This is a genomic window from Stenotrophomonas sp. DDT-1, from assembly GCF_001580555.1.
Lineage (GTDB): Bacteria > Pseudomonadota > Gammaproteobacteria > Xanthomonadales > Xanthomonadaceae > Stenotrophomonas > Stenotrophomonas sepilia.
The window spans coordinates 1-57,393 of record NZ_LEKR01000014.1; the positions used below are offsets into that span (position 1 = coordinate 1).

49 protein-coding genes and 1 tRNA gene (1 of these 50 only partly in view) are annotated in these 57,393 nt (G+C 65.9%); 38 read left to right on the top strand and 12 right to left on the bottom strand.

The features are described 5' to 3' along the window. The first annotated feature begins 172 nt into the window (after positions 1 to 172). The 3 genes from rplU to cgtA all read left to right on the top strand — a co-directional run bounded on the left by rplU (position 173) and on the right by cgtA (position 1,993). The gene (gene rplU, locus AB839_RS09260) at positions 173 to 481 is read left to right on the top strand and encodes a 50S ribosomal protein L21 (RefSeq protein ID WP_005408557.1); all 309 of its coding nucleotides are present in this window, start codon (positions 173 to 175) and stop codon (positions 479 to 481) included. Between the two features lie 18 nt (positions 482 to 499). Next, positions 500 to 763: a 50S ribosomal protein L27 gene (gene rpmA, locus AB839_RS09265; protein ID WP_005415704.1), complete on the top strand. Its 264-nt coding sequence runs from the start codon at positions 500 to 502 to the stop codon at positions 761 to 763. Positions 764 to 940: 177 nt separating this feature from the next. Then, complete coding sequence (gene cgtA, locus AB839_RS09270; RefSeq protein ID WP_061479125.1) at positions 941 to 1,993, top strand: Obg family GTPase CgtA; 1,053 nt, start codon at positions 941 to 943, stop codon at positions 1,991 to 1,993. A gap of 218 nt (positions 1,994 to 2,211) precedes the next feature. On the opposite strand, the gene rpsT is transcribed toward cgtA, so the two are convergent. After that, positions 2,212 to 2,481, bottom strand: a complete 270-nt coding sequence (gene rpsT / locus AB839_RS09275) for a 30S ribosomal protein S20 (RefSeq protein WP_005408560.1) — start codon at positions 2,479 to 2,481, stop codon at positions 2,212 to 2,214. A gap of 117 nt (positions 2,482 to 2,598) precedes the next feature. Here rpsT and murJ point away from each other — a divergent pair, with 117 nt between their 5' ends. From murJ to AB839_RS09310, 7 genes are all read left to right on the top strand, one after another. Beyond that, positions 2,599 to 4,203, top strand: coding sequence for a murein biosynthesis integral membrane protein MurJ (gene murJ, locus AB839_RS09280; protein ID WP_095377769.1), 1,605 nt, complete (start codon positions 2,599 to 2,601; stop codon positions 4,201 to 4,203). Positions 4,204 to 4,278: 75 nt separating this feature from the next. Then, positions 4,279 to 5,226 (top strand): bifunctional riboflavin kinase/FAD synthetase, encoded by a 948-nt coding sequence (locus AB839_RS09285; protein WP_061479127.1) that lies wholly within the window; start codon positions 4,279 to 4,281, stop codon positions 5,224 to 5,226. Then, complete coding sequence (ileS, locus tag AB839_RS09290; protein ID WP_061479128.1) at positions 5,223 to 8,054, top strand: isoleucine--tRNA ligase; 2,832 nt, start codon at positions 5,223 to 5,225, stop codon at positions 8,052 to 8,054. Before AB839_RS09285 ends, ileS begins: the two co-directional genes overlap by 4 nt. After that, on the top strand, positions 8,054 to 8,578 hold the full coding sequence (lspA, locus tag AB839_RS09295; protein WP_005415709.1) for a signal peptidase II: 525 nt from the start codon (positions 8,054 to 8,056) through the stop codon (positions 8,576 to 8,578). Before ileS ends, lspA begins: the two co-directional genes overlap by 1 nt. 27 nt (positions 8,579 to 8,605) lie before the next feature. Then, positions 8,606 to 9,556: a 4-hydroxy-3-methylbut-2-enyl diphosphate reductase gene (gene ispH, locus AB839_RS09300; protein WP_061479129.1), complete on the top strand. Its 951-nt coding sequence runs from the start codon at positions 8,606 to 8,608 to the stop codon at positions 9,554 to 9,556. Between the two features lie 164 nt (positions 9,557 to 9,720). Next, positions 9,721 to 11,604 carry a M61 family metallopeptidase gene (locus AB839_RS09305; protein ID WP_061479130.1) on the top strand — a complete coding sequence of 628 codons (1,884 nt, stop codon included), beginning with the start codon at positions 9,721 to 9,723 and terminating at the stop codon, positions 11,602 to 11,604. Further along, positions 11,601 to 12,266, top strand: coding sequence for a lysoplasmalogenase (locus AB839_RS09310; protein WP_061479131.1), 666 nt, complete (start codon positions 11,601 to 11,603; stop codon positions 12,264 to 12,266). The genes AB839_RS09305 and AB839_RS09310 overlap by 4 nt, the downstream gene beginning before the upstream one ends. 82 nt (positions 12,267 to 12,348) lie before the next feature. Here the strand turns inward: AB839_RS09310 and AB839_RS09315 are convergent, their stop codons facing one another. Genes AB839_RS09315 through AB839_RS09335 form a run of 5 tightly spaced genes read right to left on the bottom strand, consistent with a single transcriptional unit; the run spans position 12,349 to position 18,357 of the window. Continuing rightward, entirely contained in the window at positions 12,349 to 13,056 is a 708-nt protein-coding gene (locus AB839_RS09315; RefSeq protein WP_061479132.1) for a hypothetical protein, read from the bottom strand. After that, positions 13,053 to 14,009 (bottom strand): hypothetical protein, encoded by a 957-nt coding sequence (locus AB839_RS09320; protein WP_061479133.1) that lies wholly within the window; start codon positions 14,007 to 14,009, stop codon positions 13,053 to 13,055. The genes AB839_RS09315 and AB839_RS09320 overlap by 4 nt, the downstream gene beginning before the upstream one ends. A 45-nt stretch (positions 14,010 to 14,054) precedes the next feature. Next, a complete protein-coding gene (locus AB839_RS09325; protein ID WP_061479134.1) occupies positions 14,055 to 16,853 on the bottom strand; it encodes a TonB-dependent receptor in 2,799 nt (932 codons plus the stop codon). An 11-nt stretch (positions 16,854 to 16,864) separates the two neighbouring features. After that, entirely contained in the window at positions 16,865 to 17,833 is a 969-nt protein-coding gene (locus AB839_RS09330; protein WP_061479135.1) for a FecR domain-containing protein, read from the bottom strand. Continuing rightward, entirely contained in the window at positions 17,830 to 18,357 is a 528-nt protein-coding gene (locus tag AB839_RS09335; protein ID WP_080352916.1) for a sigma-70 family RNA polymerase sigma factor, read from the bottom strand. The genes AB839_RS09330 and AB839_RS09335 overlap by 4 nt, the downstream gene beginning before the upstream one ends. 236 nt (positions 18,358 to 18,593) lie before the next feature. On the opposite strand from AB839_RS09335, the gene AB839_RS09340 reads away from it, so the two are divergent. The 7 genes from AB839_RS09340 (at position 18,594) to AB839_RS22080 (ending at position 31,064) form a co-directional block, all read left to right on the top strand. Continuing rightward, positions 18,594 to 21,467: an autotransporter outer membrane beta-barrel domain-containing protein gene (locus AB839_RS09340; protein WP_061479136.1), complete on the top strand. Its 2,874-nt coding sequence runs from the start codon at positions 18,594 to 18,596 to the stop codon at positions 21,465 to 21,467. Between the two features lie 97 nt (positions 21,468 to 21,564). Beyond that, entirely contained in the window at positions 21,565 to 22,569 is a 1,005-nt protein-coding gene (locus tag AB839_RS09345; RefSeq protein ID WP_061479137.1) for a 2-hydroxyacid dehydrogenase, read from the top strand. Positions 22,570 to 22,774: 205 nt separating this feature from the next. After that, complete coding sequence (locus AB839_RS09350; protein ID WP_156476634.1) at positions 22,775 to 28,156, top strand: RHS repeat protein; 5,382 nt, start codon at positions 22,775 to 22,777, stop codon at positions 28,154 to 28,156. 22 nt (positions 28,157 to 28,178) lie between these two features. Continuing rightward, positions 28,179 to 29,150, top strand: coding sequence for an RHS repeat-associated core domain-containing protein (locus AB839_RS21100; RefSeq protein WP_241776759.1), 972 nt, complete (start codon positions 28,179 to 28,181; stop codon positions 29,148 to 29,150). 27 nt (positions 29,151 to 29,177) lie between these two features. Beyond that, positions 29,178 to 29,636 carry a hypothetical protein gene (locus AB839_RS21520; protein ID WP_156476635.1) on the top strand — a complete coding sequence of 153 codons (459 nt, stop codon included), beginning with the start codon at positions 29,178 to 29,180 and terminating at the stop codon, positions 29,634 to 29,636. Between the two features lie 145 nt (positions 29,637 to 29,781). After that, positions 29,782 to 29,857 (top strand) — tRNA-Thr (locus AB839_RS09355). Between the two features lie 253 nt (positions 29,858 to 30,110). Continuing rightward, complete coding sequence (locus AB839_RS22080) at positions 30,111 to 31,064, top strand: RHS repeat-associated core domain-containing protein (protein ID WP_342668044.1); 954 nt, start codon at positions 30,111 to 30,113, stop codon at positions 31,062 to 31,064. Positions 31,065 to 31,524: 460 nt separating this feature from the next. On the opposite strand, the gene AB839_RS09365 is transcribed toward AB839_RS22080, so the two are convergent. Both AB839_RS09365 and AB839_RS09370 read right to left on the bottom strand, forming a co-directional pair. After that, positions 31,525 to 31,857 carry a hypothetical protein gene (locus AB839_RS09365; protein ID WP_061479140.1) on the bottom strand — a complete coding sequence of 111 codons (333 nt, stop codon included), beginning with the start codon at positions 31,855 to 31,857 and terminating at the stop codon, positions 31,525 to 31,527. A gap of 13 nt (positions 31,858 to 31,870) precedes the next feature. Beyond that, positions 31,871 to 32,506, bottom strand: coding sequence for a GyrI-like domain-containing protein (locus tag AB839_RS09370; RefSeq protein WP_061479141.1), 636 nt, complete (start codon positions 32,504 to 32,506; stop codon positions 31,871 to 31,873). Between the two features lie 353 nt (positions 32,507 to 32,859). Between AB839_RS09370 and cyoA the strand changes: the two genes are divergently transcribed. Genes cyoA through cyoD form a run of 4 tightly spaced genes read left to right on the top strand, consistent with a single transcriptional unit; the run spans position 32,860 to position 36,876 of the window. Next, a complete protein-coding gene (gene cyoA, locus AB839_RS09375; RefSeq protein WP_061479142.1) occupies positions 32,860 to 33,900 on the top strand; it encodes a ubiquinol oxidase subunit II in 1,041 nt (346 codons plus the stop codon). A 2-nt stretch (positions 33,901 to 33,902) separates the two neighbouring features. Next, positions 33,903 to 35,900, top strand: a complete 1,998-nt coding sequence (cyoB, locus tag AB839_RS09380; protein WP_061479143.1) for a cytochrome o ubiquinol oxidase subunit I — start codon at positions 33,903 to 33,905, stop codon at positions 35,898 to 35,900. Beyond that, positions 35,897 to 36,535 (top strand): cytochrome o ubiquinol oxidase subunit III, encoded by a 639-nt coding sequence (cyoC, locus tag AB839_RS09385; protein ID WP_005408583.1) that lies wholly within the window; start codon positions 35,897 to 35,899, stop codon positions 36,533 to 36,535. Before cyoB ends, cyoC begins: the two co-directional genes overlap by 4 nt. Continuing rightward, a complete protein-coding gene (cyoD, locus tag AB839_RS09390; protein ID WP_005415725.1) occupies positions 36,535 to 36,876 on the top strand; it encodes a cytochrome o ubiquinol oxidase subunit IV in 342 nt (113 codons plus the stop codon). The genes cyoC and cyoD overlap by 1 nt, the downstream gene beginning before the upstream one ends. Positions 36,877 to 37,037: 161 nt before the next feature. Here the strand turns inward: cyoD and AB839_RS09395 are convergent, their stop codons facing one another. Then, on the bottom strand, positions 37,038 to 39,095 hold the full coding sequence (locus AB839_RS09395; RefSeq protein WP_061479144.1) for a bifunctional diguanylate cyclase/phosphodiesterase: 2,058 nt from the start codon (positions 39,093 to 39,095) through the stop codon (positions 37,038 to 37,040). A 150-nt stretch (positions 39,096 to 39,245) separates the two neighbouring features. On the opposite strand from AB839_RS09395, the gene radA reads away from it, so the two are divergent. The 4 genes from radA (at position 39,246) to AB839_RS09415 (ending at position 45,605) form a co-directional block, all read left to right on the top strand. Next, a complete protein-coding gene (gene radA, locus AB839_RS09400) occupies positions 39,246 to 40,622 on the top strand; it encodes a DNA repair protein RadA (RefSeq protein ID WP_061479145.1) in 1,377 nt (458 codons plus the stop codon). A gap of 202 nt (positions 40,623 to 40,824) precedes the next feature. Continuing rightward, on the top strand, positions 40,825 to 42,681 hold the full coding sequence (locus AB839_RS09405; RefSeq protein ID WP_061479146.1) for an ATP-binding protein: 1,857 nt from the start codon (positions 40,825 to 40,827) through the stop codon (positions 42,679 to 42,681). A gap of 49 nt (positions 42,682 to 42,730) precedes the next feature. Beyond that, the gene (locus AB839_RS09410) at positions 42,731 to 45,037 is read left to right on the top strand and encodes a tetratricopeptide repeat protein (protein ID WP_061479147.1); all 2,307 of its coding nucleotides are present in this window, start codon (positions 42,731 to 42,733) and stop codon (positions 45,035 to 45,037) included. A 103-nt stretch (positions 45,038 to 45,140) separates the two neighbouring features. After that, positions 45,141 to 45,605: a hypothetical protein gene (locus AB839_RS09415; RefSeq protein WP_061479148.1), complete on the top strand. Its 465-nt coding sequence runs from the start codon at positions 45,141 to 45,143 to the stop codon at positions 45,603 to 45,605. An 89-nt stretch (positions 45,606 to 45,694) separates the two neighbouring features. On the opposite strand, the gene ccsA is transcribed toward AB839_RS09415, so the two are convergent. After that, entirely contained in the window at positions 45,695 to 46,489 is a 795-nt protein-coding gene (gene ccsA / locus AB839_RS09420) for a cytochrome c biogenesis protein CcsA (protein ID WP_005415730.1), read from the bottom strand. A gap of 122 nt (positions 46,490 to 46,611) precedes the next feature. Between ccsA and ffh the strand changes: the two genes are divergently transcribed. The 11 genes from ffh to AB839_RS09475 all read left to right on the top strand — a co-directional run bounded on the left by ffh (position 46,612) and on the right by AB839_RS09475 (position 54,474). After that, entirely contained in the window at positions 46,612 to 47,988 is a 1,377-nt protein-coding gene (gene ffh, locus AB839_RS09425) for a signal recognition particle protein (protein ID WP_014036403.1), read from the top strand. 148 nt (positions 47,989 to 48,136) lie between these two features. Then, the gene (locus tag AB839_RS09430; protein ID WP_061479149.1) at positions 48,137 to 49,213 is read left to right on the top strand and encodes a nitronate monooxygenase; all 1,077 of its coding nucleotides are present in this window, start codon (positions 48,137 to 48,139) and stop codon (positions 49,211 to 49,213) included. Further along, positions 49,210 to 49,992, top strand: coding sequence for an aminotransferase class IV family protein (locus AB839_RS09435; RefSeq protein WP_061479150.1), 783 nt, complete (start codon positions 49,210 to 49,212; stop codon positions 49,990 to 49,992). The genes AB839_RS09430 and AB839_RS09435 overlap by 4 nt, the downstream gene beginning before the upstream one ends. Positions 49,993 to 50,120: 128 nt before the next feature. Then, a complete protein-coding gene (locus AB839_RS09440) occupies positions 50,121 to 50,723 on the top strand; it encodes a suppressor of fused domain protein (protein WP_061479151.1) in 603 nt (200 codons plus the stop codon). Between the two features lie 188 nt (positions 50,724 to 50,911). Continuing rightward, a complete protein-coding gene (rpsP, locus tag AB839_RS09445) occupies positions 50,912 to 51,172 on the top strand; it encodes a 30S ribosomal protein S16 (RefSeq protein WP_005415733.1) in 261 nt (86 codons plus the stop codon). Between the two features lie 44 nt (positions 51,173 to 51,216). Then, the gene (rimM, locus tag AB839_RS09450) at positions 51,217 to 51,729 is read left to right on the top strand and encodes a ribosome maturation factor RimM (protein WP_005415734.1); all 513 of its coding nucleotides are present in this window, start codon (positions 51,217 to 51,219) and stop codon (positions 51,727 to 51,729) included. A gap of 8 nt (positions 51,730 to 51,737) precedes the next feature. After that, entirely contained in the window at positions 51,738 to 52,496 is a 759-nt protein-coding gene (trmD, locus tag AB839_RS09455) for a tRNA (guanosine(37)-N1)-methyltransferase TrmD (protein WP_005415735.1), read from the top strand. A gap of 154 nt (positions 52,497 to 52,650) precedes the next feature. Continuing rightward, entirely contained in the window at positions 52,651 to 53,052 is a 402-nt protein-coding gene (rplS, locus tag AB839_RS09460) for a 50S ribosomal protein L19 (protein WP_005415736.1), read from the top strand. A gap of 82 nt (positions 53,053 to 53,134) precedes the next feature. Then, positions 53,135 to 53,515, top strand: a complete 381-nt coding sequence (locus AB839_RS09465; RefSeq protein ID WP_049417408.1) for a DUF6404 family protein — start codon at positions 53,135 to 53,137, stop codon at positions 53,513 to 53,515. A gap of 78 nt (positions 53,516 to 53,593) precedes the next feature. Next, positions 53,594 to 54,028 (top strand): DUF1801 domain-containing protein, encoded by a 435-nt coding sequence (locus AB839_RS09470; RefSeq protein WP_049417349.1) that lies wholly within the window; start codon positions 53,594 to 53,596, stop codon positions 54,026 to 54,028. A gap of 38 nt (positions 54,029 to 54,066) precedes the next feature. Continuing rightward, positions 54,067 to 54,474 (top strand): DUF1801 domain-containing protein, encoded by a 408-nt coding sequence (locus AB839_RS09475; protein WP_061479152.1) that lies wholly within the window; start codon positions 54,067 to 54,069, stop codon positions 54,472 to 54,474. A gap of 68 nt (positions 54,475 to 54,542) precedes the next feature. On the opposite strand, the gene AB839_RS09480 is transcribed toward AB839_RS09475, so the two are convergent. Continuing rightward, positions 54,543 to 56,015 (bottom strand): MATE family efflux transporter, encoded by a 1,473-nt coding sequence (locus tag AB839_RS09480; RefSeq protein ID WP_061479153.1) that lies wholly within the window; start codon positions 56,013 to 56,015, stop codon positions 54,543 to 54,545. A 62-nt stretch (positions 56,016 to 56,077) separates the two neighbouring features. Here AB839_RS09480 and AB839_RS09485 point away from each other — a divergent pair, with 62 nt between their 5' ends. Together AB839_RS09485 and AB839_RS09490 are read left to right on the top strand one after the other, a co-directional pair. Beyond that, on the top strand, positions 56,078 to 56,317 hold the full coding sequence (locus AB839_RS09485; protein WP_061479154.1) for a hypothetical protein: 240 nt from the start codon (positions 56,078 to 56,080) through the stop codon (positions 56,315 to 56,317). A gap of 9 nt (positions 56,318 to 56,326) precedes the next feature. Next, the gene (locus AB839_RS09490; protein WP_005415742.1) at positions 56,327 to 56,734 is read left to right on the top strand and encodes an RNA-binding S4 domain-containing protein; all 408 of its coding nucleotides are present in this window, start codon (positions 56,327 to 56,329) and stop codon (positions 56,732 to 56,734) included. A 219-nt stretch (positions 56,735 to 56,953) separates the two neighbouring features. On the opposite strand, the gene katG is transcribed toward AB839_RS09490, so the two are convergent. Beyond that, positions 56,954 to 57,393, bottom strand: the 3' end of a protein-coding gene (gene katG, locus AB839_RS09495) for a catalase/peroxidase HPI (RefSeq protein ID WP_061479155.1). The gene runs 1,798 nt beyond the window's last position; the window shows 440 of its 2,238 coding nt (coding positions 1,799–2,238); the start codon falls outside the window, past its right edge; it ends in the stop codon at positions 56,954 to 56,956.

Genomic DNA, 57,393 nt, shown 5'->3' on the forward strand with positions numbered 1-57,393 from the left:
CAGATCCCTTTTCACGACGTGAAAAGGGATCTGACCCGGTTCCGGCCGTGCCCCCCCCAGGCCGTCCAGGGGTTGACTTGACCCGCGCCCGATGTTCTGCGTACAATCCCGCTCCTGTCCGCCCTCGATGGCGGCAGCTCAGACCACAATAACTACAGAGGAAGGCCTGGTCATGTACGCAGTACTGGTCACCGGCGGTAAGCAATACCGCGTGGCGCAGGGCGAAAAGCTCCGCATTGAAAAGCTCGAAGTCGAAGTCGGCAGCGAGATCAAGTTTGACAACATCCTGATGCTGGGTGACAGCGACGGCGTGAAGCTGGGCGATGCGCTGAAGGGCGCTGCCGTCACCGCCAAGGTCCTGTCCCAGGGTCGTGCTGACAAGGTCCGGATCATCAAGTTCCGTCGCCGCAAGCACCACATGAAGCGTCAGGGTCACCGTCAGTACTACACCGAAATCGAGATCACCGGCATCGCCGGCTAAGCATCAGGAGAAGCAGTCATGGCACATAAAAAGGGCGTAGGCTCCTCGCGCAACGGTCGCGACTCCAACCCGAAGTACCTGGGCGTCAAGATCTTCGGCGGCCAGGCCATCGAAGCCGGCAACATCATCGTGCGTCAGCGCGGCACCCAGTTCCACCCGGGTTCGGGCGTTGGCCTGGGCCGTGACCACACCCTGTTCGCCCTCGTGGACGGCAAGGTGGAGTTCTCGGTCAAGGGCGCCAAGAAGCGTCGCACCGTCAGCATCGTCTCGGCCGACGCCTGATCCAGGCATCGCCGGCACCCGTGCCCCGGCATGGGAGTGCTGCATGAAGAGCCCCGCTTCGGCGGGGCTTTTCGTTAGAGTTGAAGCAAGACCGGCCAGGCCGGGCTGCCGGCCATCGGCAGGCATAACATTCAAGGCGGCGGCCGGCAGGCCACGCCCATCGCAGGCATCGAAACAATGAAACTGGTAGACGAAGCAGAAATCGAAGTGTTCGCCGGCAACGGCGGCAACGGCTGCATTGGCTTCCGTCGCGAGAAGTTCATTCCGCTCGGCGGCCCGGACGGCGGCGACGGCGGTGCGGGCGGCAGCGTGTACATCCGCGCCGACGAAAACCTGAACACTCTGGTCGACTTCCGTCATGACCGCATCTTCAAGGCGCAGCGCGGCGAGAACGGCATGGGCCGCCAGGCCTATGGCAAGGGCGGCGAAGACCTGACCATCACCGTGCCGGTCGGCACCGTGGTGATCAACGTGGCCACCGATGAAGTCATCGGCGACCTGACCCGGCACGGCGATCGCCTGCTGGTGGCCAAGGGCGGTCGTGGCGGCCTGGGCAACATGCACTTCAAGAGCTCGACCAACCGCTCGCCGCGCCAGGCGTTGCCGGGCGAGCCGGGCGAGGAGCGCACGCTGAAGCTGGAGCTGAAGCTGCTGGCCGATGTCGGCCTGCTGGGCTTCCCCAACGCCGGCAAGAGCACCCTGATCCGCGCCGTTTCAGCGGCGACGCCGAAGGTGGCTGATTACCCGTTCACCACGCTGTACCCGAACCTGGGCGTGGTGAAGGTGGAGAACCACCGCAGCTTCGTGATCGCCGACATTCCGGGCCTGATCGAAGGCGCGGCCGATGGTGCCGGCCTGGGCGCGCAGTTCCTGCGCCATCTGCAGCGCACCCGCCTGCTGCTGCACCTGGTGGACATCTCGCCGATGGAAGGGGGCGTGGACGGCATCTCGCCGGTGGAGCAGGTGCGTGCGATCGAGCGCGAGCTGGAGAAGCACGACCCGGAACTGCTGAAAAAGCCGCGCTGGCTGGTGCTGAACAAGGCTGACCTGATGTTCGAAGACGAGGCGCAGGCTGCGGCCGAGCAGATCGTTGCCGAGCTGGGCTGGAAGGAGCCGTGGTTCCTGGTCTCCGCACTGGGTCGCGAAGGCACCTTCCCGATCATGAGCCGGATCATGGCCTTCTTCGATCGCCAGAAGGAAGAAGAGCAGGAAGCCCGCGACGCGCAATGATGGCGTTGTGGTTCCGTGCAAAAAACCCGGCTTTGGCCGGGTTTTTTTGTTGGCTACCGCTCTTCTGTAGGGCCGAGCCCATGCTCGGCTGCTGTTCGCGCGGCCAGCCGAGCATGGGCTCGGCTCTACAGGGTGGAAACCGCAGGCAATAAAAAACCCGGCCGGGGCCGGGCTTTTGTCTGCAGCCCAACCCCGAAGGGCAGGGCGGCAACGCCGGATCAGGCGGCCTTGAGGGCCTTGATGCGGTCGTTCAGGCGGCTCTTGTGGCGAGCAGCCTTGTTCTTGTGGATCAGGCCACGCGCGCTGAAGCGATCCAGGATCGGCTGGGCAACGGCGAAGGCGGCTTCGGCGCCGGCGGCATCGTTGGCGTCCAGCGCCTTGATCACTTTCTTGACAGCGGTGCGCAGCATCGAGCGCTGAGCCACGTTGCGCGCGTTGCGCACGACGGTCTGCTTGGCGCGCTTCTTGGCGGACTTGATATTGGCCACGGTGGTGGTTTCCTGAAAAAATCGGTGTTATGGGAACAGCAAGCTAGCTAGTATGATGGCGTAAGAAATGCACGTCAAGTCGATTGTCAAGAGGGACGCTGAGTGAGTTCACCCAAGTTGTTGCGGGGCCTGCTGTCGTTCAGCAGCATGACCATGGTCTCGCGCGTTCTCGGACTTGTCCGGGACTTCGTGGTGACCACCACGTTCGGCACCAACGCCATCACTGATGCTTTCTGGGTCGCCTTCAGAGTACCCAATTTCCTGCGCCGGTTGTTCGCCGAAGGGTCTTTTGCCACCGCTTTCGTGCCGGTGTTCACGGAAGTGAAGGAAACCCGCAGCCACGCCGAGCTGCGCGAACTGATGGCCCGTACCGCCGGCACCCTGGGCGGGGTGCTGATGCTGGTCACCGCACTGGCGCTGATCTTCGCGCCGCAGCTGGCCTCGGTCTTTTCCAGTGGCGTTGATACCGATCCGGTCAAGCAGGGCCTGCTGGTCGACCTGTTCCGCCTGACCTTCCCGTTCCTGCTGTTCGTCTCGCTGACCGCACTGGCCGGTGGTGCGCTGAACAGCTTCCAGCGCTTTGCCATGCCGGCGCTGACCCCGGTCATTCTCAACCTGTGCATGATCGCCGGCGCGCTGTGGCTGGCACCGCGGCTGGGCGGTACGCCGGAAAAGCAGATCCTGGCGCTGGGCTGGGCGGTGCTGGCCGCCGGCATCCTGCAGTTGCTGTTCCAGCTGCCCTCGCTGAAGGGCATCAACCTGCTGACCCTGCCGCGCTGGGGCTGGCGCCACCCGGGCGTGCGCAAGGTGATGACGCTGATGGTGCCGACCCTGTTTGGTTCCTCGGTGGCGCAGATCAACCTGCTGCTGGATACGGTGATCGCGGCCAAGCTGACCGACGGCTCGCAGTCCTGGCTGTCGCTGGCCGACCGCTTCCTGGAGCTGCCGCTGGGCGTGTTCGGCGTGGCCCTAGGGACGGTGATCCTGCCGGCGCTGGCCCGCCACCATGTCAGCACCGACCGCGAGGGCTTCTCGCGTTCGCTGGACTGGGGCCTGCGCATGACCCTGCTGATCTCGGTGCCGGCCATGCTGGGCCTGCTGCTGCTGGCCGAGCCGCTGATCGCGACCATCTTCCAGCACGGCCAGTTCAGCGCCTTCGACACCCGCATGACCGCGCTGTCGGTGTACGGCCTGAGCTTCGGCCTGCCGGCATTCGCCCTGCTGAAGGTGGTGCTGCCGGCCTTCTACGCCCGCCAGGACACCAAGACCCCGGTGCGCGCCGGGGTGGCGGCGCTGGTGGCCAACATGGTGTTCAACTTCGCCCTGCTGGCCGTGCTGTACCAGGTGATGGTCCCCGACGCGCTGAAGGCGCAGGGCGTGATGGCGGCGATCGGCAAGCAGCCGGGCCTGCACCTGGCACTGGGCATCGCCAGCGCGCTGTCCAGTTACCTGAACCTGGGCCTGCTCTGGTACTGGCTGGGCAAGACCGATGTCTACCAGCGCCGGCCAGGCTGGGGCGGCTATCTGCTGCGCCTGGTGCTGGCCTGCGCGGCCATGGTTGGCGTGCTGTTGGCCCTGCTGCACTGGCTGCCGGGTTTCTCCGCGATGCGTGTGTGGGAGCGGATCGGTGCCCTGGCGTTGCTGGTCGGCGGCGGCGGCGCGACCTATGCGGTGGCCATGCTGGCGATGGGCTTCCGCCCGCGCGACCTGCGCGGGCATTGATCGCGGCCCGTGGCGGCTATACTTCAGGGTTACACCATTGAAGCGGCGGCCCCGGTCGGGCCGGAACGAGAGTTGATGAGCAGGCTGTTCAGAAGCGTCGAGGGCGGGGAGCTGTTCCCCAACGGAAGCGTGGTCTGTATCGGTGCATTCGACGGCCTTCACCTGGGCCATCGTGCGCTGGTCCGCCACGCGGTCGCCCGCGCGCGCGCCTTGGGCGTGGCCGCAGTGGCCGTGGCATTCGAACCGCTGCCGCGTGAGTTCTTCGCGCAGGGCACGCCGCCGCCGCGGCTGACCCTGGCGCGCACCAAGGTCGAGATCCTGCGCGAGCTCGGCGTCGATGCGATCGGCCTGCTGCGTTTCGATGCCGCGATGGCGGCGATGCCGGCCGAGACCTTCGTGCGCCAGTTGCTGGTGCACCGGCTGGGCGCCCGCGAAGTCTGGATCGGGCCGGAGTTCTGCTTCGGCAACCGCCGCCGCGGTGATCTGGCACTGCTGCAGGAGATGGGCGCCGAACTGGGCTTCAGCGCCGGCGAGATTGAAGCGGTGGACCTGCATGGCGAGCGCATTTCCAGCACCCGCATCCGCCAGCTGCTGCAGGGGGGCGATTTCGCCCGCGCCAACGACCTGCTCGGCCGCCCCTACGCGATCAGCGGGCGGGTGGTGCGCGGGCGCCAGCTTGGCCGTACGCTGGGCTTCCCCACCGCCAACCTGCGCTTCCCGAAGACCCCGGCACTGTCGGGCATCTACGCGACCTGGGTGCACGGCGTGTTCGACCAGCCGTGGCCGTCGGTGTCCAGCTTCGGCACCCGGCCGACAGTGGACGGCGTGGAGCCGCTGCTGGAGGCCCACCTGTTCGATTTCCAGGGCGACCTGTACGGGCGCCACATCGACGTGGAGTTTGTCGCCAAGCTGCGCGACGAAGAGAAATTCAATGATCTGGCGGCACTGACCGACCAGATGCACCGCGACGCCGAACAGGCGCGCGCCCTCCTTTCCGAACATAGATTGCGAGCCACTGCGTGAGCCAGGACTACAAGACCACCCTGAACCTGCCAGCCACCGAATTCCCGATGCGCGGCGACCTGCCCAAGCGCGAGCCGGGCATTCTGGCGCGGTGGGAAGCGCAGGGGCTCTACCAGCAGCTGCGTGACAACGCCGCCGGCCGCCCGCTGTTCGTGCTGCATGACGGCCCGCCGTACGCCAACGGCCGCATCCACCTGGGCCACGCGGTCAACAAGATCCTGAAGGACATCATCGTCAAGTCGCGCTACCTGGCCGGCTTCGATGCGCCCTATGTGCCGGGCTGGGACTGCCATGGCCTGCCGATCGAGATCGCGGTCGAAAAGAAGTGGGGCAAGGTCGGCACCAAGCTCGACGCCGTCGAATTCCGCCAGAAGTGCCGCGAGTTCGCCGAAGAGCAGATCAACATCCAGCGCGTGGACTTCAAGCGCCTGGGCGTGACCGGCGACTGGGACAACCCGTACAAGACCCTGAGCTTCGACTTCGAAGCCAACGAGATCCGTGCGCTGTCCAAGGTCGTGGCCAACGGACACCTGGTGCGTGGCGCCAAGCCGGTGTACTGGTGCTTCGACTGTGGCTCGGCGCTGGCCGAGGCGGAGATCGAGTACCAGGAAAAGGAATCGCCGGCGATCGACGTCGCCTACGCCGCGCGCGATGCGCAGGCCATCGGCCAGGCGTTCGGCGTGGGCGTGCCGGCCGACGTCGAAGTGGCCGTACCGATCTGGACCACCACGCCGTGGACGCTGCCGGCCTCGCTGGCGGTGTCGCTGGGTGCGGAAATCAACTACGTGCTGGCCGAAGGCCCGGCCCACAACGGCAAGCGCCGTTGGCTGGTGCTGGCCGCCGCGCTGGCCGAGCGCGCGCTGCAGCGCTACGGCGTCGAGAGCGTGGTGCTGCACGGTGAAACCACCGGCGCGGCACTGGAGAACCAGCTGCTGGCACACCCGTTCTATCCGCAGCGCGATATCCCGCTGCTCAACGGCGACCACGTCTCCGACGAGGACGGTACCGGTGCGGTGCACACCGCCCCCGGTCACGGCCAGGAAGACTTCGTGGTCAGCCAGAAGTACGGCCTGCTGGACAAGTACAACGCCGGGCAGGTGACCCCGATCGACGGCCGTGGCGTGTACCTGGAATCGACCCCGCCGGCCGGTGAGGTGGTGCTGGCCGGCCAGCACCTGTGGAAGGCGCAGGAGGCCATCGTCGGCGTGCTGCGCGACAACGGTGCGCTGCTGGCCTTCCACCCGATCCGCCACAGCTACCCGCACTGCTGGCGCCACAAGACGCCAGTGGTGTTCCGCGCCACCCCGCAGTGGTTCATCTCGATGGACAAGGCCAACCTGCGCAGCGATGCGCTGGCTGCGATCGACACTGTCGGCTGGTTCCCGACCTGGGGCAAGGCGCGCATCCAGAGCATGGTCGACGGTCGCCCGGACTGGACCATCTCGCGCCAGCGCACCTGGGGCGTGCCGATCGCACTGTTCACCCATCGCCAGACCGGCGAGATCCATCCGCGTTCGGTGGAGCTGATGCAGCAGGTCGCCGACCGCGTCGAAGCCGAGGGCATCGACGTGTGGTACTCGCTGGACGCCGCCGAGCTGCTCGGCGCCGAAGCGGCCGACTACGAGAAGGTCACCGACATCCTCGACGTCTGGTTCGATTCGGGCGTGACCCATGAAGGCGTGCTCGCCGCGCGTGGCTTCGGCAAGCCGGCCGACCTGTACCTGGAAGGCTCCGACCAGCACCGCGGCTGGTTCCAGTCCTCGCTGCTGACCGGCGTGGCGATCGACAAGCGCGCGCCGTACAAGCAGTGCCTCACCCATGGTTTCACCGTGGACGAGCACGGCCGCAAGATGTCCAAGTCGCTGGGCAACGGCATCGAGCCGCAGGACATCATGAACAAGCTGGGCGCGGACATCCTGCGCCTGTGGATCGCCTCGGCCGACTACAGCAACGAGATGTCGCTGTCGCAGGAAATCCTGAAGCGCAATGCTGACGCCTACCGCCGCCTGCGCAACACCGCACGCTTCCTGCTCGGCAACCTGGACGGTTTCGATCCGGCCCGGCACCTGCAACCGCTCGAGCAGATGGTCGCGCTGGACCGCTGGATCGTGCATCGCGCCTGGGAGCTGCAGGAGAAGATCAAGGCGGCCTACGACGGCTACAACATGGCCGAGATCGTGCAGCTGCTGCTGAACTTCTGCAGCGTGGACCTGGGCTCGCTGTACCTGGATGTGACCAAGGACCGCCTGTACACGATGCCGACCGATTCGCACGGTCGCCGTTCGGCACAGAGCGCGATGTACCACATCGCCGAAGCGTTCACCCGCTGGATGGCGCCGATCCTGACCTTCACCGCCGACGAGCTGTGGGGCTACCTGCCGGGCGAACGTGCCGGCCATGTGCTGTTCACCACCTGGTACGACGGCCTGGCGCCGCTGCCGGCGGATGCCCAGCTCAATGCCGCTGACTTCGACCAGCTGCTGGCCGTGCGCGAGCAGGTGGCCAAGGTACTCGAGCCGATGCGCGCCAACGGTGCGATCGGTGCCGCGCTGGAAGCGGAGATCACCATCGCCGCCAGCGAAGAGCAGGCCGCGCGCTGGCAGCCGCTGGCCGATGAACTGCGTTTCCTGTTCATCAGTGGCGACGTGCAGGTGCGCCCGGCGACCACCGACGAGGTGTTCGTCAGCGCCCAGCCGACCACCAAGGCCAAGTGCGTGCGCTGCTGGCACCACCGCGCCGACGTCGGCAGCAACGCCGACCATCCGGAACTGTGCGGCCGCTGCGTGAGCAACGTGACCGGCGCCGGCGAAGTGCGGAGCTGGTTCTGATGGCCGCGTCCCGTCCGCATCCGAACGCCCTGGTCTGGCTGCTGCTGTCGGCGGCCATCATCGGCCTGGACCAGTGGTCCAAGGCCTGGGTGCTGTCGAGCCTGCCGGAGTTCCAGCCGGTGGTGGTCATCGACGGCTTCTGGAACTGGTACCGCACCTACAACACCGGCGCGGCATTCAGTTTCCTGAGCGACGCCGGTGGTTGGCAGAAGTACTTCTTCACCGCGCTGGCGATCGCCATCAGCGGCCTGATGGCCTGGTGGCTGCGCGGTACCGCCCGTGGCAACTGGAAGGCCGCAGTGCCGTACGCGCTGATCATCGGCGGCGCCATCGGCAACGTGATCGACCGCCAGGTGCACGGCCACGTGGTCGATTTCATCCAGTGGTACGTGGGCAGCTACACCTGGCCCTCGTTCAACATCGCCGACTCGGCCATCGTGGTGGGTGCCATCGGCATCGCCCTGTTTGGCCTGTTCGACGGCAAGTCCGCCAAAAAGGCGGATAATGCCAATCCGAAACCGTAAGCCGGCCGCTGCCGGGAGATTGAACTGATGGATGTGCTGCTCGCCAACCCGCGTGGTTTCTGTGCCGGTGTCGATCGTGCGATCGAGATCGTCAAGCGCGCGATCGAAACGCTGGGCGCGCCCATCTACGTCCGCCATGAAGTGGTGCACAACCGCTTCGTGGTCGACGACCTGAAGCAGCGCGGCGCGATCTTCGTCGAGGAGCTCGATGAAGTGCCGGACAACAACACGGTGATCTTCAGCGCGCATGGCGTCTCGCAGGCCGTGCGCCAGGAAGCCGAGCGTCGTGGCCTGAAGGTGTTCGATGCGACCTGCCCGCTGGTGACCAAGGTCCACTTCGAGGTCGCCCGCCACTGCCGTGCCGGCCGTGACGTGGTGCTGATCGGCCATGCCGGTCACCCGGAAGTGGAAGGCACCATGGGCCAGTGGAACCGCGAAGCCGGAACCGGCCAGATCTACCTGGTCGAGGATGTCGAGCAGGTCGCCACGCTGCAGATCAACCAGCCGGACAACTTCGCCTACACCACCCAGACGACGCTGTCGGTGGACGATACGCGCGGCATCATCGATGCGCTGCGCGAGCGTTTCCCGGCGATGCAGGGCCCGAAGAACGACGACATCTGCTACGCCACGCAGAACCGCCAGGACGCCGTACGCGATCTGGCCAAGCGCTGCGACCTGGTGCTGGTGGTCGGTTCGCCGAACAGCTCCAACTCGAACCGTCTGAGCGAACTGGCCCGCCGTGAAGGTGTGGAGTCGTACCTGATCGACGGTGCGCACGAGATCGACCCGGCGTGGGTGGTGGGCAAGCAGCACATCGGCGTGACTGCCGGCGCCTCGGCACCGCAGGTGCTGGTCGATGGCGTGCTGGCACGCCTGGCCGAGCTGGGTGCCAGTGGCGTGGGCGAGCTGGACGGCGAGCCGGAATCGATGGTGTTCGCGCTGCCGAAGGAACTGCGTCTGCGCCTGGTCGACTGACCCGGCCTGGCTCTGGTAGGTGAGAACTGCACAAGGTGGGTGCGAACCTTGGTTCGCACGCCTTTGGCATGCACTGATGGGCGCACCGCCCATGACCTTTGGCCATGGGGCAGGGCACCGCACAGGCCTAGCATCGGAGGATGCTCCGCTGCTGGAAGTTGCCGATGAAGACCCGAGCCCTGGCGATGTCGTTGCTGTTCGCGCTGGCCGCCACGCCCGCGCTGGCGCAGGCCTCGCCATCGGGTGATGCCGCAGCCCCAGGACTGCTGCGCATCGATGTGGATGCGCGTGACCTGGCCCGGCGCATCTTCAAGGTGACTGCCACCGTGCCGGCCAAGCCCGGCCCGATGACCCTGCTGTACCCGCAGTGGATTCCCGGCAACCATTCACCCACTGGCCCGATCGACAAACTGGCCGGCCTGCGTGTCACCGCCAACGGCAAGCCGCTGGCCTGGCAGCGCGACCAGTACAACGTCTATGCGTTCAAGGTGGACGTGCCCGAGGGCGTCAGCGAGATCGTCGCCCACTTCGATTTCCTGTCCTCGCAGGGGGGCAGCCAGGGGCGGGTGGTGATGACCCCGGAGATGCTCAACCTGCAGTGGAATGCCAACTCGCTGTATCCGGCCGGCGTCGATGCACGCGACCTGCAGGCGCAGGCCAGCGTGACCCTGCCCAAGGGCTGGTCGTTTGCCACTGCGCTGGAAACCGCGCGCCGCGACGGCGATACCGTGGTGTTCAAGCCGATCTCGTATGACCATCTGGTCGATTCGCCGTTGTTTGCTGGCGAGCACTACCAGCGCATCGATCTCGATCCGGGCGCGAAGGTGCCGGTGCACCTCAATGTGTTTGCCGACGAAGCCAAGTCGCTGAAGCCGAGCGAGGCGCAGATCATGATGCACCGCGCGCTGGTGCAGCAGGCCGACAAGCTCTACGGTGCGCGTCACTACAACCACTATGAATTCCTGCTGGCGTTGACCGACCGTCTTGGCGGCATCGGCCTGGAGCATCACCGCTCCAGCGAGAACAGCGCCGACCCGGGTTACTTCACCGAGTGGGACGACAACGCCTGGATGCGCGATCTGCTGCCGCACGAGTACACCCATTCCTGGAACGGCAAATACCGCCGTGGCGCTGACCTGGCCACCGCCAACTTCAACACGCCGATGGGTGACAGCCTGCTGTGGGTATACGAGGGGCAGACCCAGTTCTGGGGGCAGGTGTTGGCGGCGCGCTCTGGGCTGTGGTCGGTCGCGCAGGCACGCGACATGCTGGCCAATGTGGCCGCGACCTATGATCGCGGCCGTCCGGGCCTGGCGTGGCGGCCGTTGCAGGACACCACCAACGACCCGACCATCGCCCAGCGCCGGACGTTGCCGTACCGCAACTACCAGATGAGCGAAGACTATTACTCCGGTGGCCAGATGCTGTGGCTGGAAGTGGAGGGCAAGCTGCGCGCGCTGAGCGGCAACCGTCGCAGCCTGGATGACTTCGCGCGTGCGTTCTTCGGCGTCGGCAACGGCGACTGGGACGTCAACCCGTACACCTTCGACGACGTGGTGGCGACCTTGAACGGCATCGCGCGCTACGACTGGGCGACGTTCCTGCGCGGGCGCCTGGACGGCCACGGTTCGTTGACCGGGGGGCTGGAACTGGCGGGCTGGAAGCTGGTCTACCGCGATACCCCGAACGACGCCTACAAGGCACAGGAGAAACGCGCCAAGGCGGCGTTGCTGGCGTACTCGCTGGGCGCGACCGTGCTCGACAGCGGCGTGGTCGGCGACGTGATCTGGGACAGCCCGGCGTTCAACGCCGGTCTTGCACCCGGCATGAAGGTGATCGCGGTTGGCGGGCGCGAGTACAGCAGCCAGCGCTTGAAGGATGCGGTGGCGACGGCGGCCAAGGACAAGGCGCCGATCGTGCTGCTGGTGAAGCAGTTCGATCGGATCGACACGATGAACATCGACTACCACGGTGGCCTGCAGTATCCGGTGCTGGAGCGCATTGCCGGCAAGCCTGACCGTCTGGCGGATCTGTGGAAGGCGCGATGACAGCGCGCGTGCGCGACGTCGGGATCCTTCTGATGGCGGTCCTCGCCATCATCGGCGCGTTCCTGCACGGTGACGGGCGCTGGCTGCATTGGCTGGCGAAGCCGGCGACCACGCTGCTGATCGCTGCCATCGCCTGGCGGGTGCGTGATCCTGCGCGGCCGTCCTACCGGCGCGCGGTGCTGGCCGGCATGCTGCTGTCGTGCGTGGGTGACATCGCGCTGATGTTGCCGATGGACGCGTTCGTACCGGGGCTGGTGGCGTTCCTGCTGGCGCACCTCTGCTACATCGTCGCCTTCCGTGAGGGCCTGCGTGCCGGGCGTGGCCTGCTCGCCGCCAGCATCCTGCTCGGTGCGTTCGCTGTACTCAATGTGCTTGGGCTGTGGCCGCACCTGCCCGCACCGATGCGCATTCCGGTGCTGGCATACGTGGTGGTGCTGGCATCGATGGCGGTACTGGCGCTCGCACGCCAGTGGCGGCGACCGCACACCGATGCAATGGAAGCCAGCAGCGCCCGCTGGGCGGCCGCCGGTGCGCTGCTGTTCGCCGCCAGCGATTCGCTGCTGGCCTGGGACCGCTTCGCCGGGGGCCTGCCGCTGGCCAGCCTGCTGGTGCTGTCCACCTACTACGGCGCGCAGTACGCCATCGCCCGTTCGGTGAAATAGAAAAAGGGGACGGAGGGGATTAAGTCGCAGACGGCACCAAGGCGCAAACGACTTAATCCCCTCCGTCCCCTCTTTGCGTTGACTATCGGAGGCTCGCGTTGCCGGAACGGCCCTGTGCGTCGAACGAGAGCCGTGCGGACTGGCGATCGCCGGCGACTTCATCCGGCAGCCACACCAGCTTGCCACCCTTGCGCACGATCACATAGACGTGGCCGACGTCACCCGGCGTGGCCATCAGCGCGTTGCGCTGCGCCTGCAGCGCCTGGGCGACGCGTGGCACCGCCTCGAAATCAATGTTGGCCAGCGCCGTGCTGCTGCGGCGCAGGGTGATGGTGGGCGCGAAGCGCTGCGGATCGACCGGCTCGCCCTTACGCCACTGGCCGTGCTCGAAGTGGTAGCTGTCCACGTGCGTGGGTTGCTGCGGATCGACCAGGTCCAGATTGATGCGGCCGTCGTCGTAGAAGTGGATGCTGTGGAACACCATCAACCGGTGCCCGGCCAGGGCTGGCATCTGTTCCAGTGCCTGGCGGGCGGCCAGCAGGTAGTCCGCATCGAACAAGCGGTTGCTGCGTTCGGGCATCGGCATCGACCGCGGTTCGGGAATCGGTGCGAGCGAAGCAGGCCGCTCGCGCGGTGGGGGCGTGGTGATCGGCGTGGTTGCGCGGTCATCCTGCACCGGATGGCCCATCGTTTCGGCAAGGGTCTGCAGTGCCCCGCCGGCAACGGCGACGCCGGCCAGCAACAGCAGCACCATCGAAAATACCAGTCGCGTCGAGGGGGGCTGCTTCATACACCCTCCAGGCGAACGTTGCCGCGATCTTCCGGGTCGTACAGCAACGTGACCTGCTCGCGTGGAAGGTTGGCCAGCTCGATCAACGGGATGAAGCGGCGCACGCTCACCTGCTGTACGCCACCTTCGCGGTCGATGTATTCCAGCTGGAACTCCACCTGCGGCTGCTCGTTGAGGTAGGTGCCGGTCTGGCGCAGCTTCAGCACCTTCGCATCCACGCCGATGCCGCGGTACTTCAGCGCGTCGCCGCGTGCATCGGCCTGCAGCAGGCGCCCCAGGACGCGCAGACCCAGGGCGTAGCCGCACAACACCAGCGGGCACACCAGCAGTGGGTGGCCGAAGGACAGGAACGTCCAGCCCAGGCCCTCGCTCTGCAGCCGATAGGCGAGCACGTAGGCGCTGGCAACCACGACGATGCCGATGACCGCTCCGGCGCCGCGGCGCCAAAGGCTGGCGACATCAAGTTCGGGCTGGGCACCGTCCAGCACCACATTGGGGAACGCACCCGGCATCCGGCTCAGGCGAGCCTCGATGCGCTGGCCGGCCACGAAACGCTGCAGCTGCGGTTTGCTGTCCACCACCAGCATCTGCTCGTTGATCGGCGTGCCGGACAGGTTCTGGAAGCCCAGTTGCAGCTTCCACTGCGCGAAGCCGCGCACGTGCACGCCGGTCTGCTCGGCCTGTTCGATCAACGCCTCACGTGGCTCACCGTCGGCCAGGATGGTGCGCACCCGATGCAGCGCGCGCGGCGGGCCCAGCAGCAGGTGGTGCAGGAAGGCGAGCAGCAACGCGAGCCACAGGGCCAGCGACAGCGCGAGCAGCAGCAGGGCCAGCCATGGCGCGCTGCGGTCGGCCAGTGGCACCGGCCACGACGTGCCGAAGTAGAGGATGCACGGGAAGGGCAACGCGAAGAACAGCAGGAACGCGCCCCAGAACCAGAGATAGGCCTTCATGGGGTGGTGGGGGACCGATGGAACAGGGCGCGTAGGGTACTACGCTCAGCGGATCTGCAGGGTCAGCAGGAAGTAGCGGCCAAGTGGATCGTCCAGCCCCGGCATCTGGCCGCCATTGCCGACCAGGTAGTTCACCGGTTGCGTGTCGAGCACGTTGTGCACGTCCAGCGCGGCGACCACGCGCGGCCCCAGCCGCCTTGCCAGATGCAGGTTCCAGCGCAGCTGCCGCGGATTCATGCAATGGTTCTGCTCGCGCTGTTCCTCCGGGCATTCCGCACCGGGCAGCCAGGCACGCGTGCGCCCTACCTGGTTGCCGCGCAGGGCGATGTCCCAGTTGCTGTTCTGCCACTGCACATTGAGCACGGCGGCCATCGCTGGCGTGACATGGCCACGCAGGTCCACCGTCGCTTCGTGGCCACGCTCGCGGCGTAGCTCCTGCTGTTTCAATGCATCGACGGAGAACAGCCACTGGCCGGCGCTGCCGGTGTCGATGTGGTACTCCCCGCGCAGAACAAGGTTGCGCGATGTGGTGCGGCCGATGTTGTCGAAGGACAGGCGCAGGTTGTGCAGGTTGCCGTCCTCGTCCAACTCCCACGTGCTTGAATTCCACACTGCGTCGGCCGGTTGCAGGGCCAGGATCTCGTTGCGCAGTTCGACGATGTTGTGGGTCAGCGACAGTGAGAACGCATCGGTCGGTGTCCAGGTCGCACCCAAGGAATGACTGCGCGACCGCTCCGCTTTCAGCGCATCGTTCTCCACCACGTCCACGGTTACGCTGCAGCGTCCGTTGCCGTTGCTCTGCGCGCAGTCGGGCAGTGCACTGGAGGCGGGTAGTTCGATCGCGCCGAAATAGCCCGGCGGCCGCCGTTGCTCGAACAGGCTGGGGGCCCGGTAGCCGCGCCCGGTGGCAAGCAGGAATGACCACTGCGGTGTCGGGCTCCAGCGTACGCCCACGCGGGGCGAGAAAGCCTGGTAATCGCCATCGCGGTCCCAGCGTGCTGCCAGGTCCATGCGCAGCGTGCGCGCCAATGGCAGGCCGAGTTCGGCGTAGGCACCGCCACTGCGGCGTGACAGGTGGCGTTGTTCCTGTGGCAGGCCCAGCGCCAGGTCGCCCTGGCTCAGCAGCGCGTCGGGATGCGACGTCCAGCGTTCCTGGCGCAGGTCGATGCCGGTGGCCACTTGTGCAGCACCGCCGGCCAATGGCATCAACTCGCGCTGCATGCCCCACCAGCCCTGCCACTGCTCGGTGCGCCCGCGGTTGCGGATCGACGGGAACAACTGCGCGGCGGTCTCTGCCGGCAACGAGGTGAAGCCGGGCAGGAAATCCAGCGTCTCGGCCGCGCGCAAAAGTGGTTGGGCGCGCACGGTGCCGGACGTCGTCAGAGTGACATCGCTGCGCTGTGCGCTGATGCCGGCATCCCAGCTGCGGCGGCCCTGGTCGCGGCCGATGCCGAAGGTGACGTCGGCATCGGTGGCACGTACATGCGGACGCACGTTGCCGGCTTCGCGCAGCACGCTGTTGAAGGTGAACCCATAAAGTCCGATGGCTACGGCGGTCGGGCCGAGGTCGAAGCGCTGCCGGTTGTGGCTGGCCCGTGCCTCGGCGTAGGCATAGCGACCCTCGCCGCGCTCATGCCGATAGCGCAGGTAGGCCGAGGCGGTGTCCGAGGCCGGTTGCAGCGAACGCGGGCGTGCGCTGTCGAACCAGCAGGCACCATCGCGCCGTTTCAATGGCCCTTCGCAGCGCGTTGCCGGCCAGTAGCGTCCATCGCGGAACGCGCCGATCAGGTACTGCGAGGTTTCCGCATGCCATTCGCGGCGATCGCCGGCCACGTGGTCGATGCGATGCAGGTCGATGCCAGCGAACCAGCGGTCCCCTCCGTCGCGCACGCCACCGGTGGCCGCCTGCAGGCGATACTGGCCGGCGTCGCCGCGCCCGCTCAGGCCGGTCTGCAGCATGGCTTCAGGGCCATCTGCCTGGTCACGCAGGATGATGTTGACCACGCCGGACATCGCGTCGGCTCCATAGATGGCCGATGCACCGCCACGCACCAGTTCGATGCGCTCGACGAAGCTGAGCGGGATGCCCCCCAGGTCGGTGAGCCCGCCCTGTTCCAGCGACACCATCGGATAGCGTGGCAGGCGCCGGCCATTGACCAGGAACAAGGTCGCACGCGGTCCCATGCCGTCCAGGCTGGTGGTGGTGGCCGCACCCACCGGCAGGTACTGCGAATCGCCACTGCGCGAGGTGCTCATTGCCGGGTGGCCGTTCATGCCCGGCAAGTGCCGCAGCAGGTCGAACAGGCTGCCGTAACCGCTGCGCAGGATGTCATCGCGGTCGATGATGGTCACCGGCAGCGTGGTCTGCACGGAGGTGCGCGGCAGCCGGCTGCCGGTGACATGGATCGGCGCCAGCTCCACCTGCGGTGGCGTCTCGGGCACCCTGCCCGGCGACGGTGCCGCGGGCATCGCACGCGCTGCGACCGGCGGTGGCGATGGCGGTGCCGGCCGGGTGCGGCGGACGACGAATCCACCGGCAGGCGTGCGCAGGATGGTCACCGGCATGCCGGCGACCAGTTCCTTCAGGGCCGCGGCCGCGTCGCTATGGCCATGGGTGCCGGCCGTGCGCAGGCCATCCAGTTCACGCGCATCGAACAGCAGGGCGATGCCACTCTGGCGCGCCCATTGCTGCAGGGCAGGTGCGAGCGGGCCTGAACCCACATCGACCTCCAGGGTGCCGGCCTGTTCGGCTGCATCGGCAGAGGGCAGCGCGGCGAAGCTCAGTGCGAAGCAGAACAGGGTGCGGAGCAGCCCCTCCCGCAGCGCGCCTGGTACTGCCTTCACTGCAGGCCTCCTCAGTACGTGCGGCGCAGTTCCAGCGCGCCATCCGGTCGCGCCTGGCCAGCCACCGACCAGCCCAGTTCCAGCGCCGACAGCAGTTCCTGCGCATCGCCGGCACGGAAGGTGCCACTCACGGCCAGGCTGGCGATCTCGGGATCGGCGATCACCAGCGGCGTGCGACCGTAGCGGTTCATGCGCTCGACCACGATCGACAGCGGCGTGGCATCGAACACCAGCTGTCCCTTCAGCCAGCCTTCGGCAGCGGCATTGGACGACAGCGCCGGGCCGGGCTGGAAGCGGCCCGAGGGCAGCACCTGCAGCTGCTGGCCGGGTGCCAGGGTGTGCTGGCCCCCCCCATTGCTGACTTCCACCGCACCTTCCAGTAGCGCGACTTCGACCAGGCCGTCGTTCAGGCGCTCCACCTGGAAGGTGGTGCCGATGTCGCGGATGGTGCTGTCGCCGGCGCGCAGCTGCAGCGCTTTGCTCGACGGTGCGACCTGCAGCTGCAGGCGGCCCCGTTCCAGCACCAGGTTGCGATGGCGCCAACCGAATCGGGCGTGCAGCGTGGTGCCCGCATCCAGCGTGGCCACGCTGCCATCGGCCAGCGTCTGCTGCCGGGGCTGGTGGGAATCGTTGGCATAGCGCAGCGGTGTGGGGTTGCCGTCGATGGCGACCATCCAGCCGATCCCGATGGCCAGGCAGACGCCTGCGGCGGCGGCCACTGCCGGCAGCCAGCGACGCTGCGCCGGCCGTGCCGCACGTGCTGCGGCGGTGCGCAGCCACGGGTCGGCGGCCAGTTCTTCGCCCCGCTGGAACAGGGTCTCGGCCTGGATCCAGGCGCTGACATGGGCCGGGTCCTCGGCCAGCCAGTCCTCGAACCTCTCTCGCTCGCCCGGCGTGCAGTCCGGAGCCTCCAGCCGCGCCACCCAGGCGCTGGCGCGTTCAAACAGCAGGGTGTCTTCCCTGGGTCTGGCGTGACTCATCCGTTGTCCCTGTCGTTGTGCAGCGGATCCGATCCGAGTTCCTGGCGCAGGCCCTGCAGGGCGCGGGCGATATGTTTTTCCACGGTCTTGGCGGTGATTCCACAGTGCCGCGCGATCTGCGTATAGCTCATGCCGGTGATCCGGTTGAGCAGGTACACCTCGCGCGCGCGCTCGGGCAGCTTGAACAGGGCCTGCCGCAGCAGGGACAGCATCTGCCCGGACTCGGCCTGGCGCAATGGATCGGGCGACGTGCTGGAGGGCTCGTCGCCGCCATCGTGTTCGGCAAGAGACAGGTGTGGCCGCGACTGCGACGAGCGGCCGCGGTCTGCCAGGCGGTTGCGGGCGATACGATACAGCAGCAACCGCAGCTCGTCGGCACTGTGCGCGCGATAGCGGATCAGCCGCTCCATGCAGTCCTGCGCGATGTCCTCGGCATCCTCCGGCCCAACGCCGCGCGTGCGCAGGAAAGCGCACAACGGCGCGCGTTCTTCCCGTACGAACGCAATGAACGCGTCCGTCGGCACGGACAGGTCCGGCGCGCGATGGATCAGAGGAGAGGGCGTGGACAGGGCTGGCCTCGGGCGTCGGTGGCGGGTGCGTCTTCGAGTTTTACGCGACGATGACCGGATGGGGAAGAGTGTGCATGGCCCCTGATTCCATTGTGAATGCATTCATGTTTCGGGGGCTGGTGCGCTGGGGGAGTTTGCGCCGCCCGGACGTTGAACTCCTGACCCGTGTGTTGCGGGTGGAGAGAGAACACATGAAGCATTCGAAGTTGAGCCTGGCCCTGGCCGGGCTGATGGGCATCACCGCCATGGCGGCGGTTGATGACGTCATGGCAATGAATTATCACGTGCGGGACGATCGCGTCTTCCTCAGCGGCGGCGTCACCGTCGCCGACGTGGTGGCGCTGCCCGCGCTGCTGGCCAAGGCACAGGCTGAAGGCCGTCCGATCCGCGAAGTCGTGCTGCGCACATCCAATGGTGGCGCGCTGATCGCTGGCGAGTGGCTGCAGGCGGTGATCCGCACCCAGGGCCTGGACACCATCGTGTCCGGCCACTGCATCTCGTCCTGCTCGATCATGCAGTCCGGTGGCGTCAACCGTTACCTCGGCGGCGATCTGCCACTGGTCGACTCGGTGCAGATCCATGCCGCCAGCAGTGGCGGCAAGATCACCTATGCGCCGTCAGCGCGCATGACCCAGATCTACACAGGCAACTACGGCGGCGGCATGGATGCGGGCCTGTTGCACAAGGCGATGTATGAAGTGGTTCAACCCAATGGCCTGCTGGTATTCCGCGACCCGGCGCGCACCACGGGTACGTCGGTCACCTTCGATCCGGATGGCAGCGGCAGCAAGCTGGAGTCGTTCCCGAGCCAGGACATCCGCGGCAACAACATCATCAACACGGCAGGCTATCGCGATCCGGGCGACACCCTCCGTGTCACCAGCAACGTCAGCGGCGACATCAACCCGGGCTACCTGCGCACCGCGCGCCAGCTGCAGGCCTTCGTCGACGACGATTTCGCGCGCTGGAACACCGACTGGGCCAGCACCTACATCAACTACGCGGTGAGCCTGTACAACGTCTCCACGCGGGGGCCGAACGGCATCGGCACGCAGTCGCTGCAACAGCTGCTCGCCGATCCCGACCTCCAGGATGAGCTGCGCGGCCAGTTGCGGCTGGCCGATCTGGATGCGTCCACCCTGGCCAGTTCGGCGGGCGTGATCCGTGTCAGCAACGGCGCCACCTGGCGCACCGCCGAAACCACTGGCGCCGATTTCATTCTGGTGGACAACGGCACCATCGCACTGGAGGGTGGTGCGCTGCGCACCCCCGAACTGCGGGTGATGCCGGGCAGCATCGTGGTCGGCCATGGCGATATCGCATCGGTCGGCACCGACAGCGATGCGTTGCTGGATGGCACCGGCCCGTCCTACCGCGAGGATGGCTTCAACCGCCTGCGCGTGTTCGGCACGCTGATGCCGCGTGGCGGTGATCTGGTGACCCACGGCTACGTCAACATCATGCCCGGCGGGCAGGTGCTGTTCGATGTTACCGAAGCGGGTGGTGCCGGCAGTGGCCGCCTGCGCGTGGGCAGCTTCTACGATGGCGGCTCCGAGGAGGGCGCGCTTGTGATCGCGCAGGGCGCACATCTGGCGCTGAACGTGGCCCAGGGCTTCTATGCCGGCACCTACCGTCGCGACCTGGTGGAAGGACCGATCTACCAGGGGGGCTTCCAGGATGCCGTGCGGCTGGGCGATGCCGGTTACAGCGCCAGCATCACGGCCGGTGAAGTGTTCCGCCCGCGCCACAATTCGCTGCTCAGCTTCAACGTCAACCAGACCGCCGATGGCCTGTGGTTGACTGCCAATCCAGGCTTCGACCAGCTGGGCCTGTTCACCAACGGCACCTCCGGCGACGGCCTGGGGCGCGCGCTGGCCGCTGCATCGGACCGGCAGGACAGCGGCCTGAAGTCGTTGCTCGGCGCGCTGCAGTTCGCTGACCGAGATGTGATCGCACAGCAGGCTGGCGCCCTGCGCGGTGACGCGCACGCCAGCCTGCGCCTGGCCGACAATGCACTGATCGGCAGCATCGGCAACGTCGTGCAGCAGCACCAGGCAGCGATGCGCAGTGGCGGCGATGCAGACGGGTTGGCTTCGCAGGCGGCGCAGTCGGTCTCAGCGCAGCCGGGCATGCGCCATGGCAGCCTGTTCAATCAGCTGGCCATGCATCTGGTCGAGCCGGCGGGCGAGGCTGCTGGCGACAGCCGCGTGGCGGGGCGCAGCCATGGCCTGTGGGCACGCGGTTTCGCCAGCCATGGCCGCATCGATGCCGACGGCGGCGTGGCCGGCCTGAGCCACAACATCGGTGGCATCGTGGTCGGTGCCGACACCCGCGTGGCCGATGACCGTGTCACGCTGGGGGTCAGCGTGGCCGCGGCGGACATGTCGACCAAGGCCAGCGATGGCTCCGGTTTCAGTGGCGACGTACGCGCGCTGGATGTGGGCGGCTATCTGGATGCGACCTATTCGCGGGGCTATCTGTCGGCGGCCGTGCGCTACACCGACCTGCGGCATGACACCCGCCGCAGCCTTTCGGCCATCGATGGCCTGCAACAGCCGCTGCGCGCCCGATACAGCAACGATGCGATCTCGGCGCGAGTCGAACACGCGTTCTCCTTCACCACCGGCAAGGGCCTGGTGATCCAGCCGCTGCTGCCGGTGGTGGACTACGCGCGCACTTCGGCCACCCGCTTCAACGAGGGGCAGGGCGCCGGTGCGCTGCTCGGCCGCAGCGGCAGCCTGGAGAGCATTCGTGTGGGTGCCGGCCTGCAGCTGTTCAAGACCTTCGAGGGCAACAACGGCGAGCGCATCACCCCGCGTGCCCGCGTGGTCTGGCAGAAGGAACTGGGTGACACCCAGGCGCGCTACAGCACCGGCTTTGCTGCGGCCCCGGACCTAGTGTTTGGTGCCAGCAGCCAGGCCGTGGGTGAGCAGGTGCTGGCCTGGAACCTGGGCGTGACCAGTCGTGCCAGCGAGCGCCTGTCGATCATGGCCGACTACGTCGGTGAGCGCCGCGACGGGCAGATCCAGAACGGCGTGATGCTGGGCCTGGGCTATCGGTTCTAAGTGGTACCCGGCCCCGGCGATATGCGTATCGCCGGGGCCATCCCATCAGGGCAGGTGCTGCGGTATGGTCGGCAGGGAACTCCAGCCAGGCCCCGTCATGCAGATCGCCGTTTTCAGTGCCCGCCCCTACGATCGTCGTTTCCTCGGCGAGGCCAACCAGCGCGATGCGGCCGGGCAGGGCTTTGTGTTCGTGTACTTCGATGCCGCGCTGGACGTGCATACCGCTGCGTTGGCACAGGAATGCGCCGCGGTATGCGTGTTCGTCAATGACCGCCTGGACGCGCCGGTACTGCACGCGCTGCATGCGCTGGGCGTGCGCGCCGTGCTGCTGCGCTGCGCCGGTTTCAACAACGTGGATCTCGTCGCCGCGAAAGCGCTGAATCTTTTCGTGGCCCGTGTTCCTGCCTATTCGCCCGAGGCCGTGGCCGAGCATGCACTGGCGCTGGTGATGACCCTCAACCGGCAGACCCATCGCGCCTACAACCGCGTGCGCGAAGGCAACTTCATGCTCGATGGCCTGCTCGGGCGCACCCTGCACGGGCGCACGGTCGGCATCGTCGGCACCGGCAAGATCGGCCTGGCTACTGCGCGCATCTTCAGGGGCATGGGCTGCATCGTGCTGGGGCACGACCCGTATCCATCGCCGGCCTTCGCCGGCGTGGGCGACATGGTTGGGCTGGATGAACTGCTGGCGCGCGCCGATATCGTGTCGCTGCATTGCCCGCTGACGCCCGATACCCAGCACCTGATCAACGACGCCTCGCTGGCGCGGATGAAGACCGGCGCGATGCTGGTCAACACCTCGCGCGGCGGGCTGGTCGATACCCATGCGGTGATCCGCGCGCTGAAGTCACGGCGGCTGGGTCATCTGGCCATCGACGTGTACGAGCAGGAAAGCGCGCTGTTCTTCCAGGACCTCTCCGGCGAGATCATCGACGACGAGGCCTTCCAGCGCCTGATGACCTTCCCCAACGTGCTGGTGACCGGCCACCAGGGCTTCTTCACCGTGGAGGCGCTGCAGGAGATCTCGGCGATTACGCTGGGGAACCTGCGGGATTTCGCCGAGGGGCGGGTGTGTGCGAACCGGGTGGGGGATGAGTAGGCGTCGCGGCGCACTTGTAGGCGGGTAGGGTCTTTACTTTGAATGAATATCATATGAAGCTGGGGTGAAGGAGGGGCTTGCGCCTCTCTGAATCATAGGGGCGCAAGGGACGGCGCAGTTGCAGGTTGGCCGGAACATGACGCCAGGACAGGTCGGCGGATGTGCGTAGTCCGTTTGCCGACGCATCTGGAAAGAGGGATGTTCCATGCGCAATTGGCCGTTGCGGGGGGTGTTGGGGACGGTATTGGTGGGTATGGTCTGGTCGGCTGTCGCAAGCAGCCCGTTGACCCCGCATACCGAATACAACAAGCGGATCCGGACAGGTGAGATGCTCTCGCCGCTGACATCGGAACTGTTCGGCGAGAAGATCAATCCAAGCTCCGGCGCGACCGAGTTCGTGGTTACCGACGTTGAATTCCCTGGCAACTCTGCCTTGCCGGTGCGGCTGCAGCGCCGCTTGTCGATAGGCTCATTCAAGGACCGCCAGCCACTGGGCGGATTCGGTAGCTGGGACATCGATGTCCCCTTCATCGATGGGACGTTCGAAGCCACAAGCAAATGGAACATCGGGGGCAACGGGGCGACGCAACGCTGTGGTCAGCCCTTCTACCCGAAGGTTCCGACCATCGCGAATCTGTACGAAGTTTGGACCGGCAACAAGGCACACATCCCCGGTGGCTCCGACCAGGAGCTCCTCTATATCGGCGCAGCCGGCACGGTCAATCCGCGGCCGACCGATGGCGCCATCTACAACTGGGGAACGCGGGGTAATCTCCGTTTCTCCTGCCTGCCAGCCACCGCCAACGGCTATCCAGGTGAAGGATTTCTTGGGGTGGATGGCGAGGGCAACCGGTACTTCTTCGACGTGGGAATCGAGCGTTGGGTCGGGCCGATGGACTTCGGTGGCTCGAGCTTCGGAATGGTGCGGGTGTTGCTGATGGCAAGCCGGGTCGAAGACCGCCACGGCAACTGGGTCGCCTACGACTATGCCGGAGACAAGCTGGTCGGGATCCGAAGCAACGATGGGCGTGCCATCGACATCGCCTACGCTGGTGACGAAATCACCAGTGCGACCGCCAATGGCCGCACCTGGCGCTATGAGTACAACGCGCGAGCCGGGGCGCTGGGATTCGCGCGCTGGCCAAGCCTGCGCGCGGTGGTCCAGCCGGACGGTTCGCGTTACACCTATGAGTACAGCGCACCTGACGAGTTTGGCGGACTGAACCCCGAGTATGGATCCTGGGATGGAAACCCGACGCGTTGCACCAAACCATCGTTCATTCCTTCGACGTTTACGTTGGTCGCGACCCATCCAGCGGGCGCGCGCGGCGAATTCGAGTTTGAGTACGTTCGGCGCATCCGCACGGGTATCGGTGCAAACGCCTGCGCAAAACTGGGTACCCGTTACTACCAGCGCGCCTCGGCTTCGTTCGACCTCTATGCAATCAAGCGGAAGCTTTTGTCTGGGCCGGGGTTGAGCGCCCAGGCCTGGTCATTTGAAGGCGGCGGTTACGACTCGCGTGCCGATGCTGCGGTTTCCACCGTCGTTGAACCGGATGGCACCCGCCGCCATCGCGTGTTCGGAATCAAGATTGACGAGAACGAAGGTCAGCTGTTGGAAGAGGCTGTCCGCGCCCCTGACGGAACGATCGTCCAGGTCGTTAGCAACAGCTACGTTACCGAGGCGGATGCGCCCACGATGCCGTTCGCTGACAGCTATGGTCTGCTGTCTGCAGCGGATGATGCGTTCGCGGTGAGGGCGCGTCCCTTGAAGCAGTCCGTTCTCAGCCAGGATGGCGTCAGCTTCGTCAACACGACAGATCAGTTCGATGTGCATGTGCGGCCGGTGGTGCAGACCGAGAGCAACTCGTTGGGGCGCTCGCGGACGCTGAGAACCACCTACTTCGACGACACCGGCCGCTGGATACTCGGCCAGGTCGGGCGCAGTACACAGACCGTTGGTGGCGTCGAGATCGAGACCGAGCGCACTGACTTCGACGCGTTGGCGCGCCCGCAGCGTACCTACGCCTTCGGCATGCTGCAGCAGGCGCTGGGTTACCACGCGGATGGCACGCTCGCCTCCGTGACCGACGGCAACGGCAATGCCATTGCACTGGGCAGCTGGAAGCGTGGTCTGCCGCAGACTGTTGCGTACCCGGACGGCAGCAGTGCCTCGCTGCAGGTCGACGACAATGGTTGGGTGCGCACGGCGGTGGAGCCCAATGGTGCCAGCCGAAGCTTCGACTACGACGGGATGGGCCGGATCGTACTGGCGACCCAGGCCGCCAATGACAGCGTGGCCTGGAATCCTTCTACAACGCGATTCTTCCAGGTGCCGGGAGCGGAGATCGGGCTGGAAGCGGGACATTGGAAGCGCGAGTCCAGTACCGGCAACGCACGCGCGGTGACGTACTACGATGGGTTGTGGCGCCCAGTGTTGGAAGAGTCGTTCGACGCTGCGGACCGTGGCGGTACATTGCGCCAGACGGTGACCCGTTATGACAGCAATGGGCGCCTGGTTTTCACCTCCTATCCGACGCGCGCGGCGTCCGACTTCCGCTCGGCGCTGCCCGGCACCCATACCGGCTATGACGCGCTCGGGCGCCCCAACCGTAGCGAGCAGGACAGCGAACTGGGCCGGCTTGTCACGACCACCGAGCAGCTCGGTGGAGGCAGCGTAAGGGTGACCAATCCGCGCGGCATTGCCACCACCACCGACTACCTGATGTACGGCAAGCCCAGCCAGGACACGCCCATCCGGATTCTCCACGCTGAGGGAGTGGTGACGGAGATTCAGCGCGACACGCTGGGTAAGCCGCTGTCGATCCTGCGACGCAACGGCGATGGCAGCATCAGTGTGCGGCGGCAGTACGTCTATGACGGCGCCCAGCGACTGTGCAAGAGCATGGAGCCCGAAACGGGTGCGACCGGCATGGGCTATGACGCTGCAGGCAATCTGCTCTGGTCTGCCTCGGGCCTGACGTTGCTGGGCCCTCAATGCGACAGCGAGGCTGCCTATGCGTCGCCTTCACGGGCTGACCGCACCTACGACAGCATGAATCGTTTGCTGACGCTGCGCTTCTCGGATGGCCAGGGTGATCAGGACTGGAACTACTGGCCTGGCGGGAAAGTGAAGCGTGTGCAGACCCGCAACAACGGCGCCGTCACCACCAACGACTACACCTACAACCTACGCGGGCTGCCTACGTCCGAGAGCGTGGCCTACGACGGCGGCGAGCCCTGGGCACTGGGCTATGGCTACGATGCGAACGGCGCCTTGGCAACTCATGTGCAGCCGTCCGGCCTGACGATCGCCTACGGCCCGAATGCGCTGGGGCAGCCGACGCGCGCCGGAACCTTCGCCACCAACGTGCGCTATTACGCGAACGGCGGCATGAGCGGCTTCACCTATGGTAACGGCGTCGTGCATCAGATGACGCAGAACGCGCGCGGCCTTCCCGATCGCAGCACCGACAGTGGTGCCGGTGGCAAGGTCATCGATGATGGCTACGATTACGATGCCAATGGCAATGTGGCGGCCATCAGTGACGGCCTGCCGGCAGCCCCTGGAAACCGCGACATGCGCTATGACGGTCTGGATCGTCTGACCGCGGTGACGGCAGCCAGCTTCGGAAACGCAAGCTATGCGTACAACGTTCTGGACAACATCGTGGCCGCCAACGTCGGCGCGCGGCGGCAGTCCTTTGAATACGACTTCAACAATCGGTTGACGAACGTGCGGGATGTCGACAGTGGTGCGACCGTGACCGGGCTGGGGTATGACGCGCAGGGCAATCTGAAGATCCGCAACGGCGTGGCGTTCCGGTTCGACTATGGCAATCGCCTGCGCGAGGTCGATGGCAAGGAGGCTTATCAGTACGATGCACATGGCCGTCGTACCTTGGCCAGCGCAACCATTGGCAACATTCGCTCCCTGTATGGGCAGGATGGCGTGCTGCGCTATCAGCACGACCAGCGCCAGGCGAAGGGCTTTGACTATATCCAGCTCAACGGCAGCCTCGTTGCCAAGCGTGCTGTGGATATCGCGCCTGCAGCATTGGTCGTAACGGTTCCGGGTTACAGCGCGGACGGCGCGTTTGCGGTGCAGTGGGCAGCCGTTGCCGGTGCGCAGCGTTACGAGGTGCAGGAGTCGAATGGCGGAGACTGGCAGGCTGTCTATCAAGGGCCCGCGCTGAACGTTTCGCTGGCCGGGCGAAGCTCCGGCGTCTATCGATATCGTGGCCGTGCCTGCAATGGCACTGTCTGCGGCGCTTGGGGTGTGGAAGCCTCCATCCAGGTGGAGCTTGCTCCCACAGCTGCACCGGTGATCACCGCACCGGCACAAGGTATCAACGGAACCTATTCCCTAAGCTGGTCAGCGGTGCAGGGTGCTGCCCGCTTTGTGCTTGAAGAGGCCGTGGGTGATGGTTGGAATGTGGCCTTTGATGGCTCTGGCCGAACCTATCAAGTGACCAGCAAGCCTGCAGGCACCTATCGCTATCGGGTCAAAGCATGCAATCCACAGGGCTGCGGCGCCTACTCGGCCGAAGCGGCGATTACCGCGCTGTATGCCCCATCCGTGCCGACAGTGTCCGTGCCCGCCGCGAGCTACAACGGCAGCTACACCCTCTCTCTTTCGAGTGTGGCTCAAGCCAGTAGCTACCGCATTGAAGAGCAGCTCAACGGTGGCACGTGGACAGAGATCAACAGGATCAGCGGCACTCAGCTGGCCATCAGCGGACGAAGCGCTGGTAGTCATGCCTATCGTGCGTTCGCATGTAATGACGCCGGGTGCAGTGCGGCCAGTTCAACTGCGAACATCGTCGTGACGCTGCCCCCTGTCCAGGCAACGGGGATCAACCTTGGCGGCACGAGTTACAGTTCCACCGTGAGCATGTGGTGGGGTGCGATTCCCGCAGCGACAAGCTATCAGTTGATGGAACAGTTCAATGGTGGTGGCTTCGGCCTTGCTCAGGAGGATGGCGCTACCTCGGTGGCGCGTGGCGGCCGTTGGCCTGGTCAGTGGGATTATCAGGTGCGTGGTTGCAATGTTGCTGGATGCGGCCCATGGTCGGCGGTAGCGGGTGTGCGCGTGATTGGTCCTCCGGCCGCTCCCGAGATCCGGGTGCCTGGAACAGCGGGCATGGGAGTGGGTTACTCCGTCGCGTTGCTGGAAGTGGCAGAGGCGTCTCGTTACGAGATCGACGAGAGCACCGACAATGCCAACTGGAGCACCATCGCGGGTGAACGCAGCGTCACCCTGAGCAAAGGCGGTGGTGGGACGTTCTTCTACCGTGGTCGTGCCTGCAATCCTGCCGGGTGCGGGCCGAGTTCCGTGTCGGGTCAGATCGTCATCTCCAGTGCGCCTCCGGTTCCGACCGGCGTGAGGATCGCCAAGAATCAACCTCAGCTGTGCTCCATCGTCTGGAATATTTCCACTGGTGCAACCTACTACCAGGTGCGTTCGTCCCGCGGTGGTGCGACCTATACGACCACGGGGGCAGGCTACGAGCTGGACACTCGATGCGATGCAGCCTACGTCGTTCGTGCCTGCAATGCGCAGGCGTGCTCGGCCTGGTCGAACTGAGGTGGACTCGATGGACGCAGGAATGAGGACGCTGCTGATTCGGACCGCTGCCGGGGCCGCGCTGATTCTGGGTGGGCTGTTCAATCAGGCTGCTGCGGAGACGATTACCTATATCCACACCGATGCGTTAGGGTCACCGGTCGCTGAGACTGACTCAGCTGGCATCGTTATCCGACGTACCACCTATGAGCCCTATGGTGCTGTGATTGGTGGGTCCGTCGCTGATGGGCCTGGTTATACCGGGCATGTGACCGATGCCTCGACAGGCTTGAGCTACATGCAGCAACGGTACATGGATTCACAGTTGGGTGTGTTTCTAAGTGTGGATCCTGTATCGGCTATGCGCGATCCGGTGGGCGCATTCGGACGCTACAGGTACGCCAATTCGAATCCCTACCGCTACTTTGATCCCGATGGCCGACGAGCGTGTGGCAAAGACACAGGCTGCCAGTTGGAGCAGGGGGCGCTTGGCGGTTCCTCCGGAGTGAGCAGGTCAACAGCGGGAGTGAGGAGCACTTCTATCGGTGGGCAGCGTCTCGTTGCAGACGAGACGATCAACCGTTCCGCAGGTGCCAATGGGACAAGTGAACTGGTGCGGAATTGGAGCCTTTCTCAGGTTTCGCCAAGAGGTGGTGCGATAGTCCAAGATATTTCAGTTACTGTTGAGGCGTTTGACAGGGCAGGGCATCGCATCGTGGGTCTTCCATCCACTCGCTACTGGGAAGCTTGGACGGTGTCTCCAGGGAGTTCGGTTCCTACACCCTATGGACAGGATACATTCAAGGTCAACAGGCTTCCGAGTGAATGGTATAGGGGAAAGGTGACCTGGTCTGGAAGTGCTAGGTTCTATGAGGGTTTGAGTTTGCCTTCTTCCTTTGTGCCTGGTGGAGTAGGGTTCGCAGGAGTACTTCCTTCAACATCAGTTGATCCGAAATTGAGTACTTCCTCGGCGACGCCTTCGGTAGATGTTAGATTTCAAGTGGAATGGCCTTGATGAGTTATTCGGGTATTGGAGGGATGTATGGAAGTGTTTGCACTTTTTTTTGTTCTCAGTGTTGCATCTGTAGGAGGTGGTCAGGACGTTAACCGAAGTGTCACTTCATCAGTTCATGAGATAAAAGCGCAACCTACCGCCGATGGAAGGGCTCTGGGTATGAGTGCCTTGTTCGAATATCTTTCGGGTCTCAGGAAGGAGGAAGTTAATGAAGTCAACAGCTCGACAGTGCGCGAGATCGCTTCACTTCTAGATGTTGATGGCGATGTGGGGCGGTTTTACGCATCGAAGACATTGGCAGTGCTTGGATGCCATTCTCGAGTGGCGCTGCCTCTTCTCCATGATGCAATTAAAAAGACAGAACCCATTGAGTCCAACTTGGGACCGCTGGTTCTTGCACCAGCAGTAAGCCCTCGCGAAGAGATTGAAAAGGCGATCAAAGCCATAGAGGGGACATCAACGTGCGAATTGCCACCGGGGCCGTAGGTTCACCCCCTGGCAGGCTGGGAAGGTGGCGTGGGTTGAGAGTGTGACTCAATGACTGCGGACGTTCTGAGGGGCCAGTAGGCAATTGTCCACCCGTGGGGGTAATTGACCACAGCGAAAAGTTGCTGCTATGATGCCCAGCTAAGCCGGAATAGCTCAGTTGGTAGAGCGGCGCATTCGTAATGCGTAGGTCGCAGGTTCGACTCCTGTTTCCGGCACCATGTTTGATGGAAAGCCCCGGCCCTGGTCGGGGCTTTTTTGTGCTCCGGTAGTGCCGGCCGCTGGCCGGCAACCCGTAGTGCCAGCCCATGGCTGGCAGGTCGCGATTTCCGAATCTCGGGGGGGGGCAGCTCGCCCCTCCGGCTTCCCAGACGCTTACCTCCTCGCCCTGTTCCTGACTTGGCAACCGCAGCCGGTCATTCCTGTGCTATGAGTACACGGCCTTGCTTCGAGGCTCTTTCAGGGATTGGAAGGATGCGCAGGTTCGGGGGAACTGCAGGCGGTGTGTCGACCCGCTTCAGGAGGATTGAAGATCGAGTTCGGAAGCTGGGGGCATTGGGCGCTTGGCTGTGCTGCGTGCTGCTGATCGGCCTTGGCGTGTCGCCAGCCGCAATTGCCCAAGCGACGGTCACCTACATCCACACGGACGCGCTGGGCTCGGTCGTGGCCGAGAGCGATGCCAACGGCAACGTGATCAAGCGCTATGACTACGAGCCCTACGGAGCCGTAGTCGGTGGTCAGGTCACGGACGGACCAGGGTATACGGGGCATGTGAGCGACTCGACCACCGGGCTGAGCTACATGCAGCAGCGGTACATGGATCCGCAGTTGGGGGTGTTCCTGTCGGTGGATCCGGTGACGGCGTATGAGCAGCCGGTTGGGCAGTTCAATCGGTATCGCTATGCCAACGGGAATCCGTACAAGTTCACTGATCCTGATGGACGGCAGGCGATTCCGATGCCGGCCCCTTACATCCTCCCCATCCCGGTTCCCAACCCCGGTGGAAACATCCAGCGCAGTGAGGATACATCCGGGGGGAATCGCGAGAGCGGGCCAAGTGGAAGGCCAACTTCGAGACCCACTGAACGTCCCGCAGGTCGGGATACAGTTCGGCGGGGGCGAGACGGGCAGCCAATACCCAATCGTTTCCCCGACCGACCACTACCCACTAAGCCCAATGGTGAGCCTGCACCAGAACCGGATGCGGCTGGCCCGCATACGCAACTGGGGCAGCGAGATGGTAGAAATGGAAAGTACGACCAGGCGAGAGAATTCGACGGTCACGGGAGGCCGGTAAAGACTATTGATTTTACTGACCACGGCCGGCCGGGCAGTCATACGAACCCGCACGAACATCCTTATGGGCCGAGTGCTACCGGGGGCACTCCTTCACGCGGACCCGCGCGGCCGCTTAACGGAGGCGGATAGTCATGACGGTAAACGCTTGGGACTTCCCAATCACGGGAGACAGGGTAGTTGAGGCGTTAAGAGATAACTTCAGCACGAATGATATTTGGCTGCTATCGCATTTGGATGTCCCTTCGGGAGCGGAGTCAAAAGCGACCTTGGGTCATCTTCGAGAGCGGATGGTGAACAGGCCGTTAGAGGTGTCTACGGGTGATCTGTGCGATGCGCTTGCCGGCGCGCCGCAAGTATGGGTACTGGACATCCGGCTATCATCCGACCACGAAGTCCAGCTCTACATTGAAGATGGTGAGGTATTTGAGGAGAGTCTGGACAGGATGGTCGGAACCGGAAATATCGCTGGACCGACAGACCCGGGACTGAGATGAAATGTAGGTTCGACTCCTGTTTCCGGCACCAGTTGTAGAAAAGCCCTGGCCTTTGGTCGGGGCTTTTCGTTGGGCCGATTAGCGGCGCGACGCCATCAACGCCGCGCCATCCCCGCATCCTTCGCCAGCCACCACGCCAGCTGCCGGATGTAGCCACCTGCAGCTCCCGCCAATGCGCCGATCAGCAGGCGTGCGAGCACTCTGATCCCGCGCGCGGCCCGCTCCCGCACCCAAGGCAGTACCGCCACCACCTGCGCACCCAGCAACAGCATCAGCACGTCCAGCCCCAGCGCATCCACCACCGGTAACAACGGCAGCAGATCCGGATTGCAGGCCAGCACGATCACCAGCGCAGCACCCAGCACGGCCATCAGGCGGCGCCCGGCGGGCAGGGTGTTCCAGTGCAGGAGTCGGTTGATCAGGCGCATGGCATTCCTTGTGTCATCTGCGGGAATCCTCATCAGGCCCGATCGGCCGCACCGGCTGCCGCAGCACGGTTTTCAACCGCGCTGCGTCGGTCCTGCGCGGGTCGCTGAGGTAGATCTCATGATGGGGGCCGGCAAAGGTGTATCCCAGTGCGGGCATCACTTGGTCATGCAGCTGCGCCAGGATGGGGCCTTCGTCGTCGTAGGCGCCCACGTGCAACGTCTGCAGGCTGGGGCCTTCGGCAAGGCGTTCATGGCGGAGGCTGGGCGGCGCATCTCCCAGCTTCGCGCGCGCGTTGCTGATCGCCGCTTGCCACTGCGCAGGCCGGATGTCCTCAGGCGTGCGGATCATCACGGTCCAGGCCCACTCATCCTTGCGCCGCGCGACGAAGCTGGCCGGGTTCTCGGCACTCCACAGTGCTTCCAGCGGTGGCACCACGTAGTCGCGCCCTTCGGCCTTCAGCGCGAACTTCAGTGCATAGCTCACCGAATACAGCCACTGCACGGCCTGCAGGTAGGCGGGGGCCGTGTTCGGGTCGCCGCGACCATCGACCATCACGTAGGGAATGGGCGGTACATCCACGCGTACGAACCTGCCGGCGGGCGGTTGATAGAGCGCCCGGTCGCGCTTCTTGAAGTCGATCTTGTCCACGGGCCTTCCTCCTGCGCCGAGCATCCCACGCCAGGCACCCGTCAGCACGCCTGAACAGGTTCAGGTGACTTTGCCGAACGAGGGCGGACTGCCGGCCAGCACCTGATGCCAGGATGCCGCCCGCGGGCGTCCTGCCCGCCGCGCGTGCGCGGTGCGACAACGTGTCGCAGCCAGATTCGGGCCTTTCCTGCGCTCGATCAATGTCAATGCCTTTCTTAAATGGTGGGCGACGGCCTAAAATTGAAAGGCTGACTCGACCCCACCTCCCTGCCTGTCTTCCGGACCGGTGGGACCGGCTTTGGCCGGAACAGGCAGGGACGGGGAACGGCATTCCCTCGCAATTGGATCGACCGATGATTCCGTTGAAAACCCTTGGGCGCTGGTTGCGCCCGGGCCTGCTGCTGTCGTTGCTGGTGATGCTCACCGGCTGCGATGCCGTGGCCATCCTCAGTCCGAAGGGCCAGATCGGCCAGGATGAGAAGACCCTGCTGATCACGGCCACCGTGCTCATGCTGCTGGTCGTCATCCCGGTCATCATCATGACCCTGACGTTCGCGTGGAAGTATCGCGCCTCCAACACCAAGGCCCGCTACGAGCCGAAGTGGTCCCACTCGACGGCGATCGAGGTGGTGGTGTGGTCGATCCCGTGCATGATCGTGCTGGTCCTGGCGGTCCTGACCTGGCGCTCGTCGCACGCACTGGACCCGTACCGTCCGCTGGATTCGGACGTCAAGCCGGTCACCATCGAGGCGATCTCGCTGGACTGGAAGTGGCTGTTCATCTATCCGGAAGAGAAGGTGGCGGTCGTCAACGAAATCAAGTTCCCGGTCAACACGCCGCTGAACTTCAAGATCACGTCCGATTCGGTGATGAATGCGTTCTTCATCCCGCACCTGGGCAGCATGATCTACTCGATGGCTGCGATGGAGACCAAGCTCCACCTGATCGCCAACGAGACCGGTGAATTCCCGGGCATGTCCTCGCACTACAGCGGCGCGGGCTTCGCCAAGATGCACTTCACCGCCTACTCGGTCACTGATGCCGAGTACCGCCAGTGGCTGGACCAGGTCCGCGCCGGCGAGCAGACCCTGGACAAGGCCTCGTTCAAGGCCCTGGGTGAAGCACGCAACGCCGAGTGGTATCCGGTCACTTACTTCGGCAAGACCGAAGAAGGCCTGTTCGACTGGGTCATCGCCAAGCACATGGGCGACAACAAGCATTACGGCATGAAGCACTCGCATGCTGGTGCCGCCGCTGCCGATGCCGCCACCCATGAAGCGCACGAGGGCCACGCCCCGAGTGACGCGCATGATTCCAAGGAATCGGGTGAAAACCTGGATGCCACCGAACACGAACACGCAGGCCATTCCGGCCACGCGGGTTCGGGAGAATGAACATGTTGGGAAAACTCTCTCTTGAGTCGATCCCCCACGATCCGATCGTGCTGACCACTCTGGTCGGCGCGGTTCTTGGTGGCCTGGGCGTCGTCGCCCTGATCACCAAGTTCAAGCTGTGGGGCTATCTGTGGAAGGAGTGGTTCACTTCGGTGGATCACAAGAAGATCGGCGTGATGTACCTCATCGTCGCCTTCGTCATGCTGCTGCGCGGTTTCTCCGACGCCATCATGATGCGTACCCAGCAGGCCATCGCCGTCGGTGGTTCCGAGGGTTACCTGCCGCCGCACCACTACGACCAGATCTTCACCGCCCACGGCGTGATCATGATCTTCTTCGTGGCGATGCCGCTGATCACCGGCCTGATGAACCTGGCCGTGCCGCTGCAGATCGGTGCGCGCGACGTCGCGTTCCCGTTCGTCAACTCGCTCAGCTTCTGGCTGTTCGTGTCCGGTGCGGTGCTGATCATGCTGTCGCTGTGGATCGGTGAGTTCGCTGCCACCGGCTGGCTGGCGTTCCCGCCGTTGTCGGGCATCGAATACAGTCCAAGCGTCGGCATGGACTACTACATCTGGGGTCTACAGGTGGCGGGTTTGGGTACCACGCTCAGTGGTATCAACTTCTTCATCACCATCCTCAAGATGCGCACCCCGAGCATGAAGCTGATGCAGATGCCGGTGTTCACCTGGACCGCCCTGGTGACCAACGTGCTGATCGTCGCGGCCTTCCCGGTGCTGACCATCACCCTGGTGCTGCTGACCCTGGACCGTTACCTGGGTACGCACTTCTTCACCAATGACGGTGGCGGCAACGCCATGCTGTACATCAACCTGATCTGGATCTGGGGTCACCCGGAGGTGTACATCCTGGTCCTGCCGGCGTTCGGTGTGTTCTCCGAAGTCATCGCGACCTTCTCGCGCAAGGCGCTGTTCGGCTACAAGGGCATGGTCTACGCCACCGCCTGCATCGGCGTGCTGTCGTTCATCGTGTGGCTGCACCACTTCTTCACCATGGGTTCGGGTGCCAACGTCAATGCCTTCTTCGGCATCACGACGATGATCATCTCGATCCCGACCGGCGTGAAGATCTTCAACTGGTTGTTCACCATGTTCCGCGGTCGCGTGCACTTCACCACCCCGGTGCTGTGGACGATCGGCTTCATGGTCACCTTCGTCATCGGCGGCATGACCGGCGTGATGCTGGCGATCCCGGCCATCGACTTCGTGCTGCACAACAGCCTGTTCCTGATCGCCCACTTCCACAACGTCATCATCGGCGGCGTGGTGTTCGGCATGTTCGCCGGCATCACCTACTGGTGGCCGAAGATGTTCGGCTTCCGCCTCAATGAGTTCTGGGGCAAGTGCGCGTTCTGGTGCTGGTTCATCGGCTTCTACGTGACCTTCATGCCGATGTACGTGCTGGGCTTCATGGGCATGACCCGCCGCCTGCAGAGCACCGTGAACCCGGCCTACGAGCCGCTGCTGCTGGTTGCTGCCTGCGGCGCGTTCATCGTCGGCGCCGGCATCCTGTGCCAGATCATCCAGGTGGCCGTGTCGATCCGCGACCGCAAGAAGACCGTCGACCTGACCGGCGACCCGTGGGATGCCCGTACGCTGGAGTGGGAAACCTCCTCGCCGCCGGCCTTCTACAACTTCGCGACGCTGCCGGAAGTCACCGAGCTGGACGATTTCTGGGAGCGCAAGCAGCGGGGTGAAGCCTGGCCGAAGCCGGCCAAGTACACCGACATCCACATGCCGCGCAACACCGGCACGGGCGTTGTCATCGGTGCCTTCAGCCTGGTGTTCGGCTTCGCGATGATCTGGCACATCTGGTGGCTGGCCATCGTCGGCTTCGTCGGCATGATCGCCACGTTCATCTACCGCACCTTCGACCAGGACGTGGACTACTGGGTCCCGGCCGCCGAGGTGGAACGCATCGAGAACGAACACCGCAAGCACCTGGAAGCCCAGGGCCTGGTGAAGTCGGAGCTGAAGGCATGAGCACCAATACCTCGACCCTGAGCCACGGGCACGCCGCGCATGCGGCGGCCCATGGCCATGACGACCACGAGCACCACGATACCGGCGGCAACACCGTCTTCGGTTTCTGGGTGTACCTGATGAGCGACTGCCTCATCTTCGCCTCGCTGTTCGCCACCTACGTGGTGCTGGCAGGCGGTACCGATGGCGGTCCCACCGCGAAGGACCTGTTCGAGCTGCCGTTCGTGGCGTGGGAAACCGCGCTGCTGCTGACCTCGTCGCTGACCTTCGGCCTGGGCATGATTGCCATGCACCGCAAGCAGATGGGCCAGATGTACCTGTGGCTGGGCATCACCTGGCTGCTGGGCTTCGGCTTCATGTGCATGGAAGTGTGGGAGTTCCAGCACCTGATCCATCAGGGCTACGGTCCGGACCGCAGTGCCTTCCTGTCGGCGTTCTTCGCCCTGGTCGGTACCCACGGCCTGCACGTCAGCGCCGGCCTGCTGTGGCTGCTGGTGATGTTCGTGCAGCTGAAGAAGTACGGCCTGACCCCGACCAACAAGACCCGCATGGCGTGCCTGAGCCTGTTCTGGCACTTCCTGGACCTGATCTGGATCGGCGTGTTCTCCGTCGTCTACCTCAATGGAGCGCTGTAATGGCACATGACAACCATGCACACGACCACGGCACCGGCGGCGAAAGCCACGGCAGCGTGAAGTCGTACCTGATCGGCTTCGTGCTGGCGGTGGTGCTGACCGTCATCCCGTTCTGGATGGTGATGTCGGGCGATTTCTCGCGCACCGTCAACGGTGTGGTGATCGCGGTCACCGCGGTGCTGCAGATGCTGGTCCACCTGGTGTTCTTCCTGCACCTGGACCGCTCTTCGGAAAGCCGCTGGAACGTCAACGCTGCGGCCTTCACCGTCGTGGTGATCGGCATCATCGTGATCGGCACCCTGTGGGTCATGCACAACATGAACGTGCACATGATGCACTGACGTCCTCGCGACGTTGCCACGCAGAAAGGCCGCCCTCGGGCGGCCTTTCTGGTTTTCCGTTGTCCGGTAGTAGTGCCGGCCGCTGGCCGGCAATTGCGGGACGCCGGCCAGCGGCCGGCTCTACCCGTGGCTCCACCCCGTGCGTGGAGGAGCCGCGCGCCTCACCCCACCCGGCGCAGGAACTCCTCGGGCTCCATCGGCCGCCCCAGGTGATAACCCTGCAACTGGTCGCAGCCGAGCTCGCTCAGGTATTCGCGCTGTGCCTGCGTCTCCACGCCTTCGGCCACCACCTGCAGCTGCAGGGTGCGGCCCAGCGCGATGATCGACGAGACGATGGCGGCGTCCTCGTCATTGCGCTCCAGGTCGTGCACGAACGCACGGTCGATCTTCAGTTCGGTGGCTGGCATCCGCTTGAGGTACAGCAGGCTGGAGTAGCCGGTACCGAAATCATCGATGGCGATGTGCACGCCCATTGTGGTCAGGTCGCTGAGGATCGCCAAGCTGGCATCGACGTCCTTCATCGCCGTGGTCTCGGTGATCTCCAGGGTCAGCCGTGCCGGTTCGATCCGGTGCCGCTCCAGCACCTCGCGCACGCTGTCCAGCAGTGCCGGCGAGGCGAACTGCAACGGCGACAGGTTCACCGCCATGGTCCATTCCGCATGCCCGGCATCGTGCCATGCCCGCAGTTGCGCGCAGGCCTGGTCCAGTACCCAGTCACCGATCGGCAGGATCAGGCCGCTGCGTTCGGCGATCGGAATGAACACATCCGGCGCCAGCAGCCCCAGCTCCGGGTGCTGCCAGCGCAGCAGCGCCTCGGCGCCGGTGGCCGGTGCGCCCGCGGCCGGAAATTTGGGCTGGTAATGCAGGATCAGTTCGTTGCGGGCGATGGCCTTGCGCAGGTCCTGCAGCAGGCGCAGCTGGCGATTGGCACTGAGCTGCATCGAGGGCGTGAAGAAGGTATAGCCGTTCCGCCCGGTTTCCTTGGTGTGGTACATCGCCGCATCGGCGTGCGCCATCAGCTCGCGCTCGTTGCTGGCGTCATCCGGGTACAGGGCGATGCCCAGGCTCGCGCTGACCTGCAGTTCGGCCGCATCCAGCGTGAACGGCTCACCGGCGGCGGCAATGATGCGCTCGGCCACCACGACCGCATCGTCGGGAATGTCGATGGCCAGCACGATCACGAACTCGTCGCCGCCGAGACGGGCGAACGTGTCCTGCGGGCGCAGCAGGCCGCCGATGCGCTGCGCCACCGCCACCAGCAGGCGGTCGCCAAGCTGATGGCCATAGGCATCATTGACCGCCTTGAAGCCATCCAGGTCGCAGAACATCACCGCCACCGCATGATTGCGGCGCCGCGCCTTCTCGATAGCCTGCTCGATGCGGTCCTGCAGCAGCATGCGGTTGGGCAGCTGGGTCAACGGGTCGTGCAGGGCCGCCTGGATCAGCTTGTCGTTGGCGTGCGCCAGCGAATCGGCCAGCAGCCCGGTGCGCACGCGCATCTGCCGGTCGAACAGCGAGGCCACCAGGGCGATGCCCAGCGTGGCCACGGTGGTGACGATCACCAGCACCGCCAGCCAGCGCGTGTCGATGCCGCCACTGCCGACGGCGCCACAGAGGCTGCCTTCCGGGAAGCGTGCCGCCGCCATGCCGGTGTAATGCATGCCGACGATGGCCAGGCCCATCACCAGCGATGCGAGCGCACGCAGGAGGAGGGTGCGGCGCTGCTCGGCGCGCAGGCGGAAGGCGATCCACAGGGCGGCGCCAGCGGCACCGATGGCCACCGCGATGGAGGCGGCAAACCAGCCCGGGTGGTAGTCGATGCCGGGCTGCATGCGCATCGCTGCCATGCCCAGGTAGTGCATGGCTGCGATGCCCAGGCCCATCAGCACGGCCCCGGCCAGCAGCCGGCGCCACGGCAGGCTGGGGCGCGATACCAGCCACAGCGCATAGGCCGAGGCACCGATCGAGACCGCCAGCGAGTACAGGGTGATGCCGAGGTCATAGCCCAGCGGGATCGGCAGGTCGAAGGCCAGCATGCCGATGAAGTGCATCGACCAGATGCCCAGGCCCATGGCCGCCGCGCCTCCGGCCAGCCACCAGCGCGCCACGCGCCCCTCGGCGGTGGCCAGGCGCCCGGCCATGTCCAGCGCCGTGTACGAAGCAAGAATGGCCACCAGCAGGGAGATGATGACCAGGCTCTGACTGTAACTGCCAGTCATGTTGAATCCAGTGGGGGAGGAAGGGGGCGCCCGCAAGGCGCACGCCCGCGACCCCTATCGGCGCGGGTGGGCAGGACTTGAGCGGTCGCAGCAGCTGCGACCCGGCTCGGCTATCCTGCCACGCCTGTTCCCGTTGCTGGAAATCATCCGATGGCCAAAGCCCGCACCGCCTACGTCTGCAATGAATGCGGCGCCGAATTCAGCAAGTGGCAGGGCCAGTGCACCGAGTGCAACGCCTGGAACTCGTTGTCGGAAATCGTGCTGGAGAGCGCGGCGGCGGCCAAGGCACCGGCGTCGCGCCGGGCAGGCTGGGCCGGCAAGATCGATCCGCCGAAGATCACCGCGCTGAAGGATGTGGAGCAGACCGAGCATCGCCGGGTCTCCACCGGCATCGGCGAGTTCGACCGTGTGCTGGGCGGCGGCCTGGTCGAAGGCGCGGTGGTGCTGGTGGGCGGCGACCCGGGCATCGGCAAGTCGACGCTGCTGCTGCAGGCGGTGGCGAAGATGGCCGCTGAACTGCCAGTGCTGTACGTCACCGGCGAGGAGTCACTGGCGCAGGTGGCTGGCCGTGCGCATCGCCTGGAGCTGCCGCTGGACGGCGTCAATGCGCTGGCCGAGACCGGGGTCGAGTCGATCCTGCAGCACGCATCCAAGGCCGGCCCGCGGCTGATCGTGGCCGATTCGGTGCAGACCCTGTGGACCGAGAGCCTGACCGCTGCGCCCGGTTCGGTCAGCCAGGTGCGCGAGAGCGCGGCGCGGCTGGTGCGGTTTGCCAAGGAAACCGGCACTGCCGTGTTCCTGGTCGGCCATGTGACCAAGGAGGGCGGCATCGCCGGCCCGCGCGTGCTGGAACACATGGTGGACGCGGTGCTGTACTTCGAGGGCGAGAGCGGCAGCCGCTTCCGCCTGTTGCGCGCGTTCAAGAACCGCTTCGGTGCGGTCAACGAGCTGGGTGTGTTCGCGATGGGCGACAAGGGCCTGAAGGAGGTCTCCAACCCCTCGGCGATCTTCCTGTCCGGCGGCAGCACCCATCAGCCGGGCAGCTGCGTGATGGTCACCCGCGAGGGCACGCGGCCGCTGCTGGTGGAGGTACAGGCGCTGGTCGACGCATCGCCGCTGTCGAACCCGCGCCGTGTCGCGGTCGGCCTGGAGCAGAATCGCCTGGCCATGCTGCTGGCAGTGCTGCATCGCCATGGCGGCGTACTGGTCGGCGACCAGGACGTGTTCGTCAATGTGGTCGGTGGCATCCGCGTCCAGGAGACCGCCGCCGATCTACCGGTGCTGCTGGCGGTGTTGTCGTCGCTGCAGGATCGGCCGCTGGCGGAGAAGACCATCGCCTTCGGCGAGGTGGGCCTGTCCGGCGAGATCCGCCCGGTGCCCAATGGCGAAGACCGCCTGCGCGAGGCCGCCACCCATGGCTTCAAGCGCGCCATCGTGCCCAGGGCCAATGCGCCCAAGGGCGGTTCGGTGAAAGGCATGGAGGTGATCGCGGTAGAACGCCTGTCCGAGGCCATCGACGCGGCGTGATGCCAGCCCTGTAGAGCCGAGCCCACGCTCGGCTGCTTTCTGTGGAGTCGAGCCATGCTCGACTGGTGGTCGAACAGCAGCCGAGCATGGGCTCGGCTCTACAAATGTCCAATGCAGTAACGGTCAGCTTCACTGTGCTAGTTTTTCCCGCTCGACGAAGACGCCCTCTGGCGTCTTTCCGTGCCCAGGAGTAAACGATTACATGCAGGACACCGCACTCACCGCCCCCAACGCCGAGATCCGTCGTGCCGGGGTCGATCTCAATGGACTGATGACGGTGCTGGGCAAGCACCTGTATTCCACCCCGGTGGTGGCGCTGCGTGAGCTGGTACAGAACGCGCATGACTCGATCATCCGCCGCCGCATCGAGCAGCCCGGCGTTGACGTGCCTTCGCGCATTTCGGTGCAGGTTGATGCCGGTGCCGGCGTGCTGCGCATCACCGATACTGGGGCCGGCCTGACCCGCCAGGAGATCCACGATTACCTGGCCACCGTCGGCGTCGGCTACACCCGTGGCCTGCGCCAGGGCGGTGAGGACGATGAAGGGCTGATCGGCATGTTCGGCCTCGGCTTCCTGTCGGCCTTCGTGCTGGCGCGCCGGGTCAGCGTGCGCACCACCTCGTACCAGACGCCGGATCTGGGCCACCTGTACGTGTCCAGCAACGCCGAGCAGTACACCGTCAGCGAAGTGCCGGCACGCGCGGTGGGTACCGAGGTGGAGCTGGAGCTGCATCCGGACTTCCTGCCGCTGGCCAACGAAGCGCGCCTGCATGAGGTGCTGGGCCGCTACTGCGCGTTGCTGTCCGAGCCGATCTTCATCGGTGCTGCGGGCGAGGCGCTCAATCCCGAGCCGCCGCCGTGGCGCGGCCAGGGGGATGTCGCCGTGCATCCGGTGCAGGCCCGCCGGCAGGCACTGCAGTTCGCCGCGCGGTTCGAGCATGATTTCGAGCCGATCGTCACCGTGCCGTTGCGTGCCGATGGCCACAGCGATGCCACTGGCCTGCTGTGGGTGCAGGATGGCGCCACCTATGGCACCAGCGACAACCGCAACCTGTCGGTGTTCGTGCGTGGGATGCTGCTGGATGACGACGCGCGCGACCTGCTGCCGCCGTGGGCCGGTTTCATCGGCGGGGTGATCGAATCCTCGCGGTTGACGCCCACCGCCAGCCGCGAAGACCTGCAGCGCGATGACCAGTACCGCGCGGTGCAGCATGCACTTCTGGAGGCGCTGATCGACGGCCTGGCCGACGTTGCGAAGCAGCAACCGGAAGCCTGGCGGCGCGTGCTGACCCGCCACAACGAGGCCCTGCTGGGTGCGTCGCTGTGCGATGAGCGCCTGTTCGAACTGCTGATGGAGCATGTGCGGGTGCCGACTTCGCAGGGCGACCTGCCGGCCAGTGCGCTGCCGGCGCGCGGTGCCGTGCATGTCATCCTCGACAACGGCGGTGGCTTTGAAGAGATGCTGTTCCGCGCGATGGGCGTACCGGTCGCGCATGGCCATCGCTATGCGGTGGTGCCGTTCCTGCGGCGCTGGGCCCAGGCCAAGGGCCTGCGCCTGGTCGAGCTGGGTACCGAACAGGGCAACCGCGCACTGTTCCGCAGTGATGACAGCCTCGACGAGGCGCAGCTGGCGTGGCTGCGCGAACAACTGGGCGACGGCGAGCAGCTGCTGCCCGCGCGTTTCAGCCCGGAGGCGCTGCCGGTGGTGGTGGTGCCCGACCGCGAGGCCGAGCTGAAGCAGCGGCTGGAAGACGACGAGAACGACAAGCGCGTCTCGATGGCCGCGCTGCGCCTGGCGCGACAGTTCACCGCGCGCATCGAATCGCGCGCACCGTCGCGGCTGTATCTCAATCTCGACAACCCGGCGGTGCAGGCACTGCTGCGCGCCCAGCGCGAGGGCCACCCACAGGCCGAGGCCGCAGCCCGCCTGCTGCGCTCGCTGAAAGTCATCGTCGCCGCGCAGGGCCGCCCGCTGGCACGCGCGACTGCTACGCCGGGCCCGGATCTCAATGGTGCCTTCACCGATATCGCCGGTGCCCTGCAGCAGATGCTGCGCTGAGCACCGCACCTTCTCATCCAGCCTTCGCTAGACAGGAGCAATTACCCCCATGGACATCTGGAACTGGGTCGAAAAGCTGCAGGGTGACCTGCGCCAGGCCGGCCAGGCGCAGAACGCGCACCTGCTGAACCGCCTCGCCGACGAGGTCAGTGAACTGCAGATCGACCGCGTCGATGCGCTGCTGCCCGAAGCACGCGCCCTGGGCAAGGCACTGGACAACCCGTGGGTTGACGTCTATGTCGGCCACTGGGCGCTGCGCAACCGCGTCGGCAACCGCGTGGAAGGCGAGAGCGCACTCGGCGAAGCCGTAGCGCTGTTCGAGCGCGCGCACCGCGAGGACACCCTGGAATGCCCGCAGTCGATCTGCGTGACCCAGGACCTGGCCGCCTGCTACGGCAACATCGACGGCCCGGGCTGGGTGCCCGAGCGCATCGAGGTCTGCGACGAAACCCTTGGCCGCATCGATCCGAGCTGGGCCTGTTTCCAGTGCCTGAGCTGCGAGAAGGCCGATGCGCTGCTCGATGATGGCCGTGGCCAGGCGGCGCTGGATTACCTGCAGGTGCAGGCCGATGCCGTGGAAGCCTGTGGCAAGGAAGTGTTCGACAGCTTCCCGGAGATGCAGATCAAGATCCTGCTGGGCATGGGCCGTGCCGATGAGGCACTGGCGCTGATCGAAAAGCGGGAGGCCGAAGTTGCTGCGTCCGGAGAGTACGAGCCGGCCAACTGCACGGTGCCGCGCCGCCTGTCCAAGGCCTGGGCGCTGGCCCAGCTGGGCCGCGACGAAGAGGCGCTGCAGCAGCTGGTGCCGTGGAGCGAACTGACCCCGAACTACTGGCGGCTGTGGGCAAACACTGCGGCAGCGCTGTGCCAGCGGGATCCTGCGCGCAACAGCTGGGACCTGGGCACGCGCTTCAACACCATCATCGAGCACTTCGCCCGGGTTGGTTCGCATCGCCTGCTGATCGAAGTGGCGGCGCTGAGCCTGGAGCTGGCGCTGCAGCGTGGCGCGCGCTGGGTCGCACTGCGGCAGCTGGAACTGGCCCGCACCCATCTGGCGCAGCTGCGCCAGGACCGTGGTGCCGCGGCGCTGGTGGCCGGCCTGGCCGCGCGCATCGAGGCATTGCCGGACGTCGCGCCGCTGCCGGTGCCGGCCGGCGAGCTGCTGGCATGGCTGGACGCGCAGGGCGAACAGAACCAGTCGCGCGATCCCGAGCGCGAAGCGCAGTGGTTGCTGCAGGCGCATGCCGAGCTGCCCGATGACGAGGCGCTGGCCGACATGGCCGCCTCGGCACTGAATGCCTGCGGCGCGCAGGCCGAGGCGCGAGCGCTGTTGTGGCGGTTCGTACGCAGCCATGCGCAGAACGATGGTCCTGCAGCCTACACGCTGATGCGCTGGCTGGCCGAACAGGGCGACGACGACGGACTGCGCCAGCTGGCCGATCTCTATCGCGGCAGCGTGTCCGTGTTCGCGCACTGGTGCGAGGTGCAGCGTGCACGCCGCGTGTCCGACTGGCCGGCGCTGGAGCAGGCGGCCCGATCGCTTCTGGAGCTGTCTCCGGGCTCGCACGGCGCGCGCGGCACGCTGGCGCGCATGTACATGGAAACCGGCCGTTTCAGCGAGGCCCAGGCCTGTTATGCACAGCTGGTGGAGCTGCTGGACGAGCCCAATGCCGCGCATTGGGACCACATGAGCGCAGCCAGCGCCGCGCGCGACTGGGACGCCGTGCGCCGCTCGGCGGCGGCGCTTGGCATGGAATTGTCCAGCCAGGACGGCGTGGTAGAGGAGCCGTGGGGCTGGGTGATCATCCGCAGCGAAGAAAACGGCGAGCCGATGGAGTACTACGCCCGTCGCAGCGGTCCGGTGACCGCGCGCATCGTAGAGAACGCGCCGTCCAACCGCGCCCAGCAGGTGGGCGACTGGGTGGTGTTCGATGCCGCGCTGGTGCATCCGGCACCCGAGGAGGAGGAAGCACGCGAGCATTTCATCCCGACCTATGCGCAGGTGCATGTGCTGGAGCGCGGCGGCTTCGCCCGCAGCTGGATGATCGATGGCGCGCACCCGGGCGAAGAGGCCTGGAATGCCTTCGTCGAGGCGGCCGAAGCACAGGGCTGGAAGGTGTGGTCACACAGCCGGCCGGACTACACCGTCACCGACCCCGATGTGGAAGAGGGGACGCTGCCCGGCCTGCTGTTCACCGTGGCCCCGCCGCAGGACCACGCACCGCTGGCACTGCACCGCTTCCTGCAGCAGCACACCGCGACGTGGCCGCATCCGCATTGCTGGCTGCGCCTGGCTGAAGCCTGTGACCAGGATCGCCAGCCGCATCTGGACGTGATCGAGCGTTACGGGTTGTAAGCTCCAGGCTCGTGTAGAGCCGAGCCTGTGCTCGGCTCATGCGGATAATCAGCCGAGCATGGGCTCGGCTCTACAACGAATCATCATCACCAAGGAACGCGATATGCGCGGGACAAGGATGTTCGTGATCGCCGGGGTGCTGCTGGCCCCTACCGCACAGGCTGCACCCGCATGCCAGGAGCCTGCGGCTGTCGCCCGCGCTTTCTACGAGGCGACGACCGGCAACGGTGACCTGCTGGAGCCGCCGGCCGCGCTGGTCAGCCCTGCCTTCGGCAAGGCACTGCGTGGAGAGCGCTCCTGCCAGCAGCGCGAAGAGGGCATCTGCACAATCGATTCGGATCCGTGGCTGGATGCGCAGGACGGTGACATCGAAACCCCGGTGCGCTACAGCTGGAAGGAGGCTTCGGCCTCCGCCGGCCAGGTCGAGATGCGCTATTCGGTGTGGAAGAAGGCCTACCTGACCCGCCTGCCGATGGTGCGCCACGGGCAGGGGTGCTGGCAGGTTGATGACATCGTCACCAACAGTGGTCGTTCGGTGCGGAAAATCCTGGCCCAGCCGCTGCCTTGACCGCCCACGGCATCCACGCATGGTGCGGTCCAGCGGCCGGCACTACCCGGTGATGCTGGGGTGGGTGCCGACCGTTGGTCGGCACGCCTTTATCGCGAATGCCCGAACACCAGTTCGATCACGAACTGGCTGCCGAAGAAGGCCAGCAGCAGCAACAGCATCGCCGCCAGCGTCCAGTGCACCGCCTTCATGCCGCGCCAGCCGTAGCGCCGGCGGCCGATCAGCAGCACGCCGAACACGATCCACGACAGCACGCTCAGCACGGTCTTGTGCACCAGCTTCTGCGCCAGCAGGTCGTCGACGAACAGCACCCCGGTGACCAGGGTCAGGGTCAGCAGCGCGAAGCCGACGGTGATCACCCGGAACAGCAGTGATTCCAGGTCGGCCAGCGGCGGCAGTGCCCGCAGCCAAGGCCGGAACTCGCGGCGGCGCAGCGCGCGTTCCTGCAGCCACAGCATGATCGCCAGCAACGCGGCGATGCTCAGCGTGGCGTAGGCCAGCAGGGCCAGCCAGGCGTGGCTGGCCAGGCGCCAGCCCAGTACCTTGCTCGGTTCGTGGCCGTAACCGTGGTAGGCCAGCAGCAGCACGGCGGCCAGCGGGAACACCACCACGCCCAGCGCCGACATCCGCCCGCGCGCGCCGACCAGCGACGTCAGCCAGGCCATGCCCAGGCCGACCAGCGACAGTGCGGCGAAGAAGTGCATGTCCGGCCCGCCGTTGGTGCGCATCGCCACCATCACGTGGTAGCCGCCGTGCAGCAGCATGGCGGGCAGGGCCGGCCACAGCCAGATGGGGGAGCCGGTCGTCTCATCGCGGCCAAGCGCGCGCACCAGCAGGGCACTGGCAGCCAGGTAGAGCAGGACGGCGATGAGAACGATTGTCATCGTTGCAGTTTCGCATACCCCCGTGATGCTGGCGACGGCCCCGTGGCCGCAGTCCGGGGAGACAGCCGGACCCGTTATACTGTCTGCCTTATTGTCCCCCGCTTTCAGACAGGTTGCGCCGCATGTTCGAGTCCCTGACCCAGCGCCTTTCCGGCACCATCGAGCGCCTGCGTGGCCGTGGCCGCCTGACCGAGGAGAACATCCGCGAGGCGACCCGCGAAGTGCGCATCGCGCTGCTCGAGGCCGACGTTGCGCTGCCGGTGGTGCAGGCCCTGATCGAGCGCATCAAGGTGCGTGCGGTCGGCCAGGAAGTGCTGAAGTCGCTGACCCCGGGCCAGGCCCTGATCAAGGTCGTGCGCGACGAGCTGACCGCGGTGATGGGCGCCGAAGCCAGCGACCTGAACCTCAATGTTCCCGCTCCGGCCATCATCCTGATGGCAGGCCTGCAGGGTGCCGGCAAGACCACCACGGTCGGCAAGCTGGCCAAGCACCTGAAGGAAAAGCGCAAGAAGAAGGTGATGGTGGTGTCGGCCGACGTCTACCGCCCGGCCGCGATCGAGCAGCTGAAGACCCTGGCCGAGCAGGTGGGCGTGCTGTTCTTCCCGTCCAGCGCCGACCAGAAGCCGGAAGCCATCGTGCGCGCGGCCATCGACGATGCGCGCAAGTCGTTCGTCGACGTGCTGCTGGTCGATACCGCCGGCCGCCTGGCCATCGACGAAGCGATGATGGCCGAGATCAAGGCCCTGCACGCTGCGGTGAATCCGGCCGAAACGCTGTTCGTGGTCGATGCCATGACCGGCCAGGACGCGGCCAATACCGCCAAGGCCTTCGGCGATGCCCTGCCGCTGACCGGCGTGGTGCTGACCAAGACCGACGGTGACGCCCGCGGCGGCGCCGCGCTGAGCGTGCGCTACATCACCGGCAAGCCGATCAAGTTCGTCGGTGTCAGTGAAAAGCCGGAAGGCCTGGACGTGTTCCACCCGGACCGTATCGCCAGCCGCATCCTCGACATGGGCGACGTGCTGTCGCTGGTCGAGCAGGTCGAGCAGCAGGTCGACAAGGACAAGGCCGCCAAGCTGGCCGAGAAGGTCGCCAAGGGCAAGAAATTCGACTTGAACGACATGCGTGACCAGCTGGAGCAGATGCAGAACATGGGCGGCATCGGCGGCCTGATGGACAAGCTGCCGGGCCTGGGCAACATCCCCGACCATCTGAAGCAGCAGGTCAGCCAGGGCAAGGAAGTGCCGCGCATGATCGCCATCATCGGCTCGATGACCAAGAAGGAACGGCGCAATCCGAACCTGCTCAACGGCTCGCGCCGCGCGCGCATCGCCAAGGGCTCGGGCGTGACGCCGGCCGACGTCAACAAGCTGATGAAGCAGTACATGCAGATGGAAAAGATGATGAGCAAGATGGCCGGCGGTGGCATGAAGGGCATGTTGCGCAGTATGAAGGGCATGATGGGCGCCATGGGCGGCCGCGGCATGCCGTTCCGTTGATGACGGCCCCCTCCGCAATCTGATGTAGCGCCCGGGCCCACGCTCGGGCGGCGGCGCACAAGCGCCGCAGCAGGCCGTCGGGCAGCAGGCTCGACTCTTCCCCTGTCCTGCGCGCACCATGGGGGCCTGTCCGAAACGATGGGCCGTCATGCAGAGTTCCGCTGTAGCTTCCCGCGCCGAGGCGTTCTGCCGGCGCTTTGGCGTTTCCGTTCCGATCCTGCTGGCACCGATGGCCGGTGCCTGCCCGGTACCGTTGTCGGCTGCGCTGGCCAACGCCGGCAGCATGGGCGCAATGGGCGCGGTGTTGTCCTCTTCGGCCGATATCGGTCGCTGGATGGATGACTTCCGCGCAGCCTCCAGCGGTCCGGCGCAGGTGAACCTGTGGATGCCGGACCCTGTACCTGCCCGTGACGTTGCCGCCGAGGCCGCCAGCCGCGCCTTCCTCGCGCAATGGGGCCCGGAGGTGCCCGCCAGTGCCGCCGACGCCACGCCGGCCGACTTCGAAGAACAGTTCGCCGCACTGCTGGCGGCGCGTCCTGCGGTGGCCTCGACCATCATGGGCGTGCTGTTGCCGCGCCACGTGCAGCAGTTGAAGGACGCCGGCATCGCCTGGATCGCCTGTGCCACCACCTTGTCCGAAGCGCGCGCGGCACAGGACGCCGGCGCCGACGCGGTGGTGGCGCAGGGCGCGGAGGCCGGCGGCCATCGTGGTTCCTTTGATCCGGCGATGGCCGAGCGCCAGCTGGTGGGACTGTTTGCGCTGCTGCCGCGCCTGGCTGATCAGCTGCAGATTCCGGTGATTGCCGCCGGCGGCATCGCCGATGGCCGTGGCATCGCTGCCGCACTCACCTTGGGCGCCAGTGCGGTGCAGATCGGCACCGCCTTCCTGCGCACGCCGGAAGCGGCGATTGCTTCGGCGTGGGCCGATGGGCTGGCCGCCAGCGAACCGGAAGACACCTGGCCGACCCGCGCCTTCAGTGGTCGCCTGGGCCGTGGCCTGGCGACGCCCTATGTGCGCGCCGCTGCCGCAGAAGGCGCCCCCGCGCCGCGTCCATACCCGGTGCAGCGCGGCCTGACCGCCCCGATGCGCAGGCAGGCGGCACAGGAGAATCGTCTGGCGGCGATGCAGGCCTGGGCCGGGCAGTCGGCGTGGATGGCGCCGGCGCAGCCGGCCGCCGACGTGCTGCGCGGCATGTGGGAACAGGCGCAGGCACTGCTGCCATGATGGTGAGCTGCAACGGCCGGGCGGCGCAGGTGGAGGATCTCCTGCCGGCGCTGGTGAATTACGGCCACTTCACCTCGCTGCAGGTGCGTGGTGGTGCAGTGCAGGGGCTGGACCTGCATCTGGCGCGGCTGTCACAGGCTACGCGCGAACTGTTCGGCAGCGAACTGGACACGGTGCAGGTACAGGCATGGATGGCGCAGGCATTGCAGCAGTCAGGGCAGGCCGATGCCTCGCTGCGGGTGACGGTGTACTCGCGCCGCTTCGATTTCCGCAATCCGCTGGCGGCGGTGCCGGTGGACGTGCTGGTGGCGGTGTCAGCGCCGGTGACGCTGACCGTCGCCAAGCGCGTGCGCAGCGTGGCCTGGCAGCGTGAACTGCCGCAGATCAAGCACGTCGGCACGTTTGGTTTGTTCGCCGAACGCCGCGCGGCGCTGGCGGCCGGATTCGACGATGCGCTGTTCGTGACCGCCGATGGCGAAGTGAGTGAAGGCAGTACCTGGAACCTGGCCGTGCACGATGGTGAACGGCTGCTCTGGCCGCAGGCGCCGGCCCTGCGCGGTACGGCTGAGGCGCTGCTGAAGCAGCATTGGCCGGGACCTCAGGTCACTCAGCCGCTGCCGCTGGCCGATCTGGCCGGCGTGAAGGCGGCTTTTGCCTGCAACGCCAGCGGCCTGTGGGCGCTGGAGGCCATTGACGGGCATGTCCTGCCCGGCTCGCAGGCGCTGGCTGAACAGGGCAGGGTGGTGCTGGCGGCGGTGGCCTGGCAGCCGCTCTCCTGAACGAGGCGCGCGGGCTGCCGGTCGCCAAGCATGGCCGCACGCTACCTTGAAGCGTTGCAGCTGGTAGCGCCGGGCCATGCCCGGCGGATGCCGCCGCAGCGAACAACGCACCGGGGTACCAATCAGATATGAGTACGGTCACCGAGCAGCATCGCGCGGTAGCGATGCACGCAATCAAGATCATGGGCGGTGAGGGGCGGCCCAAGGTCCAGGCCTTTCACGATGATCATCGCCTGCGTTCGGTCGATATCCTTACGACGTCCAACTCGCCTGAAGCAGGGCTGAAGTCCATCTCGTCCATCGGACTATCGGATTTTGCTTTACGTCATTCAGAGGGGCACGAGCTGGAAACCCGCGTCGAGCTGTGCGCGTGTGCGGAAGATGACACGCAGCACTGGGACAACGTGGTCGCCTCGACCGCCTTTGCAATCATGCGTGATCGTGCGGCGGTGTGGCCGGGTTGCGTGATTCCCGACATCCTGCAGGACTACTTCCCATCGACCCGGATGCCGCACGTCTATCTGGTGCTGCCCTTCTCCTGGAATGACGCAAGTTTTCCAGGGTTGGAGGTTCCGCCCGTGGCGATCAATTGGCTGCAGTGCATCGCCATCCACGAATCCGAGCGGCAACTTGTCGAGCGGATTGGCGGCGATGCATTTGACGACCTGCTGCAGCGGCACGAGGTAGATGTGCTGGACATGCATCGGGCGCCTGTCGCTGGAGCACGTTGACGTTATCGCCATGGGGACGTCGGCGGGGTAATTCAGAAGTCGATCACATTGCTGAACAAAAGCCGCCGGGCATGGCCCGGCGCTACCGTGAGGGCGCGGCGTCATATGGGGTTGGCTAGGCCGGGCTCTGCCGCTATAATCGCCCGCTTACCTCGCCATCCTGGCGACTGGGCAATAGGAAAAACACCATGGTCAAGATCCGACTGACCCGCGGCGGCGCCAAGAAGCGTCCGTTCTACCACATCATCGTCACCGACGTGCGCAGCGCGCGCGACGGCCGCAACATCGAGCGCGTTGGCTTCTACAACCCGGTCGCCCAGGGCGCCGAGAAGCGCATCGAGCTGGACCTGGCCCGCGTTGACCATTGGGTCAAGAACGGCGCCCAGCCGACCGACAAGGTCCGCAACCTGATCAAGGAAGCGACCAAGTCCCAGGCCGCTGCGGCCTGATCCTGACGGGCCACGCTTCGGCGTGGCCCTCTTGGTTGAAGCAGATGAAAGATATCGAGCGCCGCATCCTGCTGGGCAGGGTTGTCGGCGCTTTTGGTGTGCGCGGCGAAATCAAGCTCGAGTCCTGGACCGAGCCTCGTTCCGCCATTTTCCGTTACCAGCCGTGGATCGTGCGCAGCCCGTCCGGCGTGGAAACCACGGTTGAGGGTGTACGCGGCCGCGACAGCGGCAAGCACCTGGTGGCCCGTTTTCCCGGGGTCGAGGATCGCGATGTGGTCGAAGCGATGCGCGGCACCGAGATCTACGTGGCCCGCAGTGCCTTGCCGCCGCCGAAGCCCGATGAATATTACTGGGTGGACCTGGAAGGCTTGGATGTGAAGACCACCGAGGGCGTCGCCCTGGGCCAGGTCTCGCACCTGTTCAGCACCGGCGCCAATGACGTGGTGGTGGTCCGGGGTGACCGCGAGCGGATGATTCCGTTCGTGCAGCCGGACTTCGTCAAATCGGTCGATTTCGAGGCCAACCTGATCGTGGTCGACTGGGACCCCGAGTTCTGAGTGCGAGCATGCGTTTCGACGTCATCACCCTGTTTCCCGAGTTCCTCGCCCAGTCCGCTGGACTGGGCGTGGTCGGGCGCGCGCAGGAGAAGGGACTGTTCAGCCTGCATGGCTGGAACCCCCGTGATTACGCCGAAGGCAACTACCGCCGGGTGGACGACCGTCCGTTCGGTGGTGGCCCGGGCATGGTGATGCTGATCGAGCCGCTGCAGGCCTGCCTGCAGGCGATCCGAGAGGCCGATCCAACCCCTGCGCGGGTGATCTACCTCAGTCCGCAGGGCGCGCCGTTGACCCAGGCCAAGGTGCGGGAACTGGCGGCGCTGCCGCGCATGGTCCTGCTCTGTGGCCGCTACGAGGGCATCGACGAGCGTTTCCTGGAGGCCAATGTCGACGAGGAAATCTCCCTCGGCGACTACGTGCTGTCCGGGGGCGAGCTGGGCGCGGCGGTGATCATCGACGCCGTGGCCCGCCTGCAGGACGGTGCCCTGAACGATGCGGAGTCGGCGGCGCAGGACAGCTTCGAGGGCGACCTCGGTCTGCTCGACTGCCCGCATTACAGCCAGCCGGCCCAGCACCCGCTGGGGGACGTGCCGGAGGTGCTGCGCTCGGGCAACCACGCGGCCATCGCCGCCTGGCGCCGCCAGCAGTCGCTGCTCCGGACCGCCCAGCGGCGCCCGGACCTGCTGGATGAACAGGCACTGGGCAAGGCCGACCGCAAACTGCTGGAGCAGGGCCGCCAGGCCCGGAACCAGAAGGCCAGCCCCTAGCGCAGGGCTGGCTTTATCGGCTATCATGGCCAATTCCCGCCAGCCCCGGTTGGCGCGCGCAGTACCCAAAACAAACGTGCAGCACAGTCCGGTGACTGCATGAGCCCACGTTGTCGATACGACACGCCCACCCGAACAAGAATCGGTGTAACCCATGAGCAAGCTGAACAAGTCCATCGTCGCGGAATTCGAATCCGCCCAGATCACCCGTGAACTGCCGAAGTTCAGCCAGGGCGACACCGTTGTCGTCAACGTGAAGGTGAAGGAAGGCAGCCGCGAGCGCGTGCAGGCCTACGAAGGCGTCGTCATCGCCACCAAGAATGCCGGCCTGAACTCCTCGTTCACCGTCCGCAAGATCTCGCACGGCTACGGCGTCGAGCGCGTTTTCCAGACCCACAGCGCCATCATCGACTCGGTCGAAGTGAAGCGTCGTGGTAAGGTCCGCGCCGGCAAGCTGTACTACCTGCGTGGCCTGGAAGGCAAGGCTGCCCGCATCAAGGAAGACCTGGCTGCCGCTGCTGCCGCCAAGGCTGCCCGTCTGGCCGACAAGGCCTGATAAACAACTTCGGTTGTTGCCGTGACGGCCACCTTCGGGTGGCCGTTTGCGTTTCCGGCATCGCATCGGCCACGATCAGCTGATGAACGATATCAACCCGCGCTATCCCGCCGTGATCCAGTCGGCGCTGCGCTTTCTCGACGGCAAGGGGCTGGCGCGCGTGCAGTCGGCGCCGTTGCTGCACCGCCTGCTGTGGCGCGCGGGCATCGCGCTGCCACCACCGATCCTGGCTGGTTTTGGTACCAATGCGCTGGTGCAGGGCCTGCTGTTCGGGCTGTTCTGGACCGCGCTGATGTGGCTGATGCTGTGGCAGGGCAGCGAGCGCCCGCTGGCGCTGTTGCTGGTAGCCGGTCTGTTGGCTGGCGCGCTGTTCGGCATCGTGATGGCAGCGCTGATGCGCTCGCTGCGACGCCACCGCAAGCTGCCGGACTGGCGCCGGTTCCGCGCACGGCAGGCGGACTGAGCCGATGGCGCACTGCGCCGTGACCACACGGCGGGCCTGCGCTAGGCTGCAGCTTCATCCCGATGGACGTATCGTGCGATGCCTGCCAAGCGAACCGCACCTTCCACTGCGCCCACGCTGCTGTCCGGTGGCAACCCGCAGATCGCCAAGGGCGAGGGCGATGCGCCGGTGCAGGCATACATCGCCGCCATGCCGGACTGGAAACGTCCGATCGGCGCGCGACTGGATGCATTGATCGAGCAGGCCGTACCTGGCGTGCACAAGGCGGTGAAGTGGAACTCGCCGATGTATGCGGTTGCGCCGGGCGAAGGGTGGTTTCTCAGCTTCCATTGCTTCGCCCGCTACATCAAGGTGGCGTTCTTCCGCGGCACGGCACTGGTGCCAGTGCCGCCTGAGCCGTCCAGGAGCGCCGATACGCGTTACCTGCACATCCCGCAGGACGGCCTGCGGGATGAGGCGCAGTTCCTCGACTGGGTGCGCCAGGCCGCCGCGTTGCCCGGCGAGCGCATGTAACCCCGACGTTTCGATTCCCTTCCCGACGAGAGCCGCTGATGGTCACGCATGCACCGAACCCTGCCGATGCCGGAACACCGGCGGCTGAACTGATCGACGCGCGCATCGCCGAACTGGGTGACTGGCGCGGCGAAACGCTGGCACGCGTGCGCGCCTTGATCCATGAAGCCCTGCCCGACGTGCAGGAAACCTGGAAGTGGCGCGGCACGCCGGTGTGGGAGCAGGACGGCATCCTGTGCACCGGCGAGACCTACAGGCAGGCGGTGAAACTGACCTTCGCCCACGGCGCGGCGCTGCCGGACCCGAAGGGCCTGTTCAATGCCAGCCTGGACGGCAACACCCGGCGCGCGATCGATATCCATCAAGGCGCGATGCCGGATGCCGCTGCGTTCAAGGCGCTGCTGCGCGCGGCGGCGACGTTCAACGCGGCGAAGAAGAAGCGCTGACCGTCTTCTGTAGAGCCGAGCCCATGCTCGGCTGACAGGCCTGTGCGGACCAACGGTCCGCACTCACCTCAACGTGGCGGCGCTGGCTCCAGTGCGGCATCCGGGTCGGCCACCGGCGACGGTGGGCAGGCCGGAATCTCCGAGGGCGTGGCCAGTTCTTCGGCGTGCGAAGGCTTGCCCATCATCTTCGCCTTGCGCCAGCCACCCCAGCGGTAATACGCCAGCGACAGCAGCATCGACACCAGCGAGCTGACCGGGAAGCTCCACCAGATCGCATCGGCGCCCCAGTACGGCTGCAGCAGCTCGGCGAACGGCACGCGCACACCCCACAGCGAACCGGCCAGGATCAGCAGCGGCGGAATCACCGCGCCGGTGGAGCGCACCACGCCGGAGATCACGAAGCTGACGCCGAAGAACAGGAACGAGCCGATCACCACGTGGTTGAGGTGGCGGGCGATGTCCAGCGCCTGGCTGGCCGGTGGCAGGAACAGCGCCAGCAGCTGGCGATCGAACACCACCAGCGGCAGGATCAACGCGCCGGTCAGCAGGAAGTTGAACAGCACGCCCTGGCGCGCGGTGCCGCGCACGCGGTCCCAGCGCTGCGCACCGACGTTCTGCGCGGCCATCGACGAGCACGCGGCGCCGATCGCCATCGCTGGCATCTGCAGGTAGTTCCACAGTTGCAGGGCAGCACCGTAGCCCGCGCCGGTGTCGGTCCCGTACTGGTTGACCATGGTCATCAGCAGGATCACCGACAGCGAGATCAGCACCATCTGCAGGCCCATCGGCACGCCCTTGACCACCAGCGCCTTGAGGATGGTCATGTCGAGCCTGAACAGGCGCATGTCGGCGCGGCCCAGCCACAGGGTGTGGCGCTTGTGCCGCATGTACAGCAGCAGGCCGGCCAGCGACAGCGTCTGTGCGACCAGCGTGGCCCAGGCCGAGCCGGCGATACCCAGCGCGGGGAACGGCCCCATGCCGAAGATCAGCACCGGGTTCAGCACGATGTCCAGTGCCACCGACACCATCAGGAAGCGGAACGGCGTACGCGAGTCACCGGCACCGCGCAGCGCGGCGGTGAGGAAGGCGAACGCGTACAGCGTCGGCATCGCCAGGAAGATGATCTGCAGGTAGGCCTCGGCCAATGGCAGCGAAGCGGCCGGCGTGCCCATCGCCGCCAGCAGCGGATGGGCCATGAACCAGCCGGCGAGGGCGATGATCACCGACAGGCCGATGAAGAAGGTGGCGCTGGTGCCGACCACGCGCCGCGCCTGCGCGATGTCGCGCGCGCCGATCGCCTGGCCGATCAGGATGGTGGAGGCCATGCCGAAACCGAACACCGAGCCGATCAGGAAGAACATGATGTTGTTGGCGTTCGCGGTGGCGGTCAGTGCCGCCTCGCCGAGGAAGCGCCCGACCCAGACCGCGTTCACCGAGCCGTTCAGCGACTGCGCGATGTTGCCCGCCAGGATCGGCAGGGAGAACAACAGGAGATTGCGCCCGATCGGGCCGGAGGTCAGGTCAAGCGGCGCTTTGGCCATGGAGTGGTGATCGAATCCCGGGAGGCGCACACTAGCACCAAGCCGGTTCGCGGGATGTGGCAATGCATCAACGACTGCAGGTGGAGCGGAGGTTGGCGCTGGCCTTGATCAGCGCTGTATTGGCCGCATGTTCGATGGACGACCGGCTGGGTGATACCCAGATCCGGCCAACCGACCGTCCCGAGTGCCTGGTCGGCAGCCAGCGCCAGGACCTGGCCTCCGGGGTGCGGCCATTGATCGGCGGCACCGGCTGCCGCGCCGACCCGGACAACCCGCGTCCCCTCAACAAGCCACTGGAGTAGCCTGCCCCCATGCCCGAGCTTTCCCCGCTGTCACCCAGTGTCCGCCTGGACATCTGGTTGTGGGCGGCCCGTTTCTTCAAGACCCGCAGCCTGGCCAAGCAGGCGATCGAGACCGGCAAGGTCAGCGTTGCCGGGCAGCGTCCGAAATCCTCACGCGCGGTGCGCGTGGGCGAGCAGCTTCAGGTCGACCGTGGTGAAGAGCATTTCGAGGTCCAGGTGCTCGGCTTGAGCGATCAGCGCGGGCCCGCAGCGACGGCGCAGCAGCTGTATGCCGAGAGCGAGGCCTCCAAGGCGCGTCGTGCCGAACAGCGTGCGCTGCGCATCGCCGCGCGCGATGGGTTCCAGCCGCCGGAGCACAAGCCGGACAAGCGCGCACGCCGGTTGATCCGCGCGCTGGGGGACATCGACGCGCTGTGACGCAGCCCCGGCGTTCGCCGGCGACATCACCTTCCGGGATACGCCGCAGCGCGGTGGCAACGGCTTCAACGAGAGCTCGCCGGACCGTGCCTGCGTCCAGGCGCTGCGGGACGCCAGCCGAAATGGCGTACTGCTGCGGAGAGCATGCGAACCGACGCTTCGCACCCGGTGGAGCGCGCCGGTAGCGCCGGGCCATGCCCGGCGACTACCCCGATCGCCTCAACCGTGCAGGTCGTAGCGGTCCAGTTCCATCACCCGCGTCCAGGCGGCGATGAAATCCTGCACGAACTTCTTCTCGCCATCGGCGCTGGCATAGACCTCGGCCAATGCGCGCAGCACCGCGTTTGAGCCAAACACCAGGTCGGCGCGGGTACCGGTCCAGCGCACAGCGCCGTCGGTGCGGCCACGGCCTTCGTAGCTTTCGCGGCCGGTGGCCTTCCACTGCGTACCCATGTCCAGCAGGTTGACGAAGAAGTCGTTGCTGAGCGTGCCTGGGCGCGTGGTGAACACGCCGTGCTTGCCACCATCGGCATTGGCACCGAGCACGCGCAGGCCGCCGACCAGCACGGTCATCTCCGGCGCGGTCAGCGTAAGCAGCTGCGCCTTGTCGATCAGCAGCGCCTCCCCGGGCACGCTGTAGGCGCCCTTCAGGTAATTGC

What these genes read in the sequence shown, in the direction of transcription:
- rplU (WP_005408557.1), top strand. Translation starts at nt 173, where the DNA reads ATGTACGCAGTACTGGTCACCGGCGGTAAGCAATACCGCGTGGCGCAG.
- rpmA (WP_005415704.1), top strand. Translation starts at nt 500, where the DNA reads ATGGCACATAAAAAGGGCGTAGGCTCCTCGCGCAACGGTCGCGACTCC.
- cgtA (WP_061479125.1), top strand. Translation starts at nt 941, where the DNA reads ATGAAACTGGTAGACGAAGCAGAAATCGAAGTGTTCGCCGGCAACGGC.
- AB839_RS09285 (WP_061479127.1), top strand. Translation starts at nt 4,279, where the DNA reads ATGAGCAGGCTGTTCAGAAGCGTCGAGGGCGGGGAGCTGTTCCCCAAC.
- lspA (WP_005415709.1), top strand. Translation starts at nt 8,054, where the DNA reads ATGGCCGCGTCCCGTCCGCATCCGAACGCCCTGGTCTGGCTGCTGCTG.
- ispH (WP_061479129.1), top strand. Translation starts at nt 8,606, where the DNA reads ATGGATGTGCTGCTCGCCAACCCGCGTGGTTTCTGTGCCGGTGTCGAT.
- AB839_RS09305 (WP_061479130.1), top strand. Translation starts at nt 9,721, where the DNA reads ATGAAGACCCGAGCCCTGGCGATGTCGTTGCTGTTCGCGCTGGCCGCC.
- AB839_RS09310 (WP_061479131.1), top strand. Translation starts at nt 11,601, where the DNA reads ATGACAGCGCGCGTGCGCGACGTCGGGATCCTTCTGATGGCGGTCCTC.
- AB839_RS09315 (WP_061479132.1), bottom strand. Translation starts at nt 13,056, where the DNA reads ATGAAGCAGCCCCCCTCGACGCGACTGGTATTTTCGATGGTGCTGCTG.
- AB839_RS09320 (WP_061479133.1), bottom strand. Translation starts at nt 14,009, where the DNA reads ATGAAGGCCTATCTCTGGTTCTGGGGCGCGTTCCTGCTGTTCTTCGCG.
- AB839_RS09330 (WP_061479135.1), bottom strand. Translation starts at nt 17,833, where the DNA reads ATGAGTCACGCCAGACCCAGGGAAGACACCCTGCTGTTTGAACGCGCC.
- AB839_RS09340 (WP_061479136.1), top strand. Translation starts at nt 18,594, where the DNA reads ATGAAGCATTCGAAGTTGAGCCTGGCCCTGGCCGGGCTGATGGGCATC.
- AB839_RS09345 (WP_061479137.1), top strand. Translation starts at nt 21,565, where the DNA reads ATGCAGATCGCCGTTTTCAGTGCCCGCCCCTACGATCGTCGTTTCCTC.
- AB839_RS09350 (WP_156476634.1), top strand. Translation starts at nt 22,775, where the DNA reads ATGCGCAATTGGCCGTTGCGGGGGGTGTTGGGGACGGTATTGGTGGGT.
- AB839_RS21100 (WP_241776759.1), top strand. Translation starts at nt 28,179, where the DNA reads ATGAGGACGCTGCTGATTCGGACCGCTGCCGGGGCCGCGCTGATTCTG.
- AB839_RS21520 (WP_156476635.1), top strand. Translation starts at nt 29,178, where the DNA reads ATGGAAGTGTTTGCACTTTTTTTTGTTCTCAGTGTTGCATCTGTAGGA.
- AB839_RS22080 (WP_342668044.1), top strand. Translation starts at nt 30,111, where the DNA reads ATGCGCAGGTTCGGGGGAACTGCAGGCGGTGTGTCGACCCGCTTCAGG.
- AB839_RS09365 (WP_061479140.1), bottom strand. Translation starts at nt 31,857, where the DNA reads ATGCGCCTGATCAACCGACTCCTGCACTGGAACACCCTGCCCGCCGGG.
- cyoA (WP_061479142.1), top strand. Translation starts at nt 32,860, where the DNA reads ATGATTCCGTTGAAAACCCTTGGGCGCTGGTTGCGCCCGGGCCTGCTG.
- cyoB (WP_061479143.1), top strand. Translation starts at nt 33,903, where the DNA reads ATGTTGGGAAAACTCTCTCTTGAGTCGATCCCCCACGATCCGATCGTG.
- cyoC (WP_005408583.1), top strand. Translation starts at nt 35,897, where the DNA reads ATGAGCACCAATACCTCGACCCTGAGCCACGGGCACGCCGCGCATGCG.
- cyoD (WP_005415725.1), top strand. Translation starts at nt 36,535, where the DNA reads ATGGCACATGACAACCATGCACACGACCACGGCACCGGCGGCGAAAGC.
- AB839_RS09395 (WP_061479144.1), bottom strand. Translation starts at nt 39,095, where the DNA reads ATGACTGGCAGTTACAGTCAGAGCCTGGTCATCATCTCCCTGCTGGTG.
- radA (WP_061479145.1), top strand. Translation starts at nt 39,246, where the DNA reads ATGGCCAAAGCCCGCACCGCCTACGTCTGCAATGAATGCGGCGCCGAA.
- AB839_RS09405 (WP_061479146.1), top strand. Translation starts at nt 40,825, where the DNA reads ATGCAGGACACCGCACTCACCGCCCCCAACGCCGAGATCCGTCGTGCC.
- AB839_RS09410 (WP_061479147.1), top strand. Translation starts at nt 42,731, where the DNA reads ATGGACATCTGGAACTGGGTCGAAAAGCTGCAGGGTGACCTGCGCCAG.
- AB839_RS09415 (WP_061479148.1), top strand. Translation starts at nt 45,141, where the DNA reads ATGCGCGGGACAAGGATGTTCGTGATCGCCGGGGTGCTGCTGGCCCCT.
- ccsA (WP_005415730.1), bottom strand. Translation starts at nt 46,489, where the DNA reads ATGACAATCGTTCTCATCGCCGTCCTGCTCTACCTGGCTGCCAGTGCC.
- ffh (WP_014036403.1), top strand. Translation starts at nt 46,612, where the DNA reads ATGTTCGAGTCCCTGACCCAGCGCCTTTCCGGCACCATCGAGCGCCTG.
- AB839_RS09430 (WP_061479149.1), top strand. Translation starts at nt 48,137, where the DNA reads ATGCAGAGTTCCGCTGTAGCTTCCCGCGCCGAGGCGTTCTGCCGGCGC.
- AB839_RS09435 (WP_061479150.1), top strand. Translation starts at nt 49,210, where the DNA reads ATGATGGTGAGCTGCAACGGCCGGGCGGCGCAGGTGGAGGATCTCCTG.
- AB839_RS09440 (WP_061479151.1), top strand. Translation starts at nt 50,121, where the DNA reads ATGAGTACGGTCACCGAGCAGCATCGCGCGGTAGCGATGCACGCAATC.
- rpsP (WP_005415733.1), top strand. Translation starts at nt 50,912, where the DNA reads ATGGTCAAGATCCGACTGACCCGCGGCGGCGCCAAGAAGCGTCCGTTC.
- rimM (WP_005415734.1), top strand. Translation starts at nt 51,217, where the DNA reads ATGAAAGATATCGAGCGCCGCATCCTGCTGGGCAGGGTTGTCGGCGCT.
- trmD (WP_005415735.1), top strand. Translation starts at nt 51,738, where the DNA reads ATGCGTTTCGACGTCATCACCCTGTTTCCCGAGTTCCTCGCCCAGTCC.
- rplS (WP_005415736.1), top strand. Translation starts at nt 52,651, where the DNA reads ATGAGCAAGCTGAACAAGTCCATCGTCGCGGAATTCGAATCCGCCCAG.
- AB839_RS09465 (WP_049417408.1), top strand. Translation starts at nt 53,135, where the DNA reads ATGAACGATATCAACCCGCGCTATCCCGCCGTGATCCAGTCGGCGCTG.
- AB839_RS09470 (WP_049417349.1), top strand. Translation starts at nt 53,594, where the DNA reads ATGCCTGCCAAGCGAACCGCACCTTCCACTGCGCCCACGCTGCTGTCC.
- AB839_RS09475 (WP_061479152.1), top strand. Translation starts at nt 54,067, where the DNA reads ATGGTCACGCATGCACCGAACCCTGCCGATGCCGGAACACCGGCGGCT.
- AB839_RS09480 (WP_061479153.1), bottom strand. Translation starts at nt 56,015, where the DNA reads ATGGCCAAAGCGCCGCTTGACCTGACCTCCGGCCCGATCGGGCGCAAT.
- AB839_RS09485 (WP_061479154.1), top strand. Translation starts at nt 56,078, where the DNA reads ATGCATCAACGACTGCAGGTGGAGCGGAGGTTGGCGCTGGCCTTGATC.
- AB839_RS09490 (WP_005415742.1), top strand. Translation starts at nt 56,327, where the DNA reads ATGCCCGAGCTTTCCCCGCTGTCACCCAGTGTCCGCCTGGACATCTGG.